This window comes from Sphingopyxis sp. 550B (assembly GCF_057401805.1).
Genome location: NZ_CM171610.1, coordinates 4,233,284 through 4,279,824 on the forward strand (window position 1 = coordinate 4,233,284; position 46,541 = coordinate 4,279,824).

Consider the following 46,541-nt stretch of genomic DNA (forward strand, 5'->3'; position numbering starts at 1 on the left):
TCCGATATTGGCCACCGCGGCCGCCGTTGCGACAGCCAGCGGCGGCGGGAAAGCCGACGCGGCCTCCCCGATCCCCATCACCCTCGTCCAGCCCAACATCGGACAGCAGGACAAGTGGGAGGGCGACAAGGCCGACGCCAATTTCGCCAAGCTGGCGCGGCTGACCGTCCCCAAGGACGACCGCGCCCGCCTGATCCTGTGGCCAGAGGCGGCGATTCCCGATTATCTCGAAACCGGCTATCCGCTCGTCTATTACGACCGTTCGCCGGCCGAGGCGCGGGCACGGCTGACGAATCTGATGAATCCCGGCGATCTGATGCTACTCGGCGCGCTCAAGCTCGAACTCGGCCGCGACGGCACCGTGGTCGGCGCGCGCAACGCGGTGATGACGGTGTATCCCGACGGCACGCTGGGGCCGCGCTACGACAAGGCGCATCTCGTCCCCTATGGCGAATATCTGCCGATGCGGCCGCTGCTGTCGGCGATCGGCCTGTCGCGGCTCGCGCCGGGCGACATCGACTTCTGGCCGGGGCCGGGCGCGCGCACCCTCTCCCTGCCCGCCGCGACCCGCACGGTCGACGTCCCGCCAGCGGGTCACCCGCCGGCGGTGATCGCAACCCGCCTGCCCGAAACGCTGCGCCCGGCGGTCGAGGTCGGCCTGCAAATCTGCTACGAGATCATCTTTTCGGGACAGGTCGTCGACCGCGCGCATCGGCCCGATTTCATCTTCAACCCCTCGAACGACGCCTGGTTCGGAAGCTGGGGCCCGCCGCAGCACCTCGCCCAGGCGCGGCTGCGGGCGATAGAGGAAGGGCTGCCGGTCGTCCGCGCGACTCCGACCGGGATCAGCGCGGTGATCGACGCCGACGGCCGCATCCGCGCAGCGATTCCGATGCACCGCGCCGGGCGCATCGACACGCTGGTTCCGCCGGCCCACGCCCCGACGCTTTTCGCCCGTTTCGGCAATCGTCTTCCGGTCGGCTTCGCGCTGCTGCTGCTCGCGCTGGCCATTGCCTTTCGACGGCGCGGACGCTAACAGCGCCGGGACATAAACTTTTCTTTATATCTAAATCCAAAGAAAGTCTCCCATGCGCAACAGCTTCCTCTTCACGTCCGAAAGCGTGTCCGAAGGGCATCCCGACAAGGTTGCCGACCAGATCAGCGATTCGATCGTCGATCTGTTCCTGTCGAAGGACCCCGAAGCGCGCGTGGCCTGCGAAACGCTGACCACGACCCAGCTTGTCGTGCTGGCGGGCGAAATCCGCTGCAAGGGCGTCTACGAGGATGGCGAATGGGCGCCGGGCGCGCTCGACGAGATCGAGGCGACGGTGCGCGAGACCGTTCGCGAGATCGGGTATGAGCAGGACGGTTTCCACTGGAAGAACCTGCGCTTCGAGAACAATCTCCACGGCCAGTCGGCGCATATCGCGCAGGGCGTCGACGAAAGCGCCGACAAGGACGAGGGCGCCGGCGACCAGGGGATCATGTTCGGCTATGCTTCCGACGAGACGCCCGACCTGATGCCCGCGACGCTCGATTACGCGCACAAGATCCTCGAGCGCATGGCCGCCGACCGCAAGGCCGGCATCGCGCCCTTCCTCGAACCCGACACCAAGAGCCAGGTCACGCTGCGCTACGCCAACGAGCGCCCGGTCGAGGCGACCGCGATCGTCGTGTCGACCCAGCACGCGCCGGGCTATTTCTGGCACGACGGCGAAGGCGACGAGACCAGATATCAGGAGCTGCGCAAATATGTGCTGGGCGTGATCGCCGACGTCCTGCCCGCCGAGCTTCTGACCGCGAACACCGTCTATCATATCAACCCGACCGGGCGCTTCGAAATCGGCGGACCCGACGGCGACGCCGGGCTGACCGGCCGCAAGATCATCGTCGACACCTATGGCGGGGCGAGCCCGCACGGCGGCGGCGCGTTCAGCGGCAAGGACCCGACCAAGGTCGACCGCTCGGCCGCCTACATCACGCGTTATCTGGCCAAGAATATCGTTGCCGCCGGCCTCGCCCGCCGCTGCACGATCCAGCTCAGCTACGCGATCGGCGTCGCAGAACCGCTGTCGGTCTATGTCGACCTGCACGGCACCGCGGCCGAGGGCGTGTCCGAAGCCGCGCTGGAACAGGCACTGCCGCAGCTCGTCCGGCTGACCCCGAAGGGCATCCGCACCCATCTGGGCCTCAACAAGCCGATCTATCGCCAGACCGCTGCCTACGGCCATTTCGGCCGCCAACCGGACGGCGACGCCTTCCCCTGGGAACGCACCGACCTGATCGACAGGCTGAAGGCCGCGCTGGGCCGCTAGGGCACCGCGCACTTCTCACCCGACCGCGGCGCGATCTTCGCGCGCCGCGCCATTCGGGGCGGCAAGCGTTACATCTGAATCGCCTCTCTTCCGTTCGTGTCGAGCGAAGTCGAGACACGAACGGGATGCAGATTTGGCGCTCCGCCGCTTGGACTCTGATGACTTTGGATTGTCGCGCGGCTTCGCCGCTCGCAATGACGCGTCCGTCCAATGTCATGCGCCTAAAGCCACAAAGGCCATAATTGCGGCGCGCGCGTGCAGGGCTTTTGCGGCTTTAACGCCTTCGCCGCGCCGCAGGACGCCAACGGCCCGCGCATCGCCCCCGCCTTGCCCGCACGGCCCGGCACCGCTAACGCGCGCGGCATGACGGCTTATAAATCTGGCGATCCGACCACGCTCAACCGCCTCTACGGCCGCGCCAAGGGCAAGCCCCTGCGCGCGGGCCAGCAGGATCTGGTCGACCATCTGCTGCCGCAGATCGCGGTGCCGGCGGAGGGGCCGGTGACCGCCGCGCGCCTGTTCGGTTTTGACCGCCCGCTGCATTTCGAGATCGGCTTCGGCGGTGGCGAGCATATGGCGGCGCGGGCCGACATGCTGCCCGATCACGGCTTCATCGGCGCCGAACCCTTCCTCAACGGCGTCGCGCAGGCGCTCGTCCACGTCAGCGGCGATCCGCATCTCGCGGGAAAGGGGGGCACGCATCCGCCACTCGCCAACGTCCGCATCCATCACGGCGACGCGCTGGAGGTGCTGCGCCGCGTCCCCGACGGCGCGCTGTCCTTCGTCTACCTGCTCCATCCCGACCCTTGGCCGAAGGCGCGGCACGCCAAGCGGCGGATGATGAACGACGGGCCGGTCGACCTGATCGCGGCCAAGCTGAAGCCCGGCGGCGAGTTCCGCTTCGGCACCGATCACCCGGTCTATCTCGCGCACGCGCTGATGGTGATGCGCCGCCACCGCCACCAGTTCGAGTGGCTGGCACGGACCGCCGACGATTTCCTCGTCCGCCCCGGCGGCTGGCCCGAAACGCGTTACGAGGCCAAGGCCCGCGCGCAGGGGCACGAGGTCTGGTATTTCCGCTGGCGGCGCAAATAGGGCGGTTGCAGCAACCGCATCCGGCCTCAGAAATTCAACCGCAGCCCGGGTCGCGGCCACGTGAGGCGATAGACGCGGCCGGTCGCGGACGCCGTGACATAGGCGTGCCGCATGTCGCTGCCGCCAAAGGCGATATTGGTGATCGCGGGATCGAGGTCGGACAGATCGACGAACCCGATCCTCTCGCCGTCGGGGCCGACAATCGCGATGCCGGCCTGCAGCAGCGTGCCGATGCACAGATTGCCGTTCGCCTCGACCGCCATGCTGTCGTAATAGGCATAGCCGGGCTCAGCGCACAGGAAGTTGCCGCCGCCCGCGCCCATGAAGGTGCGGCCGCCGCGCAGCACTCCAGGCTCCTCGACCTCCCACCACCAGGCGCGCGCGGTCGCCGTCTCGGTCGCATAGAGGCGGTCGCCGGCGGGGGAGAGTGCGATGCCGTTCGGCTGGTCGAGCGGTTCGGCCACCGTCCGCGCGCCGGCGCCGTCCATATAGCATATGCGCCCATGGTCGCTGTGATGCCGGTGATGCTTCCCGGTATCGGTGAAATAGAAGCCGCCATCCCGATCGAAGACGATGTCGTTCGGGGCCGACAGGGGGCGACCGTCGACCGCCGTCAGCAGCGTCTCGACCCGTCCGTCTGCGATGCGGAGCCGCTGGATGGACCCGCCCGCATAGTCCGCCGCCGCGCCGATGGGCACCGCCCATCCGTCGCTCTCGGCCCATTGGTAGCCGCCGTTGTTGCACAGGATTAACGCGCCGTCGGGGGCCAGCGCCGCGCCGTTGGGTCCGCCGCCGACCTTGGCGATGACCTGCTTCGTCCCGTCGGGCGCGATGCGCGTCACCTGCCCGTGGCGAATCTCGACCACCGCGAGCGAGCCGTCGGGCAGGATCACCGGCCCTTCGGGAAAGCCCAGACCCTCGGCGACAAGGACGGCCTCGACGGTCAATAGAGATCGAGCACCGTCGTCTGGCCGAGTTCGCCGATGATGACCGTGCGCAGCTGGTCCATATGGTCCTCCCACACCGACTCGGCGCGCTTCGGCTTGTGTGCCGCGATGGCGTCGACCAGCGCCCGATGGTTGGACAGTGCCTGCTGGTTGAGCGCCAACTGGTCCGGGCGCGACCTGCTGAGGAAGCGCTCGACATGGCGGAGGAAGATGTCGTCGAGCATGCTGACGATCACGCCCAGCGCGACGTTGCCGGCACGTTCGACCAGCACCCGGTGGAAGTCGGCCGTGGCGCGCCCGAAGCGCGCGAAATCCTCGATCACCTCCGCCTCGTGGGCCAGGTGATCGCGCAGCGTCTGGATATCGTCGGCGGTCGCCGAGGCCGCCAGCCCCGCCGCCAGACGCGGCTCGATGAACGAGCGGGCGTCGAGCACCTCGGCCAATGTCGCGCCGCGGAACTGAAGCAGGAAACCCAGGGTGCGGGCCGCCGAATCCTCCTGCGGCGGACAGATTCGCACGCCTCCCTTGGCGCCCCGAAGCACGCGCACCAGCCCTTCGGATTCGAGCAGGCGGATCGCTTCGCGCAAGGTCGGGCGCGAGACGTCGAACTGCGCCATCAGGTCCGCTTCGGCGGGGAGCAGGTCGCCCTCCTTCAGGTCGCCCAGGACGATCCGTCGCCGGATGGCCTGCGCGATGATCTCCGCCGCCTTGGGAATTCGCACGGGCGACATCCCATCCGTCATCTTCTGCCCCTTCAACGCCTTGCCCCGCGTCCCTTCGCGACCGCTTTCCATTCCGTTCTTAGCCATCCTCCCCGAGGAAGTCATCCAATGGACTTGATCTCCATAATCAGTTTGATAATTTATACGAAATGAAAAGCCAATGGGAAACTGGCCCTATTTCCTCGCACCGCATCAGGACCGGAAAGCGCCGTCGACATAGATCAGCGGGCCGACCTCTCCCGCGATCCGCACATCGATCACCCGGCCGATGAAGATGCCGTGCGTGCCATAGAAATGCGCCTGTTCGAAAGCGCAGGCGAAACTGGCCTGCGCGTCGCCCAGCACCCATCCGCCGTTGGCCGCCTGCCGCCAGTCGCCCTCCGCAAAGCGCGCATCGCCCGACGCACCGCCCGCGCACCGGTCGGCGATCGCCCGGTGCGAGGCGTCCAATATGTTGACGCAGAAATCGGCCCCGTCCTTCAGCAGGGGGAACATCGACGCCGAGCGGTTGGCGCAGACCAGCAGCGAGGGCGGGTCCAGCGACAGTTCCGAAACCGCGGTCGCGGTCATCGCCGCCCGGACATCGCCCCGATGCGCGGTGACGACCACCACCGCCTTGGCGAGCCGGCGCAGGCCCAGTTTCAGCGCACCGGCAATATCGCCCGCATCGGGCAGAACGGCGTTCGTCAAATCCTCTCTCCTCTTCCATCCCGTCCGCGACGTGCCATCCCTTCCGAAGGCACGCCGCGCATCGGCTTCCCGGCAAGCGCCTCAAAAAGGTTGCTTTCCACAATCAGTTGTATAATTTATATGTAAATAGAAAAAAGGGAAGGTCTTGCGAGAGGGCGATCATCATTGCGATTTTCTGGTGCTCGGCGGCGGCGCGGCCGGGTTGACCGGGGCGCTGGCCGCGCGCCTTGCGGGGCTCGACGTGCTGCTGGCAGAGAAGGAGGCGTGGCTCGGCGGCGCCACGGCGCTGTCGGGGGGAACGGTCTGGCTGCCCGCGAGCCATGTGCTCGAACGCGCCGGCGTCGCCGATTCGTGCGAGGACGGCCTGCGCTATCTGGAGGCGCTGGTCGGGCCCGGCCGCGACGAGGTCGACCGGGAGCGCATGAAGATATTCGTTCGTGAAAGCCCCGCCTTCGCCCGTTTTCTCGACGATCAGGGCCTCGCGCTGCGCCACGCGCGCGGCTGGTCGGACTATTATGCGGAACTGCCGGGCGGGCGCGAGGCGGGCCGCACGCTCTATTGCGACGCGCTCGACCTGCGCGCGCTGGGCGAGGCAGAGGAATGGCTGGCGCCAGGGGCGCTCTTCTCGGCCGCCCATTCGGTCGAGGTGTCGACGATGGCGCTCGGCATACGCTCGCTGGCCGCGGCGCGCGCGGCGCTGCGCGTCGCGGCGCGATCGGCGAAGGCGCGGCTGACCGGCGCCCGGACCGCGACCCGCGGCAAGGCGCTGATCGGCCGCCTGCTGCTGGCGGCAAGGCGAAGCGGCGTCGTCGTCTGGCGCGGCACGCCCCTCGTCGAACTGATCGTCGAGGAGGACCGCGTCGCCGGTGCGGTGCTCGACTGCGACGGCAAGCGGGTCCGGGTGATCGCACGCCGGGGCGTCCTGCTGGCGACTGGCGGCTTCGCCCGCCATGCGGGCCTGCGCCAGATCCATCAGGCGCCGGTCGGCGTCGATGCGACCATGGCGCCGGCCGGCGACATGGGCGACGGCATCCGTGCCGCGGCAAATGCGGGCGCCGAGATGGCGATGATGGACCAGGCGTGGTGGGTTCCGGGCACCAAGACGCCCGCCGGTCCGATGGTCCATGTCTGGGATCGCTGCTTTCCGCATTCGCTGGTCGTCGACGTCGCGGGCGAGCGCTATATGGACGAGGCCGGGCCCTATATGGAGGTCGGCCAGCGGATGATCGCACGCCACGCCGCGCTGGGCACCGATCACAGCTGGCTGATCCTCGAAAGCCGGCATCGCAGCCGGTACGCGTTCGGAATGGCGCCGCCGATGGTCACCCCGTCGGGCTGGATCGAAAGCGGCTATCTGATCCGCGCTGGTTCGGTCGACGAGCTGGCCGAAAGAACGGGCCTTCCCCTCCAGCGGCTGTGCGATACCCTCGACCGTTTCAACGCCGGCGCGCGCGCGGGCCGCGACGACGACCATGGACGCGGATCGAAGGCGATCAGCCGCTATTACGGCGACCGCCGGGTCCGGCCGAACCCCAATCTGGGGCCTGTCGAACAGCCGCCTTTCTATGCCGTCCGGCTCTATCCGGGCGATGTCGGCACCGCGGGCGGGGTGCGCACCGACCTGCACGGCCGCGCGCTCGACCCGGCGCTGCGCCCGATCGCGGGGCTCTATGCGGCGGGCAACAATGCCAGCGGCATCTTCGGCCCCTGCTATCCGGGCGCCGGCGCCTCGATCGCGCCCGGCATGCTCTTCGGCCGGCGGGCGGCCCTCCACGCGGCGCAGGGAGGCGCGGAATGAGCGGCGACAGGACGAAAAGCATCGAATCGACATCGGCTGGCCCGATAACCGTCTATCGCGCCGGAAGCGGCGATCCGGTCGTGCTGCTGCACGGCAACGGCCATTCGGTGCACGAGTTTGAACGCAGCTTGCCCTTCCTCACCCCCCGCTTCGCGCTGATCGGCTGGGACATGCCCGGCCACGGCGCATCGAACGAAGCCGATGCGGCCCTGTCGATCGACGAACGCGCCTCCGTGCTGGGCGAGATACTGGAGCGTCAGGCCATCGGACCCGCGGTGCTGGTCGGCAATTCGATCGGCGCCTTCGTCGCGGCGGCGCTGGCGGCACGGGCGCCGGAGCGCGTGAAGGCGCTGCTGCTCGTCGAGATGCAGGTGCGCCCGCGCGCATGGTGGGATGCGGCGTGGCAGCTGGTCGACCGGATGTTCGGCACGCCGCGGCAGGATTTCGACACGGTGCAGGCGCGCCTCTGCTCGCCGCTCGACGCCGACCTGCTGGCGCGCTGGAACGGCGACCGCACCCGAGCGGGCGCCGGGGCGATGATCGCCGCGATGGAATCGATCCGCGCGCATGACGTCATGGCGACGCTCGCGGCGCTGACCGTCCCCACCCATTTCCTGTTCGGCGAAAAGGGCCCCGCCGCCGAATGCGCCCCCGCCGCGCTCGACTGCGTCGCGCATGCGACGAGCGAGATCGTGCCGGGGGCCGGGCATTTCGTGTCGATCGACCAGCCCGCCGCATTTGCCGCGGCCGTGGAGCGCGCGGCGCAGGCGCAAGGAGACTGCTGATGGCTTTCGATTTCCTCGGTTTCCCGGCAGGCAGTTCGGTGATCGTCACCGGCACCGCCAGCGGTATCGGCGCCGCCACGGCGCAAATGCTGTGCGAAGCGGGACTGACGGTGATCGGGGTCGATATCGACGCCGACCGCCTGCACGGCCTCGACCTCGGCCCGGCCTTTCACCCCCATGTCTTCCACACCGGCGAACCCGAAACCGTGGCGACGCACATGGCGCGGATCGCGGTCGAACATGGTCCGATCCTGCATCTGGTGAACAATGCGGGACCGCCTTCGTCGCTGCCGCTGACCATCGAGGAAGGCCTGGCGCAGACGGCCGGCAGCGTGCAGCGCGTCACCGCCGCCTGGGCGGCCGCGCTGCCCGAACCGGCCGCACACGCCAGCCTGGTCAATGTCGCATCGGTCGCGGGAGCGATCGCGGGGGGACCGCCGCCCTCGCTGGTTGCCGGGCGCGGCGGCGCGGCGGAGAATGGCTGGTATCCCGCCGGCAAGGCCGCCATCGCCGGGATGACCCGCTGGCACGCCGTGTCCGCGGCCGGCCGCTATCGCGCCAACGCCGTTGCCCCCGGCATCACCCGCACCCCCCGCCTCGGCGACATCACCGCGGGCGCCTATGGCCGCGACGTTCTTGCGCGCACGCCTCTGGGCCGGCTCGGCGAGGCGGAGGACATGGCGCGCGCGATCCTGTTCCTGCTCAGCCCGGCGGCGTCCTTCGTCAACGGCCAGACGCTCGTCGTCGACGGCGGCGGCGGCCTCGCCTTCTGACGCCCCGCCTTTTCTCCCGCTTCAACATGAATGAAAGATATGATGACAGACACTAACATGGACATGGTGGCCGGCGTCGGCCGCGAGGACTGGGAACGGCGCACGACAAGCCGAACGGGAGCGGGACGCGTGGCCGACCCCTATCCGAAGCTCGCCGAATTGCGCCGGCAGGGGCCGATCCACCGCGGATCGACCTTCGACCTGTTCGGCGTGCCCGACCCGATGGCCGAAGTCTGGCCCGACGCGCCGCGCTTCATCTCGGTCGGCTATGACGTGACCGAACAGATATTGCAGGACAATATCGGCTTTTCGAACGCCGGCATCCGCAAGATGACCGAATATGTCTTCGGTGAAGTGTCGTTGATGGGCTCCGACGATCCCGAGCATCGCAAGTTCCGCGCCCTCGTCCAGCCCGCCTTCACGCGGCACGGTCTCGACCTGTGGCGCGGGTTCGTCCGGCCGCGCCTCGACCATCTGATCGAAGGGTTCAAGGCGAAGGGGCGCACCGACCTCTATTTCGAATATTGCGCCGAGTTCCCCGTCTATGTCATCGCGATGGTGCTCGGTATCCGGCCGCAGGACCTCGAGCGCTTTCACGAATGGGCCGCGATGCTCCAGATCGCGGCCGCAACGCCCGACGAGGCGCGCAATGCCCGGCTGGCGGTGGAGGAGTATATGCGCGGAATCATCGAGGATCGGCGCCGCAATCCGCGCGACGACATCGTCAGCATGCTGCTGCAACGCGAGATCGAGCTCGACGGCGTGCAGCAGAAGATCAGCGAGCGCCACCTGCTCGGCCTGATCAACAACCTGCTGCCGGCGGGGGCGGGCACCACCTATCGCTCGCTCGGCATCCTGCTCGTCACGCTGCTCGAACGGCCCGAACTGCTCGAACGCCTCTATCACGACCGCGAGCGGATTCCGCGCGTCATCGAGGAACTGTTGCGCTGGAACGGCCCGGTGCTGTTCGCGCCGCCCCGGCTCGCCACGCGCGATATGGTCGTCGCCGGGGTCGAGATTCCCGCGGGATCGATCGTCGAGCCGGCCATCGGCGCCGCCAACCGCGACCCCGCGCGTTTCGAGGATCCCGACAGCTTCATCGCCGACCGCAACCCGCGCGTCACCCTGTCCTTCTCGACCGGGGTTCATTATTGCGCCGGGTCGCAGGTAGCGCGGATGGAGCTGACGGCGGCGCTGAACGCCCTGCTCGACCATCTTCCGCACCTGCGGTTCGATGACAGCCAGCCGCCCCCGCAGATCACCGGCCTGATGTATCGCATGCCGACCGGCGTGCCGGCGATGTGGGGATGAAGGCCGCGATCTTCGTCGCGCCCGACGAGGCGCTGCGGCTGGAAGAGGTGGAGAGCCTACCGCTCGGGCCGACCGATGTGCATGTCCGCGTCGACGCCACCGCGCTCTGCCAGACCGATGTCGCCGTGCGCCGCGGCGATCACAGCTATGGGTCGCCGCTGCTGATGGGGCACGAAGCGAGCGGCACCGTGCTGGCCGTCGGCAGTCATGTCGCGGGGCTGAAGGCCGGCGACACGGTCATCAGCTCGTCAGCGCCGGCCTGCGGCCGCTGCATCCAGTGCGCCTCCGGCCGCCCGCATATCTGCGTCCAGTCGCTCCACCTGCGATCGGTGCCCCGCGCGCGCCGTGCCGACGGATCGGTCGCGACCGGCCTTTTCGGGCTCGGTACCTTCGCCGAGGAAATGGTGGTCGACCGGGCATCGCTGGTCGCGGTCGATACCGATCAGCCGCCCGAATCGCTGGCCCTGATCGGGTGCGGCGTCACCACCGGCCTGTCGACCGTTCTCAACCGGACCCAGCTGTCGCATGGCGGGTCGCTGGCGGTCATCGGCTGCGGCACCGTCGGGCTCGCCGCTATCCTGGGCGCGGGCCTGAAGGGTGCGGCGACGATCGTCGCCATCGACCCCAATCCCGCGCGCCGCGACGATGCCCGGCGCCGGGGCGCGACGCTGGTCCTCGACCCGGGGGCGGGCGATCCGGCCGAGGCCGTCCGCGCCGCGACCGGCGGACTGGGCGTCGACGCGACCATCGATGCGGTCGCAGCCCCCGCCACCGTGGCGCAGGCGCAGGCGATCACGCGCCGTTCGGGGGAAATCGTCATCGTCGGCATGCCTCCGGCGAACGCGACGTTCGAGCTGGCCGCCCTGCCCTTCTTCCTGTCCGAACAGCGCCTGTCGAGCGCGCTGTTCGGTTCGGCGAACATCCGCCGCGACTTTCCCGCTTTCGTCCGGCTGGCCGAAAGCGGCCGGCTCGATCTCGCCGGCTTCGTCAGCCGCACGCTGGCGCTGGGCGACGTGAACGCGGGGCTCGACGCCTTGTCGCGCGGAGAGATATTGCGCGCGGTGATCCGCCCCGGCCGCCGGTGAGAGGATCCGGCGACCGGGGCGTCCCCGTCAGGCGATCGCCCGATCCTCGGCCGGCTGCGCCGCGAACGCCCCCATCACCTCTTTCGCAAAGAAGCGCAGCCGCTCGATGCCGCCCCACGGATCGTTGAACAGCACGTAGTCGACGCCGACCGCCTCCAGTTCCTTCAGGCGGGCGACGCATGCCTCGGGGGTGCCGATCACGGTCGAGGCCTCGGTCGCGTCGCGCGAGGAATCGAGCATCTGCGACCCCACCACCGGCGCTTCGCTTTCCTCGCCCGGCACCCGCGCGGTCGCGGCGAGCATCGCGATGGCTTTCAGCCGGCGTTCGATTTCCCCGGTCCGCTTCGCCTCGTCGTCGACGAGCAACAGTCCGCGCGTCACCGCGATCTGGTGCGGCCGCGACGCCACGCCGCGCCGGGTCTGCTCGTCGCGATACCAGGCGATGCGCTCGCCGATGGTCCGGGTGTCGCTGAACTGGTCGAGCATCAGCGACTGCCCGCGTGCCGCCGCCTGACGCACCGAAGCCTCGCTCTGGGCCGCGACCCAGATCGGCGGGTGCGGCTGCTGCACCGGCTGCGGTTCGACGAGGATGTCGCGATAGTGCCAGTATTCGCCGTCGTGCGACCAGCGTTCGCGCGTCGTCCAGCTTTTCAGGATCAGTTCGATGGCCTCGTTGAAGCGCGCCGGGGCGGTCGCGGGATCGACCATGAATCCGTGGAACTCGTTGGGGCGATAGCCGCGGCCGATACCGAAATCGAGCCGCCCGTCCGACACCACGTCGACCGTCGCCGCCTGCTCCGCCATCAGCACCGGGTTGTGCCACGGCAGCACCGTGACCCCGGTGCCAAGGCGCATGCTGGTCGTCAGCCCCGCCAGATAGGACAGCAGGGTCATCGAGGCGCTGAGCTGGCCAGCGCCGGTGAAATGATGCTCGACCAGGAACAGCGAATCGAACCCCAGTTCCTCCGCGCCGACGACATAATCGACGAAACTGCGATAGGACTGGCTGTCGCCCGACTGGTCCGCGCCGCGGGCGGCGCCGCCGAAAAGTCCGAATTTCATGATCGTCTCCTTTGTCTGATTAGGGGGCGGTCGCCGGCTGCGCGGCCCGTTCGAGCCGCTGTCGCAGCGCCGGCTTGTCGATCTTGCCGATCGGATTGCGCGGCAGGCTGTCCAGAAGATGATAGGCGACCGGGCGCTTGAACCGCGCGAGCGCCGTCTCGATCTCCGCCTGCAGCGCGGGGACGAGAGCGTCGGCATCGCCGCCCTCGGGCGCGACGACGAAGGCGACGGGCACCTCGCCCATCACCGCGTCGGGCCGGCCGACCACGGCGGCTTCGGCAACGACGTGCGTCGCCATGATCGCCTCTTCGACTTCGGACGGATAGATATTCTCCCCGCCCCGGATGATGAGGTCCTTCTTGCGCCCGACCAGCGTCAGCCATCCCGCGCCGTCCAGACGGCCGAGGTCGCCCGTCCGCAGCCAGCCGTCGACCAGCACCGCGGCGCTATCCTCCGGCCGGCGCAGATAGCCTTTCATCACGTTGCCGCCGCGGACGGCGACCTCGCCGACCGTATCGGGCGGACAGAACGCCCCGTCCTCGCCGACGATCGCGACCTCGATGCCGGGCATCGCGCGGCCGACGCTGCCGGGGCGGCGCGGGCCGTCGAGGGGATTGAGGGTCGCGCCGACGGTCGATTCGGTCAGCCCGTACCCTTCGAGGACCGGCACGGCGTAGCGCGCCTCGAACGCCCCGATCGCCTGCGCGGGCATCGGCGCGGCGCCGCAGATGGCGAAGCGCAGCCGGGGCGCCGGCACGATGGCGCCGCGTTCGGCGGTCAGCAGCAGATACATCGCCGGCACGCCCGAGAAATAGTTCGCGCCGCTGTCGCGCACGCTCTGCCAGAAGCTGTGCCGGTCGAAATGTTCGAGGATGCATGCGCCGCCGCCCGCCGCGAGCGGGGCCAGGATGCTGACCAGCAGGGCGTTGACGTGGAACAGCGGCATCACGAGCAGCGACAGGTCGCCATCGAGCCGCAGCGCGGCGTGGATCGAGTGCAGCATCGCGTCGATGTTGCCGTGGCTCAGCATCACGCCCTTGGGCCGGCCCGTCGTGCCGCTGGTGTAGATGAGCAGCGCGGTCTCGTCGGCCGCCACCGCCGCGTCGGGCAGGACCGCCGCCGATCGCTCGGGCGGCGCATCGACCGGCAGCAGCGTCGCCGTCGTCCCCGTCAGGCGGTCGCGCGCGGCGGCGTCGACCAGGATCAGCCGGCTTCCCGAATCCGCGACCTGATACAGCGCTTCGGCGCTGGTCAGCGCCGGGTTGATCGGCATGAAGGCGGCGCCGATCCGCCACGCCGCGAACATCGCGACGACGATGTCGATCCGGTTCGGCAGCATCGTCGCGACCACGTCGCCGCGCCCGACCCCCTTCTGCACGAACAGCAGCGCGAGACCGGCGACCTCGGCAGCGAAATCGGCCGACGACAAAGCGCGCTGCTCGTCCCGTATCAGAGGCGCGCCACCATCCCGGCGCGGCTTCCAATGGATGTGCAGGGGATGAAAATCGTCCATCGCCGTCACCCCATCCCGTAGGCGCCATAGGCCGAGGCCGCCGCCGGATCGAGGCTGCCCCAGTCGACGCTGGGCGAGGCGTCCTCCGAGGTCAGGATATCGACGATCGCCGGTCCCTCCCCCTGCCACGCCTCGCGCAGCGCCGCCCGCGCCTCTTCGAGCGTTTCGGCACGATAGCCGCGCGCGCCCATCGCCCGCCCCATCGCCGCGAAATCGACCGGTCCGAAGGTCGAGCGCGGCTCGATGTCGAGCATCTTCTCGCCCTGCATGATCCAGCCGAAGCCGGCGTTGTTGAGGATGACGAAGACGATCGGCAGCCGGTGCCGGACCGCCGTTTCGACCTCGCCGATCCAATAGGAGGTGGCGCCGTCCCCCGACACCGCCACCACGCGCCCGCCCGGCCGGTCGCCCAGCGCCAGCGCCGCGCCGATCGCGGCGCCCCCGGCCCAGCCGATCCCGGCCAGCCCGCGCGGCGCCAGGAAATGCCGCCCGCTGCCGCGCACGCGATAGCGCGAAGCGGTCCACCCCGACGCCAGGCTGGCGTCCGACACCAGAACGCAGTCCTCGTCCGCAAGGTCGGACAGCGCGAGGATCACCTGCTCCGGCGCGACGCGCGGATCGCCCTCGGCCGTGCCCGGCTGCGCGGGGCATTCGGAAAGGTCCGTCTGCCATGCCGCGCGCGGCGCCGCGCCGCCCAGCGCCTCGCGCAGGCGGCGCGCGGTGCGCCCCGCGTCGGCGCAGATCGACAGCCGCGCCGGAATCGCGCGCCCCAGTTCGGCCCCGTCGCTATCGACATGGATCAGAGTCTGCCGCGCCGACGGCAGGCGCCAGAGGAAGGAATTGAACTGGGCGAATTTCGACCCCAGCACCAGCACCACATCCGCCTGGCGCAGCGCCACGCTGGCTTCGACCGATCCGAACACGCCGACGACGCCGCGCGACAGCGGATGATATTCGTCGATGACCCCCTTGCCGTTGATCGAGGTAACGACGGGGATCGAGCATTGCTCGGCCAGCGCGACCACCTCGGCCGCCTCGCGGCTGCTGAGCGCCCCGCCGCCGGCGAGGATCAGCGGACGCTGTGCCTGCGTCAGCAGCTCGGCCGCCTGCGCGACATCCTCGGTCCGAGGCGCGGCGCCGTAGCGCGGCCAGCGCCCCGCCTCGGGGTCCGCGGCCACGGCCTCGCCGGCGGCGGGCGCAAAGAAGATGTCCTCCGGAATCTCGAGCACCGCTGGGCCGGCGCGGCCGGTCACGGCGGTGCGCACTGCCTCGGCAAAGACGTCGGGCAAGCCCTCCGGCGCGTGGACGCGGCTGACCCGCTTGGTCACGCCCTGCAGCATCGCCTGCTGCTCCATCGCCTGCGAGGCGACGCCGCGCACGCGCAGATGCTCGCGCTCGGTCTTCACGTCGGCGACGATCGCGAGGACCGGGATCGCGGAGGCATAGGCCTCCGCCAGCCCCGACACCAGGTTGGTCGCCCCCGGACCGACCGTCGCGTCGCACACCCCGATCCGGCCCGACACACGGGCATAGGCATCGGCGGCGCAGGCGGCATTGCGCTCGTCGCGCATCATCACGTGGCGGAACCCATGGCGGCGCGCGGCGGCATAAAGGGGAATGGTCTGCCCGCCCGGCACGCCGAAGCACACGCTGGCGCCGACCGCCTCCAGGCATTCGATCAGGGCGTCGCCGAACTGGCGCTGGGTTTCATTCTGTTTCATATTGACCCCTTGAAGACGGACCGGGAACCGGCCGTTCGATGGTTTCGCAAAGGCGGGAAAAGGGGCGCAGCGCCGCGAGCAGCAGCAGGATGGACAGCGTCCCCGCGCCCACGACGAGCACGACCATTCCCGACGACAGATTGGCCCCGCCTCCCAGCCGGTCGGAGACCATGGCCACGACCATCGGCCCGCAACCCACCGCGACCAGCGAATTGACGAGCGTGTAGACGGCGGCGAACAGGCCGGTCGCGCGCGACGGCACCGTCCAGTTGATCGCGAAGATGGCGTAGGTGCCCGAGGGCACGAGAAAGAAATATCCGGCCGCGAGCAACAGCAGCAGCATCGGCGCCGACGGGGCCGCGAAACCGGCGAGCAATGGCACCGCCCCCACCGCGATCGCCCCGGCGCAGATCAGCGGCAGCGCGTCCATGCGGCCGCGCGACCGAAAATGGCCGGCGATGCGCGGCGCGGCCGCCAGTCCGGCGAGGGCCGCGGTCACGCCCGACAGCCCGAACCAGATTCCTGCCTGCCCCGCCTCGAAGCCGAAGTCGCGGACCAGCAGGCTGGGCAACCACGAACTGACCCCCAGCACGATCGCCTGCCCAAGCGCGGAGGCGACGAACAGAAGGACGAACAGCGGCATGTTCCGGCGCGCGAAAACCCGCTCGGGCGACGTCGGCGCCGCATCGACCGGCACGGCCGCGCGGATCGACGCGGTGCGCGGCGGCTCGCGCACCGCCGCGGCGAACAGCGCGGCGAGCAGCAGGCCCGGCAGCGCCACGACGACGAACGTCGCCCGCCATGGCGCCAGAAACAGACTGCCGATCGCGACCGGCTCGCTGCCCAGCAGCTGCACCGCGACGCCGCCCAGCATGAAGGCACCGAAGGCGCCGAACACGCCGAAGCCGACGAAAACGCTCGTCGCGGCCGCGCGCCGGTCGGGCGGGAACAGGTCGGCGATCATCGAGATCGCCGCCGGAAACAGCACGGCCTCCGCCACCGCGACCCCGACGCGCAGGATCGCGACCGTTTCGAAGCTGGGCGCAAAGGCCGTCGCGATCGTCGCGGTCGTCCAGCACAGGACGCCGGCGAGGATCAGCCGGGTGCGCCGGACCCGGTCGGCGAGCCACCCCATCGGCAAGGCGAACACGCCGCCGAACAGCGCGAAGACCGGACCGACGAGCAGGGCGATGGCGGTGTCGCTGATGCCGAATTCGGCCCGCACCGGCGCCACCAGCAGCGCCAGGATCAGGCGGTCGAGATAGGAAACGATATACAGCAGGCCGAGCAGCAGGACGACGACCGGTGCCCCGGCCGCCGCCCATGGCCTCTGCCCCCTTCCCCTGCCCATGACGGAGAGAGTCGTCACGAGGTCAGAAGCTGTAGCGGGCGCGGACGCCAAACTGGCGCGGATCGCCGACGTAGCCGACGTACAGGCCGGTCGACAGCGGCGATGGGTAGACGAAATTCACATATTTGTCGTTGAACAGGTTCCGCGCGAAGGCTTCGAGCGTCAGCCCTGACGCCGTTTCGATGCCCAGCCGCGCGTTGATGATCGTCCGCGGCCCCTGAAAGGCATAGGGGTCGAGGTTCTGCTGATAAAAGACGCTGCTCTTGTGGCTGCCGTCGATCCGGCCATAGCCGGTCAGCGCCGCCGTCAGCGGCGCACGATATTCGGCCGATCCGCCCAGCGTCCATTCGGGTGCGTTCGGCAGGCGCTTGCCCGACAGGTCGCACGGCGGCGCGATGCCGGGAACGCACGAACCGTCGGTGAAGTCCACGTAACGCGCATGGGTGTAGGATGTCTGGAATTGCAGCGTCAGCCCCTCGGTGGGGAGGGCGGTGACCTCCAGTTCGCCGCCCTTGATGCGGAAAAGCTCCGCATTGCGCGTGACCAGATTCAGGCCGTCGAAGGCCTGCGCCTGAAAATTCTGGTAATCGGTCCAGAACAGGGCGGCCGAAAAGCGCAGCTTGCGGTCGAGGATATTGCCCTTCAGCCCGATTTCGTAATTGGTGTTCTTTTCCGCGTCGAACTCGAAATTGTTGAAATTCGGAAGGCGCGTCAGGTCGAACCCGCCCGGCTTGAACCCCCGCGCCACGCTGGCATAGAGGTTGAGGTCGCGCTGCAGGCTGTAGCGCGCGTTGGCGACCCAGGTGAACTGCGACTCCCGCCGCGACTGCTGGCGATTGCCCAGCGAAGCATAAGCGACGTTGCCCGACGTCTGGGTGAAATCGACGTCCTGGTCCTCGCGGGTATAGCGGCCACCGGCGGACAGGGTCAGACGGTCTGTCAGGTTGAAATCGACGTGCGCGAAGGCGGCATAGCTCTTGTCGTTCAGGCGCGACGCGATGGTGGTGTCGCCGCGCTGACCCGGAAGGATGACGGCCGCGGCGTCGGCGCGCGGCTGCAATATTTCCAGATCGTCGGATCGCCGCGCGAAATAATAGAGGCCCGCGACATAGGTGACGCGCTGTCCCGAGGGCGAAGCGATCCGCAATTCCTGGCTGAACTGATCGTGCCGCTGATCGATGTAGAAATCGTCGAGCAGGCGGAGTGGCAGCGAATCGATATCGCTGATCGGCGTGACGTCCCAGCGGCGCCACGCCGTCACCGACGTCAGCACATGATCCCCGACATCGACGTTGATCTCCGCCGAAACCCCGCCGCCGCTGTTCGGGTTGAGGTTGCGGCTGTTCTGGATCGTCTGGCGCGAATAGGGCGATCCGGCGGGGATCAGCGAGACGATCGGGACACCGAAGACGTTGGCCGTGGGGGTCCAGGCAACGGGAATCGCCGAACAGCATTCGGACCGTTCGCGCAGATAATCGCCCGACAGAAGGACATCGAAGCCCTCGCCGCGATAATAGAGTTTCGCCCGGCCGCCGCTGCGGCGCAGATTGTCGACCGAACGGCCGGTGGTCGCATTGTGCGTCAGGCCGCCCCGGCGCACATGATAGGCCGAAACGCTGATGCCGAGTCGATCCTCGACCAGCGGCCCGGTCACGCTTCCGCGCAGTTCGAACGCGTCATGCTCGGCCGCAACGCCCTCGACGAAGCCTTCGACGCCCGACAGCGACGGACGCCGCGTGACGATATTGACGAGCCCGGCCGCCGTATTGGCGCCGAACAGCGTCCCCTGCGGACCGCGCAGGATCTCGACGCGCTCGATGTCGGCGAGTTCGCCCGTCGCCGCGCCGTAGCGGGCCAGAAAGACGCCATCCAGGAAGACGCCGACCGACGACTGCTTGCCGGGGTTATCCTGCTGCGACGTTACCCCGCGCAGCATGATGCGCCCGGCCCGCGCATCGCCATATTGTTCGGAGGTGAAACCCGGCGCCACCTGCGACAGGTCGTGGAATTGCGTGACGCCCGCCGCGGCCAGTTGATCGCTGGTGAGCGCGGTCAGCGAAATGGGAACGTCGACCAGCCGCTCCTCGCGCTTCTGAGCGGTGATGATGATCTCCGCATCGCCCGAATCGACATGACTCGCGTTGCTCGTTGCGGTGGTTTGCGCGCCGACGGGATTCGCCGCGGCGACCACGGAAAGAGCCGCCGAGCACAAGAAAATCCTTTTTCGGTAGATATTTGCCATCGTTTCTCTCCCCAAGACCGCTCGTTGTTCGAACGGTTATTTTCCTATGAATTATCTATCTGATTATGATAAATCAAGCCTCTCGACGAAATTTCGGCTCGAGAGGCTTCACGGCCCCGGCGATGCGGCCGTCCTGCCCAAGGGAAAGGCAGCGCCGGCGGGCCCGGCGACGGGCCAATCAAATTCAACTCGAAGAGGTGTAATCTGCGGAATCGGTCGCGCGACGGCCGCCCGCGATTTCAGCCGCGCACCGCGAAGCGCGGTCTCGCCATTTCGTCAGTACGCTCTTTGCGATCCGTCGGATCGGACGGGAACGCCCGCGCCCGTCAACTGCCCCAGACGGTTTCCACGTGGCGCAGGAAATTGAGTCCCATGATCTTCTCGATCCGGCCGCTCGAATAGCCATGGGCCGACAGAAGGTCGATCAGCCTGAAGAACTGGCCGGGTCCGCGCAGGTCGACGACGAAGGGATAGGTGTCCGGCCGCTCGCCGGCGGCGCTGATCCCGGCGGCGCGGCGCTCGGCGATCTCCTTGGCGAGGACGGCCTGATATGCGTGGAGATCGTCGATCGCGGTCACGGTGCCGTCGGTGCCGATGCCGACATGATCCTCTCCGCAGATGTTCACCGCATGGTCGATATGCGCGACGACGTCCGCGGCGCGGGCGCGGCCCGACCGGGCGAGGAACGGCATGAAATAGATGCCGACGAAGCCGCCCCTTTCGGCGACCAGCCGCAGTTCGGCATCGGTCTTGTTGCGCGGCAGGTCGGTCACGGCGCGGCAGCCGGTGTGGTTGATCGAGATGGGGGCCGTCGACAGCCGCGCCGCCTCCAGGCAGGTGCGCTCGCCGCTGTGCGACAGGTCGACGATCATGCGCTGCGCGTTGAGCCGCTCGACGACCTCCCGTCCGAAGGGCGTCAGGCCGCGATTCTCGGGCGCCATGGCGCCGTCGCCGAGCCGGTTGGCGGGATTGTAGGTGAGCTGGAAAATGCGGACGCCCATGTCGGCGAACAGGTCGACGCGGCTCGCGTCCTCGCCGAGCATCGCGCCGTTCTGGAAGCCGTAGAGGATGCCGATCTTCCTTTCGGCCCCGGCGCGGCGGATGTCGGCGGCGCCGAAAACCTTGAGCAGATCGGCCGGGTGGCGGCGGAGCAGCGCGTCGGCTTTGGCGACGTCGCGGACGCTCGCCTCGAACGGGTCGTCGGGACCGGCGACATAGCCGAAGGTGCAGTTGATCGCGGTGACGCCCGATTCGCGCGCTTCGGCCAGCACGCGCGGCGAATAGGGATCGTCGGCGCCCTCGACATTGGGATCGGAAAGGCCGCCGAGCGCATTGACGATCAGCCGGTTCGCGCGGCCGGGCGCCGCCGCGGCGCGCACCGCGGACGGCCCCAGCGAGGCCGCCGCCAGTCCCGCCGCGCCGGCCAGCAGCGCCCGCCGGTCAATCGTCATCGCCAAGCTCCGCGGCCGTCGGGACGACATAATCGGCGCGACGGAATTCCCGGCCGCGCTTCACCGTCATCTCGATGCTCCCGATATTGCCGATGTCGGCGAGAGGATCTGCACGAAGAACGACAAGGTTCGCCAACTTCCCCACCTCGATCGACCCCATGTCGCTGTCCTGTCCCGCCGCACGCGCACCGACGAGCGTCGCCGAATGGATGACCGCGAGCGGCGGCATGCCGACGTCGTGGGCGAGGTAAAGCAATTCGGCATGGACTGCGGGCCACGGATCGCCGGCGGGGTTGACGAAATCGGTGCCGGTCGAGATCGGAATGCCCGCCCGCCACGCCTGCTGGGTCAGCGCGATCGTCCGCGCCCCGCTGCAGCGAAGCGGCTTCTTGCCCGGATCCGCCTTGCGTTCGGCCTCGAACTTGACGAACAGGCTGCCCGTCGCGTCGAGGATCGTGCCTTGCTTGCGCATCGTCCGATAGAGGCGGGCGACCACCGGATCGTCGCCCGTCGGGGCCAGCAGCGCCTCGTCGACCGGCGTGCGATCCTCATAGGCGGTGAGCATCACCGGCTGCGCCTCATAGGCCAGGTAGCAGACATGGCTGACGACATCGGCGCCCGCCTCGATCACCTGCGCCGGGCGGGCGGGAAAGATGGCGCTGTGCGCCCAGATCATCAGCTTCTGGCGGTGCGCCTCGGCGGTGATGGCGGCGACGCGCTCGGCGGACAGGTCGGCGTAGATCTTGATCGCGGTCGCCGCCGTGCCGCGTGCCAGCGCCACGGCCAGACGCAGGTCGGTCTTTGTGTCGATCGCCTGCATCCACGGCGCGGTGCCCGGCGCGAACCCCCGCGTCACCGCGAGGACGCGCGGATCGGCGAAGAAGGGCGGCCCCGCCATCAGCGCGGCATAATAGATGTCGGGCGCCGCTATCTCGCCGACCAGCGATGCGCGCGCCAGTTCGCCCACCGCGCGCAGGTCGTCCGCCATGTCGCGCACCGCGGTGACGCCGCCGTAGAGCTGGCGGCGCAGGATCGCCTCCGCCCGCGCGCGGTTCGGCGGCGTCGCCAAATGGACGTGGCTGTCGATCAGCCCCGGGATGACGAAGCGGCCCGGCAGCGGAACTGTGCGCGCCGTCCGCGCGCGCTCCCCCAGGCTACCGTGCGCGCCGATCGCGACGATCCGCTCGCCCTCGATCAATAGGTCCTGACCGGGACGCGCCGGCGCCCCGGTTCCGTCGATGATCGTTATATCGGCATAGAGTATCGCCTCGGCCGCACTCGACGGAACGGCCGCCAACAGCGAAGCCGCAAAGACAAGCGAGCGGAGGAAAGCCGGGATGGCGAACGGGCGCGGGAGCGACGCAGACATGGCGATGGCGCTAGCCCCATTGCCCGCTGTCCGCAATTGCCGGGCGCGCATCACGCCGCGCCGAGCTGGCGCAGCACGTCCTGCACCCCTGGAAAATCCCGATCCTGCCGCAGCGATTCGAGCCCCGCCGCGACGTCGAGTTCATAGTCGGCGACCCCCGCCGATTCGAGCTTGCGGCGCGCGCCCATCGCGGTGATCAGCCGGGCCGCCGCGCGGTTGTGCGACAGGATATGGATGTCGAGCGTCGTCAGCCCGGCCGCGAGACAGTCGACGAGCAGCGCCGCGGTCATCATCCGCGCCAGCCCCAGCCCGTGAAAGGCGTCGAGCACCGCGATCGAATACTCGCCGACGCGCCCGTCGCTGTGATGCCGCACCGCGTGCACCGCGCCGATCGCCGGCTCGCCCTCGCATTCGGTGCAGATGGCGCCCCAGGCGATGTGATCGTGCCCGTCGACGTCGGCGAGCCGTTCGACCACCGCGTCGGGCATCGTCGGCGCCGGCGAGAAGAAGCGCAGATAGCGCGCCTCCGCCGACAGCTTCGCGATCCCCTGCCGCAGCAGGTCGGCATCGTCGGGCGTGATCGTGCGCAGACACACCGCCGTCCCGTCGGTGAGCCGGCTGCACACGACGATATTGTCGATCGGCCTTGCCCGGGCCTGCTCCATCGCCTGTCCTTCCGTCGCTGCGGAAGCGCGAAGCTAACCCGCCGCGGCGGCGATGGCCAGCCTCAGGCGTCGTCGCCCATCCGCAGCGCGGCGATGAACGCCTCCTGCGGGATGTTGACGTTGCCATATTCGCGCATCCGCTTCTTCCCCTCCTTCTGTTTTTCGAGGAGCTTCTTCTTGCGGGTCGCGTCGCCGCCATAGCATTTGGCGGTCACGTCCTTGCGCAGCGCGGCGATGGTTTCGCGGGCGATCACCTTGCCGCCGATCGCCGCCTGGATCGGAATCTTGAACATGTGGCGCGGGATCAGGTCCTTCAGCCGCTCGCACATGCCGCGTCCGCGCGCCTCGGCACTGCCGCGATGGACGATCATCGACAGCGCGTCGACCGGCTCGTTGTTGACGAGGATGCTCATCTTGACGAGGTCGCCGGGGCGGTGGCCGATCTGGTGATAGTCGAAGCTGGCATAGCCGCGCGAAATGCTCTTCAGCCGGTCGTAGAAGTCGAACACCACCTCGTTGAGCGGCAGTTCGTAGGTGATCTGCGCGCGGCCGCCCACGTAAGTGAGGTTCTTCTGGATGCCGCGGCGGTCCTGGCACAGCTTGAGGATCGCGCCGAGATATTCGTCGGGGACGTAGATCACCGCCTCGATCCACGGCTCCTCGATCTCCTCGATCCGGTTCGGGTCGGGCATGTCGGCGGGGTTGTGCAGCTCCATCTCGGTCGGGCCGCCTTCCTTCGACCGGGTGAGCTTGAGCTTGTAGACCACCGACGGCGCGGTGGTGATCAGGTCGAGGTCATATTCGCGGGTCAGCCGCTCCTGGATGATCTCGAGGTGCAGAAGGCCGAGGAAACCGCAGCGGAAGCCGAAGCCCAGCGCGGCGCTCGTCTCCATCTCGAAGCTGAACGACGCGTCGTTGAGGCGCAGCTTCTGGATGCTTTCGCGCAGCTTCTCGAAATCGTTGGCGTCGGTGGGGAAGAGGCCGCAGAAAACGACCGGCTGCACTTCCTTGAACCCCGCCAGCGGCGCCGCGGCGGGTTTCTTCGCGTCGGTGACGGTGTCGCCGACGCGCGCCTGCGCGACGTCCTTGATCTGCGCGGTGATGAAACCGATCTCGCCGGGACCGATCTCGGTCAGGTCCTGCCGCTTCGGGGTGAAGCAGCCGACGCGGTCGATCAGGTGGGTGGTGCCCGCCTGCATGAACTTGATCTGCTGGCCCTTCCTCAGCACGCCGTCGACGACGCGGACGAGGATGACGACGCCCAGATAGGGGTCGTACCAGCTGTCGACGAGCATTGCGACCAGCGGCGCGGCGGGGTCGCCCTTCGGCGGGGGAATCTTCGCGACGATCGCCTCGAGCGCGTCCTCGATGCCGATCCCCGATTTGGCGCTGGCGAGCACCGCGTCGTCGGCGGGCAGCCCGATGATGTCCTCGATCTCCGCCTTCACCTTGTCGACGTCGGCGGCGGGCAGGTCGATCTTGTTGATGACCGGGACGATCTCGTGATCATGCTCGATCGACTGGTAGACGTTGGCGAGCGTCTGCGCCTCCACCCCCTGCGCCGCATCGACGACGAGCAGCGCGCCCTCGCAGGCGGCGAGCGACCGCGACACCTCATAGGCGAAATCGACGTGGCCCGGCGTGTCCATCAGGTTGAGCTGATAGGTTTCGCCGTCGTGGGCCTTGTACGACAGGCGCACGGTCTGCGCCTTGATGGTGATGCCGCGTTCCTTCTCGATGTCCATATTGTCGAGCACCTGCGCCGACATCTCGCGCTCGGTGAGGCCGCCGGTGAACTGGATCAGCCGGTCGGCGAGCGTCGACTTGCCATGGTCGATGTGCGCGATGATCGAGAAGTTGCGGATATGCGAAAGGGGCGTTGTCATGGCGCCGCCCGTTAGCAGGGGTTGAGGGCGCTGTCAGCAGGCGTGACGGCGGGAGGCCGGCATAGCAGGGTAATATAGGAAAGGCGGCTTTTACGGGCCGTCGTCCGGCGGGGATCATCCGGCCAGCCAGCGCGCGCAATCGTCACGCACCCGCGCGTCCTTATCGCGCAGTCCGCGTTCGAGCACCGCCGCCCTGCCCCCGCCCTCCTTCACCGCCGCCAGTGCGGCGAGCGCGGTGGCGCGGACGCGGGGGACGGGGTGTGCGGCGGCGAAATGGTCGGCGATGTCCTTGCCCTCGTCGGTCAGGTGGACCGCGCAGCGCAGCAGCATCTCCGCCGCGGTAATCGTCGGGCGGCGGGCGATGGTGCCGCTTTCGAGATCGACGATATACTGGTCGCGCCACGGAACGGCTTCGCCCTCGTCCATGATGTTGAGGCTGACCGACAGCCGTTCGGGCGGGAGCTGGCTGTGGATGTCGCGGTGGGCGCGGTAGAGCATCATCGTGCCTTCGCTCAGGCTGCTGCGCTCGACGAAGCGCAGGTTCAGCGGCTCACCAAGGCGGCCGTCGACGGCCTCCGCGTCATAATCATAATAGTCGCTGATATAGCCCGGCCCCCAATAGCCGACAGTCAGGAACGAGAAATTATGGTCGTGCGGCAGGCCGTAGGCGAAGGCGGCGGCGCCGCTGGCGGCATAGGCGGCGTCGCGCTCGGCCGGCCACATGTTGGCGCGGATGAAATAGCCGCAGCGGCTGCGATGGAGCAGGAAGTCCTGCGCCGAATAGCGGTTCGCCTCGAGTTGGTCGCGGTAGCTCGCCTTGAGTTCGGCGACCACGCGATCGGCAAGGAAATCGCGGTTGTTCGCCAAACCCGCGAGAAGCACCGCGCAGCGGGCGAGGCTGTCCTCGTCACCGAGATCGACGCCGGCCTCGTCGAGGCGCGCCGCCACCTCCTCCAGATCATATTCGGGCGCGGCGGGCGGGACGATCGGGCGCGGCATGATATTCTCCTGCTCGCCTCCCGCTTCCGGGAGGAGTTGGGGCTGGGCTTTCCGCGGCGCACCGACCCACCCCGCTGCGGCTAGCGAACAAGTTCGCGAGCCTCGCTGCCCCTCCCGCTTGCGGGAGGGGATGGATAGAGTGCCAGCGTCGCGGCGGCAGCGGCACGGACCTCCGGGTGCGGGTCGGCGGCGGCCATGCGCGCGAGCGGCGCGCGCGGGGCGTCGGGGTCGAGCGCGATCAGTTCGCGCATCGCGTTCCAGCGCGCGGCGAAATCCTCGCTGGCGGCTTCGGCGGCGAAGAGCGGCGCGGCGTCGGTGCGGTGCATCGCGCGAAGCAGCGCGAGCGCCATCTGGCGAAAGCTGCTGTCGCGGCGCGAGGCGGAGACATGAGCGAGCCGGCCGCTCGCGACGTCATAGGCGCGGATCGGCAGGGGCGACGGCGGCTGGATCGCAAGCTGGAGCATCAGCACGTCACCGCTGCCGCCGCTGAGGCCGAAGGTCTCGCGCGCCGAATCGAGCCGGATCGTCTCCCCCGCGCGCAACGGCCGCGGGTCGGTGCTACGGCAAGGACTCGCTCCGGCGGCGGTGAAGGCGCCCGCTTCCTCTGCGGCGCTGACCGCGACGCGGTGGAAGCGGAGCATCGCGCCGCCGTCCGCGAGGATGCGCGTCACCGAACGGCCGGGGACGAACAGCGCGGTCGGCGCCCCTTCGTGCGCGGCGGCATCGAAGGGGCGGAGCAGCAGCGTCAGCCGGATCGCGCCCGCTTCGGCGAGCAGCAGCCCGCCGAGCGCGCCGCCGCCGACCGGGCGCAGCGGCGGGCGCGCGAAAGCGTCGGCAGCAAGCAGGCCCAGCGCCTCGCCGAGGCGCGCGCGCAGCCAGTCGATGTCGGCGAGCCACGGGGTCAGCGCCGCGATCGCGGCTTCGGGCGTCTCTGCCTCCTGCGCCCGCATCGCCGCGAGCAGGCCGTCCGGGGCGAGATCGCCCGCGCGCCACGCCGCGTCGAGTGCGCTCGCGGCGGCGTGGCGGCGCCGGCGGCGCACTTCGTCGCAGCGCGGGAAATGATCGTGCCGCGAGCGCAGCATCATGCCGTGGTCCATGCGGAAAGGGCGCGCGGCGGCGCGGGAAAGACGGCGCCGCCGCGCGCAGGCGCTCAGTCGTAGATGATCAGGACGACGGTGACGGTGACTTCGAACACCGACGATCCGGGCGTCGATTGCATCGGCGCCAGCGATCCGAACAGCCCGACGGCGGTGTCGAGCAGCGGGATGCTGTCGATGTCGATGGCCTCTACCCCCATATGTCCCTCCCTGTTGCAGGCGGCGCGTCTGCCGCACGACAAGGCTTAGGAAACCGGGCAGCGGGAGCCAGTTAACTTATTGTAAGGTAGCGCTTCACCGCGCGAAGGCGATCCACAGCGACAGGCCCGGCGGCGGCGCGGCAGGCGGCGCGTCGGCGGGGTGGCGCACGGCATCGGCGCGCGCGCGGTCGAGGATGGCGGACGGAACCGCCGGGTCGTGAAAGACATGGTCGGCCTCGCCCAGCAGGCGCGCCGCGCGCAGCGTCAGCTCGTCGGGATCGGCGCCGGTCAGGCGAATGGTTTCGAGCCGCGGCGCAGCGGCGGTCTGCGGCACCGCGAGCCACGCCTCGACCCGATCCGCCGCATCGGCATCGAGCGGGTCGAGCGCGCCGCCCGGCGCCAGCGCGGCGTCGATCGCGCGGCGGCGGTCGGCGGCGGCGGGCCAGCGCGCCTTCATCGCGCCGCGCGCGGCGTGGAGCGCAGCCGCGAGCGCGCCAAGACGCGCGGGGAGCAGCGCCTCGATACGCTGGCGCACCGCCTTGGCGAGACCCGCCGAAGCGCCGCCGGTGCCGACCGCGATGGTGACCGGCGCGCGGTCGACGATCGCGGGGGTGGTGAAGTCGCACAGATCGGGACGGTCGACGACATTGACGAGCAGGCCGCGGGCGCGAAGGTCGGCGGCAACAGTTTCGGCGCCTTCTTCGAGCGCGACGAAAGCGATCGTCGCGCCCGCTTCCCAAGCCGGGACGACCCGACCCCCGGCGCGCGCGATCAGCCGCGCCTTGGCATCGGCCGCCTCGCCTTCCCCGACCAGCACGACCGTGCGGCCGGAAAGGTTCAGGAAGATGGGGAGCTGGCGCATGGGGGACTATCTAGCAAATCCTCCCCCGCAGGGGGAGGGGGACCACCGAAGGTGGTGGAGGGGCAGGTGCGACCAAATATTTCCTCTCGACAGCAAGGCAGACCGCCTGTGCCCCTCCACCATGCTGCGCATGATCCCCCTCCCCGTTTCGGGGAGGATCAGTCGATCCAGTCCGGCACGCGCTCGGCGGCCATGATCGTCCCTGCGGCGATGCGGTCGGCGACGACGATGTAGCGGTCGCCGTCCACCAGCACCTCGGGCACGAGGCTGCGGCTGTTGTAGGTCGAGGCCATCGTCGCGCCATAGGCGCCGGCGGTGCGGAAGACGGCGAGGTCGCCCGCCTCCACCGCGTCGACCAACCGGTCGCGCGCGAAGGTGTCGCCGGTCTCGCACACCGGGCCGACGATCGACGCGGTCATCTTGTCCCCGGTCGGCTTCACCGCGACGAAATCATGATACGCATCGTAGAGCGCCGGGCGTGCAAGGTCGTTCATCGCGGCATCGACGATCACGAAGGGATTGGTCGCGCCGGGCTTGACCCACAGCACCTCGGTCAGCAGCACGCCGGTGTTGCCCGCAATCACGCGGCCGGGCTCGAACAGCAGGGTGACGTCCCAGTCCTTGGTTACGCGCGCGACCATCGCGCCATATTCGGCCGGGCTCGGCGGATTGTCGTCGGGGCGATAGGGCACGCCGAGACCGCCGCCGAGGTCGACGTGGGTGATGCTGTGCCCCGCCGCGCGCAGGTCGGCAACAAGGCGGCCGGCGCGCTCGAACGCCGCTTCGAGCGGGTCGAGGCTGGTGAGCTGGCTGCCGATGTGGAGCGCGATACCGCGCATCTGAAGCCCCGGAAGGCCCGCGAGTCGGCCGAATATCTCCGGCGCGACGTCGATGCCGACGCCGAACTTGTTCTCGGCCTTGCCGGTCGAAATCTTGGCGTGGGTGCCGGCGTCGACGTCGGGGTTGACGCGCAGCACCGCGCGCGCGGTCATTTCCTTCGCCAGCGCGATCTGGGCCAGCGCGACGCCTTCGGCTTCATGCTCGATGTTGAACTGGCCGATCCCGCGGTCGAGCCCGAGCGCCAGCTCGGCGCGCGTCTTGCCGACGCCCGAAAAGACGATGTCCTCCGCCGCCATGCCCGCGGCGATCGCGCGTTCGAGCTCGCCGCCCGACACGACGTCGGCGCCATAGCCCTGCCGCGCGAGGACGCGCAGCACGCCGAGGTTGGGGTTGCACTTGATCGCGAAGGCGATGTGCTTCTTCGGCACGTCCTTCAACGCGTCGCGGAACACCTGCGCATGGCGCTCGAGCGTCGCGCGCGAATAGACATAGACGGGGGTGCCGATCTCCTCGGCGATGCGCGGCAGGGGAATGTCCTCGGCGTGGAGGACGCCGTCACGATATTGAAAATGGTCCATCTGGAAGATCCTTGGGTAGCTTCCCTTCCCCGTTCGCATCGAGCGAAGTCGAGATGCCCCCGACGAACGGCCCGAGGCCGATGGGTGTCTCGACTTCGCTCGACACGAACGGACTGCAAGGGAAGATTCTGAACTCAGCCCGGGGGCGGAAGGTCGAAATCGTCGGGTTCGCGTTGTTCGGAGCGTTTGAGAAGTTCGTCGCTGCGCGCGGGTTTGGCCTGCGCGTCAGGCGTCGTCAGCTCCTGCGTGGTGGGCGCCCGCGTCGCCCCGACCGGCAGGGCGGCGGGCGGCTGGCCGGCGACCGGCTTCAAATCTTCCTTCTTGCCGCACGCGCCAAGCGCCGCGGCAAGCGCGACGCCGGCCAGTGCGGCCGCGATGATGGAACGCTGTGCCGTCATCCTAATCCTCCAGCGCGGCGCGGGCGGCCGCGACGGCTTCTCTTACCCGCTCGGGCGCGGTGCCGCCATAGCTGGCGCGGCTGGCGACCGACGCTTCGACGGTGAGCGCGGCGAGCGCCGCCGGCGTCACCGCGGCATGGATTGTCGCCGCTTCGTCGGCCGGCAACGCCGAAAGCTCAACGCCGAGCTCCTCGGATCGTTTCACGCAGGCGCCAACGATATGGTGCGCTTCGCGGAACGGCACCCCCGCCTCGCGCACCAGCCAGTCGGCGAGGTCGGTCGCGGTCGAGAAGCCCGAGGCGGCGAGCGCGCGCATCCGGTCGGTGCGGAAGGCGAGCGTTTCGACCATGCCGGTCATCGCCGCAAGCGACAGCGCGAGCGCGTCGAAGGCGCCGAACACCGTCTCCTTGTCGTCCTGAAGGTCCTTCGAATAGGTGAGCGGCAGCCCCTTGACGATCACCGCGAGCCGCTGGAAGGCGCCGAGCAGCATCCCGGCGCGGCCGCGCACCAGTTCGGCGGCGTCGGGGTTGCGCTTTTGCGGCATGATCGAACTGCCGGTCGACCAGGCGTCGGGCAAGGACACGAAGCCGAAGGGCTGGCTCGCCCAGATCACCACCTCCTCCGCAAGGCGCGACAGGTGGATCGCGGCGATCGAGGCGGCGGCGCAATATTCGAGCGCGAAGTCGCGGTCGGACACCGCGTCGATGCTGTTCGCCATCGGCCGATCGAAGCCGAGCGCGGCTGCGGTGGCATGGCGATCGACCGGGAAGCCGGTGCCCGCGAGCGCGGCGGCGCCGAGCGGCGATTCGTTGAGCCGCGCGCGCGCGTCGGCAAAACGGCCCCGGTCGCGGCCGAACATCGCGACATAGGCGAGCAGATGGTGGCCGAGCGTCACCGGCTGCGCGACCTGCAAATGGGTGAAGCCGGGCATGATGCTGTCGGCATGCTCGTCGGCGCGGGCGAGCAGCGCGGCCTGAAGCGCCTTCAGTCCCGCGTCGATACGGTCGCAGGCGGTGCGGACCCACAGGCGGAAATCGGTCGCGACCTGATCGTTGCGCGAGCGCGCGGTGTGGAGGCGCCCTGCGGGCTCGCCGACCAGCTCCTTCAGCCGCGATTCGACGGTCATGTGGATATCCTCGAGCGCGAGGTCGACCGGCACGCCGCCCGCCGCGAATTCCCCGGCGATCTGCGCGAGCCCGGCGTCGATCGTCGCGGCGTCGGCGGCGGCGATGATCCCCTGCGCGCCCAGCATCGCGGCGTGCGCGCGGCTCGCGGCGATGTCTTCTTCCCACAAGCGTTTGTCGACGGGGATCGAAGCGTTTATCTCTTGCATGACCGCGGCGGGTCCGCCACCGAAGCGGCCACCCCACATGCTGCTCTTATCGGGAGAATCCGCCATTCGCCGCGTCCCAGATCCGAAAACCGTGCTGATCGCCCTGCTGCTCGCGGGGGCGGTCGCGGGCTGCGATAGGGAAAAGCCCGGCGCGGAGCAAGCGGCGACGCCGCAAGCAAATGTTTCGGCAGGCGAAGCGGCGGCGGACGCCGCGCATTTCGTGCATCAGGTCGATCGCGGCCAGGCGGGCAAGGCGGCGCCGACCGCGACCTTCCGCGGCCCCGACGACGCGCCGGTGACGCTGGCGGCGTTCCGCGGGCGTCCGCTGCTCGTCAACCTGTGGGCGACGTGGTGCGCGCCGTGCGTCGCCGAAATGCCGACGCTCGACGCGCTGGCCGCGGAGCGCGGCGACCGGCTGGCCGTGATCGCGGTCGCGCAGGACCTGCAAGGCGCAGAGATCGTCGATCCCTGGTTCCAGAAGGCGAAGCTGAAGGCGCTGCAACCCTATGTCGATCCGCAGAACGGCCTGCTCGACGCGGCGGGCAGTGCGCTGCCGACCTCGATCCTCTATGACGCGCAGGGGCGCGAGCTGTGGCGGGTGATCGGCGCGATCGACTGGCAGGGCGAGGAGGCGAAGGCGCTACTGGCCGAGGGCGGGGTTTAGAGAATCGCACGATAAAGTGCACCGTTCGCCCTGAACCCGTCAGCCCGGATGCGCCTCGTCGCCGACGGTCGATTTCAGCAGGCCGCGAAACACCTCCATCGCGGTCCGCCGGCCCTGCGTGACGTCGGACACGTCGCGCGCGATCGGCATGGCGATGCCGTGGCGGTCCGCGAGCGCCATGACGGTCGGCGCGCTCTTCACGCCTTCGGCGACCATGTGCATGTCGGCGATGATCGCGTCGATCGGCCGCCCCTTGCCCAGTTCGACGCCGACATGGCGATTGCGCGACAGCGGGCTGGTGCAGGTGGCGATCAGGTCGCCCATGCCGGTGAGGCCGGCGAAGGTTTCCGCCCGCCCGCCGATCGCGACGCCCAGCCGCGTGATCTCCGCCAGCCCGCGCGTCATCAGCCCGGCGCGGGTGTTGTCGCCCGCCCCCAGCCCGTCGCCCATGCCGACCGCGATCGCGACGATATTCTTGAGCACCCCGCCCAGTTCGCAGCCCAGCAGGTCGGTGTTGGTGTAGACGCGGAACAGACCCGAATGGAAAACGGGCTGGAGCGCGCGGACGACGATCTCGTCCGCCATCGACAGGACGCTCGCCGCCGCCTGCCCGCTCATGATCTCGCGCGCCAGATTGGGACCGGTGAGGACGCCGACCGGGTGACCGGGCAGCACCTCCTCGATCAGCTCGGTCATCCGCTTGCCCGACGCGAGTTCGAGCCCCTTGGTCAGGCTGATCACCGGCACCCACGGCCGCAGGTGCCGGCGCGCCTCCTCCAGCACCGCGCGGAAGCTGTGCGAGGGAACGCCCATCACCAGCACGTCGGCGCCCGCCACCGCCTCGCCCAGATCGGCGGTGGCGCGGAGCGCCGGGGGCAGCTTGATGCCGGGAAGATATTTGCGATTCTCGCGATCGCGGTTGATGCCGTCGACCGTTTCGGCGTCGCGCGCCCACAGGGTGATCGGCGCGTTGCGCGACACCAGCGACGCGACCGTCGTCCCCCAGCTTCCTCCGCCGAGCAGCCCCACCTTCAGGCGCATGTGCCTCTCCCCTCCCCTGTTCGGGAAGAGAGTGGCGCGCGTTTCAGGGCTTGGCAAGAAACTCCCGCATCACCGCGGCGGTCGCCTTGGGATCCTCGACCATCGGGACGTGGCCGACATGCTCGAAGACATGGCTGCGGCTGCCCGCGATGCCGCGTTCGAGCTCGGCGACGCAGCTCACGTCGATCAGCCGGTCGTGGCGGCCCCAGATGATGAGCGTCGGCACCTTCACCTCGCCGAGGCGGTCGTTGAGCGGATGGTCGCGCATCTCGGTCGCGATCACCCAGAAGGCGGCGTCGAGCTGGTCGCGGTAGCGGAGCGCGTCGGCGTAGAGGACAGGCTTGAGCCGCCGGGGGATATGGGGCGGCTTGTGGACGACCATCGCCACCAGCCGGTCGGCGTCCTCCAGACTGGCGAGAACGAGCGGGTTGTAATCTTCGTTCGCGGCCTGTTTCTGAAGGTCGCTCTCGTTCGTGCCGTTGACCCCGGCATTGTCGAGCAGGATCAGGCTGGCGAGCGCGTCGGGATAGTCGAGCGCATAGCGCAGCGCGATCCACCCGCCCATGCTGTTGCCCGCGATATGCGGTCGCTCCAGGCCCAGCGCATCGGCGAAGGCCTTCAACCGCGCGGTCTGCGCCGCGATGTCGTAGGCGAGCGCCGGGTTGCGCTCATTCTCTCCGAAGCCCGGCAGGTCGGGCGCGACGACATGATAGTCGCGCGTCAGATAGGGCGCGAGGAACGACCAATTGTCCTTGTCCCCCGAAAAGCCGTGGACGAGCAGCAGCGTCGGCTTCGCCGGGTCGCCCCCCTCCAGATAGGGCCAGGCACGGCCCTCGACGGTGACGCTTTTCTGCACCGTGCCGCCGCGGCGTCGCAGCAGCCAGCGGCCGAGCGCGACGAGGCGGCCGGGAAAGAGGAAATAGAGCAGCGCCAGCGCGATCAGCGGTGCGAAGACGAGGATGAGAAGGATTTTCATGGCGTCTCCTTGGCCCCTGCCGGGCGGGGAAAGGGCTTATCGAGCCCCCACATGCGCGTCGAACCAGCCGATCAACTCGTCGAGCACCGCGTCGCGTTCGGGCTCGTTATAGATTTCGTGGAACAGGCCGGGATAGATTTTCAGCAGCTTGTCCGCCGACGACACATGATCGAACAGATAGCGCGAGCCTTCGGGTGCGGCGAGGCTGTCGGCGTCGCCGTGCTGGAACAGGATCGGCAGCGCGATCCGGGCGGCGCCCGCCTGCGCGGCCGCCATCGCGTCCATCAGTTCCTTGCCGAGCCGCGCGCCGATCTTGCCGGTGTAGACGAGCGGATCGGCGAGATAGGCGGCCACCACCACCGGATCGCGGCTGACGCCGTTCGCGTCGAGCGCCAGCACGCCGAGGCGCGGAAAGAAACGCGACAGGAAGCGGCTGAGCGCGACCGTGACGCGCGACGGCGGCGCGGCGGGCATGATCGCGGGGCCGGAGAGCGCGGCGGCGGCGAACGCGTCCTGCCGCTCGATCAGGAACAGCGTCGCGATCAGCCCGCCCATGCTGTGGCCGAGGAGCAGGCGCGGCACGCCCGGATGCTCTGCCTCGACGCGCGCCAGCAGTTCGGTCATGCCGTCGAGATAGGCGGAGAAGCGCGGCACGAAACCGCCCTCGCCGTCCGACCGGCCGTGGCCCCAGTGATCGACGGCCTCGACCGCATAGCCGGCGGCGTTCAGCCGCCGCGCGACATGCTCGTAACGTCCCGCATGCTCGGCATAGCCGTGGGCGAGCAGCACGACCGCCTTCGGCGGTGCGGCGGGCAGCCAGTCGGTGACGTGCAGCCGGGCGCCCGCCGCCGCGGACGCCGCCGGCAGCGTCACCGCCGCCATGTCAGCGCACCGGCTGCTTGAGCGCCGAGGCGCGATGGCCGGGACCGTCGTCGCCGCTCTTGTCGATCCGCGCGAGGATCGCATCGAGCGCGCGGCTGATCGCGGTCTGGGTGCGCACCATCTCGATCTTCGGCCAGGCGGCGCGCTGGCCGGTGTCGATCAGTTCGTCGATCTCTGCCTGGTCGAGGTCGCTCAATATCTTGGTCGGCGACCAGAATTTGGGCGGGCGGATGATGTTGATGTCGCCGGTATATTCCTGATTGATCACCGAACGCGCCATGTTGGCGAGGCTGTTGAGCGGCGGCAGCAGTTCGAGCGGCTTCTGGAAGATCACCATATTGGCGTTGAGCCACGCCTTGAAGGTCATCATCGACGCGTGCTGGATCGCCTCGATCGGCGCCATCTGCTTGCGCGTGTCGGTCGCAAAGGGCAGCGCGAGCGGGTTCGCCTGGCTGACGATATGGTGGTTGACGCCATAGAGGCGTTCGAGCCGCTTGGTCGGAATATCGTGCGTCACCGACCCGTCGACCCAGCGCCGGTCGGGCTGATAGGGCACGCGCTCGCCCCGGTCGTCGCGCGCCATCAGCGTCACCGGCGGAAACACCCCCGGCACCGCGCACGAGGCGAGCACCGCCTCGCGGATCAGCACGTTGGGCGCGGTGATCGCGTTGAGCAGGCGGCCGTTCTGATGTTTCTCGGCCGGCGCGACCGAGACGTTGAGGTGACGGCCGCTGATCTCGAACGCCTGCTGGAAGGTCAGGTCGGGGATCAGTGCGGCGAGCCGGTCGCGCACCTCGTCGGCGGCCAGCCGGCGCAGTTCGGGGTCGCGGTCGGGGTTGGCGAGGCTGTCGCCTTCCAGGAAGGGCCCGATCTCCGCATCCTTGCGCGTGCAGATGATCGCGGCGACGATCGAGCCGCCGCTCGACCCGGCGAGGATGTTCGGCAGCACGCCCTCCGACCACAGCGCGCGCACGACGCCGACGTGGAAATAGAGGAAGGCGCCCGACCCCGACAGCAGCAGCGCCGAGCGGCCGTAGCAATGCTGAGCGCGGCGGAAGAAATCGCGCTTTTCGTCGCGCGGGATCGCGCGCGAGGCGGCGATCCGGTCGAGCGCGGACACGACAGCGGCGATATAATCCTCGATCAGCCGCTTCGTGCCGAAGCGCGATTTCTGATAGAGGCGTTCGTGCCCCATGCCGTCGATGTTGCCGTGGATGCCCTCGTTGAGGACGAAGAGCAGCCCTTTTACGTCGTTCGCCGCCGACAGCGCCTGCAGCCTTTCGAGCCGGGCGCGGATCGCGCGATAGTCGAAATTGCCGCTTTCGTCGGCGTTGCGCCACGCCAGCGCCCCCGACTTGCGGTCATGCTCCTGCGCGGCCTGCGACCATTGGCGATAATCGGCGGCGGTCGCGAGGTCACGGTCGGCACTGAGCGTCGGGGTAAAGAGCATATCTGGTCCTGCGTCGGCTATTTCTTGCGAGTCTTGCCGGTCGCGTTGCCTTTGGCAACCGATTTCGCCCGGCCTTTCGCGGGGGCCTTGGCCTTTGCCCTGGGCCGCGCCGGCGCCTTCGGCCTTGCCGTAGCGGCCTTCGGCTTCTCCGCCGCGGGCTCCGCCGCCATCAGTTCGGCGAAGCTGTCGTCGATGCATTGGCGGAAGAAGGCGATGTCGGGCAGAATCGCGCGTTCGGAGATGATCGAGAAGGCGATGCGGCCGTTGTAGCTCGGCGTCGCGATGAACAGCCCCATGTTGTTGGCGAGCGGCGCGAGGCCGTGCTGCTGCACGAGCTGCGCCCCGGCGAGATAGAGCGGCACCTGCGCGCCGGGGACGTTCGAGATGAACAGGTTGGTGCCGCGCACCGCGAAGCGCTCGCTGGTCACGATGCGCGCGACCGCCGCCATCGTCGCGCCGGGGATATGCTGCGACAGGTCGGTCATCAGTCGCGCGCTGACCCCGGCCTTCGCCTCCTTCGCCTCAACCGTATAGTCGCGGATCGCGGCGAGCCGTTCGAGCGGATCGGCGATGTCGGTTCGCACCGGAACGCTCATCGCCGAAACCTGGTTGCCCGGGGTCGAGGCCTTTCCCGCCGCCTTCTCCTTGCCGCGCAGGTTGATCGGCGCGACCGCGACGAGGCTTTCCTTCGGCAGTTCGCCGTGCCGGTCCAGATATTTGCGAAGCGCGCCGCCGACGGTCGCGATGACGACGTCGTTGACCGTCGCGCCGGGCACCTTGCGGCGCACCGCCCCGACATCGGCGAGCGCGACGGTGGTGCCGTCGAACATCTTGTGCGGGCCGACCGCGACGTTGAAGCGCGTTTCGGGGACGCCCGCGGCCATCCCGCCCTCGCTGATCGACTTGCGCGCCGAGGCCATGATCGCCGGTGACATCTTCATCAGCGCGTTCATGAACTTGACCGGCGATTGCAGCGATGCCGCCCACGCGCGCGCCGCCGCCTCCGCCCCCGACGGCGCCTGGCCGAGGTCCTCGACCGGCGGCGGCTCGGCGATCGCGGGGGTGCCCTTCGCGTCGATGTCGCTCATCGCGATGAAGGCGTGGGCGCCCGATGCGCCGTCGACCGCGGCATGATGGACGCGGTGCAGCATCGCGAAGCTGCCCTTCGGGATGCCGGGGATGCGGTCGAGCCCCTCGATCACGTAGATGTCCCAGAGCGGCCGGTTCATGTCCATCGGCTTCGAATGATAGCGCGCGACCGCGATGCAGAACTGGCGCCAGTCGCCGGGCTCGGGCAGGCGTGCGTGGCTGATGTGCGCTTCTATGTCGAAGTGCTCATCCTCGACCCAATAGGGATGGTCGAGGTCGAAGGGCAGCCGGTGCAGCCGGCGCTTGAACAGCGGCGAGGTGTCGACGCGGGATTCGACGTGGCGGATGATGTCCTTGAATCGCACGAAGCCGCCCGGCGCGGTCGAGGGGTCGTAGATATAGACCCCCATGATATGCGTCAGATTGTTCGCGGTCTGCGTGTAGAGGAACTGGGCGTCCTGCGCGCTGAGTTGCTTAAGCATCACTTCCTCCTAAACCATCGTCATTGCGAGGAGCCGAAGGCGACGCGGCAATCCAGAGCCCGCGTAAACCGCTCTGGATGGCTTCGCTCCGCTCGCAATGACGAAGTTGAATAACCCACCGTCATTCTCCCGCAGCCGGCAGCCGGTCGGCGAGCGCCAGCGTCGCGAGGCGCATCGATTCCATGACGTTGGCGAGACCGCGCAGTTCCGCGAGCAGCGCGCGGCGCGCGCCGAGGCTGTCGGGGGTGGCGGGGCCAGCCAGTCCCATGTGGCGCATCAGCGAGAGGCCGTTGGCGAAAAGCAGCTTGCCGATCGCCGCCTGGCTGCTGATCCGGCGCAGCAGCCAGGCCTGCCGGCCTTCGGCGAGGGCGGTATCGATCAGCGCCTTTTCATCGACCGTGTCGCCCGGACGGGCGCGGGCGAGAATGTCGGAGACGACCGAATAGGCTTCGGCGAAAGGCAGCAGGATCGCGTGGCCGACCAGTGGCTGGCAGCGCCGGATGAGCTGCGCGACGCCGCGGTCGCCGTTCGCCAGCCGCTTCGCCCAGGCGGGGTCGATGCGCGCGAGTTCGGCCTCGATCGCGGCGCGATGCTCGTCGCGCGGCGGATAGAAGAATTCGAACTTGAACAGATCGCGCAGCCGGTCGACCCGGGCCCAGAAAGCCTCGGTCGAATCGCGGCTGTCGGCATCGCGGAGCTGGAACAGCGCCAGTTCGATCATCGCACGGTCGAGGAAGTGGTGCGCGATGATGTTGCGGTAATAGCTCGCCATCGGATGCCGGGCGGGGTCGATCGAATAGACATTCTCGCTCCCCGCCTCGTAGCGGGCAAGGAGGCCGCTGGCGACGAGCGTGTCGACGGTGGCCGAAAGCGCCGCCTCGTCGCCGGTTTCAAGCTCCTTGCTGAGGCGGATGCCGCGCGCCCGCGCCCAGGCGGTGACGGCGGCGATGCCCGCCAGCACCTCTCCGGCGGTCGCGCCGCGCGGTGCGGCGCCCAGCAGCATCAGGCACATCACCGATGTCACGGTCAGCGGCGTCACCCGGTTCGCCTCGACCGCGACAGCGAAGGCGATGGTCTCGAGCGCGCGCTTGTCGTCCGGCCCGGGCGCCGCGTCGATCACGATTGGATCGCCAAGGTCGATCCGGATACGGCCGGACGGCTGCTTCAGGCTTTTCAGATAGCCGAGGAACCAACTGAGCGATTCGGGCTTCTTGACGCGCCCGGCCTGTTCGGCGGCATATTCCTCGACGTCGCGGATCAGGTCGAAGCTGGTGACGAAGGGAACGAAATGGACGCCGCGCGTCCCCGTCGCATGCGCCGCGTCGAGGACATATTTCATCAGCCCATATTTGGGCGGCATCAGCTTGCCGAGCCGCGACCGCGTCCCCTCGAAAGCCCAGGACAGCGGGAAGCGCTTGGCGAGAAGCCACGCGATATAGTGGCGCAGGACCAGCTTGTAGACCGGCTGGTCCTGAAAACTGCGACGGATGAAGATGATCCCCGAGCGGCGGAAGAAGGTGCCCATCACCGCGAAGTCGAGGTTGGCGCCGCCGAAACTGTGGAGCATCGGCATGTCGTTTTCATAGGTCAGGCGGCTGGGCGTCGCGCCGTCGATATAGGTCTTGTGCGTGAACAGGATGCAGGTCGGATGTTCGCGCAGCACCGAGCGCAGCTTCGCCAGTTCGGCCGCGTCGACCTCCATTTCGGGCGCGTAGCCGCCGAACATCATGCGATCGAGCCGCGCGCGCAGATCGAGGAACAGCGCGCCGGGGGTGGCGATCACCTCCTTCATCAGCGGCCGTGCCTCGCGATAGAGGTCGGCGACGGGACGGCCGAGCTGCTGCGCGAGGTCGGCGAGCGCGGCGCGGAATTGCGGGCTGGTGCGCAGGCTGTCGGCGACGAAGCGCGGCACCTTGTAGCGGCTGCCGCGGATGCCGCGTTCGGCGACGTCGAGCGCGAGTCCCGCCTGCCGCGCGACGAAGCCCGCGAACTCGGCGCCGCCCGATTCGCACCCGTCGCCGCCGCCGGTCTGCGACAGAAAACGCGCCTGGAGCGCGCCCTGCGTCGCCGCCTCGCCGACCAGTATCTGCGCGCGGCGCCGGTCGCGCCACAGGATGAAGCGCGCGCGCAGCGGCCCCGGCTGGCGCGGGTCGCCGAAGATCAGATGGCGGAATTTGAGCGCGCGGTCGCGGTCGAAGCCGGGGATGCGCCACGCGACGCGCAGCGGCACCACCTCGCGCGCCGGACCGCCTGCCAGCCCGGCGCGAAGGGGATCGAGGTCGAGCGCCTCGTCGCCGTCGGCGATCGCCAGACTGACCCAGCGCGGCGCGCCTTCGCCCCCCAGATCCCCGGCGGTCGCGTGGACCCAGTCGAGCAGGATGCGCCGCTCCACCCGGTTGCGGGCATCGATGATATAGAGGCGGTCGGCCGCCGAGGCCTGCGAAGCGACGGGCGCGCGGGGCGTTCCGTCGGCCACGGCCTCACCCCTCTCCCATCATTGCGAGAAGCGCGGCGCCGAAACAATCTCCGGTTCGCAAAGACGATCCAGGTCCGACGGCTGGAGATGGCTTCGCTACGCTCGCAATGACGAGGTGATTCATGCCCTAGGCTGTCCTTCCCTTTCGAGGGGAGGATTTCTTCGTTGTCGGCTTTTTCCTTGGTGCCACCTTCTTCGCGGCTGCGACCTTGCGCGCGTTCTTCTTCGGCGGCGTCGCCTCTGCCGCCCCGCCTTCTTCCTCCTCATCCTGCCCCAGCGTGCGCAGGAACAGGTTGCGGACGTCGCGGACATGTGCGTTCAGCGTCTTGACGCTCCACTTCGACGTATCGACCGGCGGCAGCACGGTGACGCGCACCGTCGCGGGGCGCATCACGAACTCGTTCTTGGGCGCGACGTCGGTGGCGTTGTGGATGACGATCGGGACGATCGGCACCCCCGCCTGCATCGCGAGGTGAAAGGCGCCCTTCTTGAACGCGCCGAGCTTCGGGGTCAGCGTGCGCGTGCCCTCCGGCGCGATGCAGATCGACTTGCCCTCGATCCGGATCGCGTCGACCAGCGGCTCCATCGCCTTGATCGCGCTCTTGCCGTCGGCGCGGTCGACGAAGACGGTGCCGCCCCATTCCATCAGCTTCCCCAATATGGGGATATCCTTGATCTCCTTCTTTCCCACTCCGCCCATGTCGCGGCGGATGAGCTTGGCGAGGATCATCACGTCCGCCTTGCTCTGGTGATTGAAGATGAAGACGCAGGGTCGCGCCGACCAGAGGTGTTTTTCGTCCTCCACCTCCAGCTCGACGCCGGTGATCGCGGTCGCGAAATCGCCGAACAGGCCGATCGAGAAATTCGCCGCCTCGCGCTGCGAACGGGTCAGCGCCCAGATCGGCAATCCCGCGGCGAAGGCGCCGACGAGCGAGCCGGTCGCATAGAGGGTGCGGGTATAATCGACCCACGACGGCGTGCCGCGGCTGGCGAAGCGCTGGACCGGCCAGCCGCGCTCCTCGGCGATCGCCTTGAGCTTGAGGTTCGGGTTGAGCGGACGCGGCTTGCCGACGCGTTCGAGCAGTTCGATGTCGTCGTCGCTGTCCGAATAGAAATAGCTCCGGTCGAGATCGAGGCCATATTCGGCGGCCAGTTCCTCGGCCGCCAGCACCTTGCCCTCGCCGAAGCACAGCGGGCGGATGATCTCACCGGTGAAGACCCCGTCCTCTATCTCGTAGGACGAGCATTTGATGTCCGCGATGCCAAGGTCGCGCGCGGTCGGCGCGATCTGGTAGATGGTCGCCGACGAGACGATCGCGACGCGGTGCCCCTTCGCCTGATGCGCCTCGATGATCGCGCGGGTTTCGGGATAGATCTTGCGCGCGATATGCTTCTTGTAGAGCTCTTCGCCGAATTCGACGAAGCTGTCCTCGTCGACCCCCTTCATGAACCTGGCGGCGGCCGACATCACGCCCGAAAAGCCGATGTTGCCGAGGCTGTGCTGCGCGATGACGTTCGCGGTCTCGGCGATCTCCTCGACCGACATCTCGCGGCGCTGGAACTTCTCGCGCAGCATCGCGGTCGCCGAATAGCCGGCGATGATCGTTCCGTCGAAATCGAAGAGCGCGGCGATATGCGGTCCGGGTTCGGACGCGAGGACTTCTTCCAAATGCGGCTGCGGCCTCGGCACGCGCATCTCCCCCACCAGCGGCTGTCGCGCCGCCTTTCGTCGCACGATGACAGCAAAGACGGGGTTAATCAATGCGCCCGATTCGCCGCTCTGACGAAAGCCGGGACGAGGGTCAGGGACGGAGCGCCGCCGCTTCGCGCGCGAGCGCCTCGACCCGTGCGGGGTCGAGCGGGCCCGGCGGCACGACCCAGCTGCCGCCGACGCACGGCACCGGGTCGAGCGCCAGCCATTCGGGCGCGCTCGCGGCGGTGATGCCGCCGGTCGGGCAGAAGCGCGCCATACCGAAGGGCGCGGCGAGCGCCTTCAGCGCCGGGATGCCGCCGCTGGTCGCGGCGGGGAAGAATTTGAAATGCGACAGGCCGAGGTCGAGCCCGCGCATGATATCGCCCGCACTCGCCACGCCGGGGAGGAAGGGAATGCCGCTCGCGACCGCCGCCCGGCCGAGCGGTTCGGTGAGGCCGGGCGAGACGATAAATTCGGCGCCGACACCGATCGCGCCGGCCAGCATCGCAGGGTCGAGCACGGTGCCCGCGCCGACGACCGCGCCCTTCACCGCCTTCATCGCGGTGAGCGCGTCGAGCGCCGCGGGGGTGCGCAGCGTCACCTCGAGCGCCGGCAGGCCGCCGGCGACGAGCGCCTCGGCCAGCGGCACGGCGTCCGCGACCCGGTCGATGACGATCACCGGGATGACGGGGGCGAGCCGCATGATCTGCGCGATGCTGCGATCGGTCATTTCAATCTCCGTTCGCCCTGAGCTTGTCGAAGGGCCGTTCTTTCTGGACCCGTTAAAGAAAAGAGCGGTCCTTCGACAAGCTCAGGACAAACGGGGTTTTGGAATTTAGACGACGGTCTCCATCGCCGCCAGGATCGCCGAGCCACCCCTTTCGGCTTCGTCGGCGTGGAGGCGGAACAGCGCGAACAGTTCGCGCCCGACACCCAGCGCGGGCGGCGGCGGCACGGCGGGGGGGCGCGAGGCCCATTCGGCTTCGTCGACCAGCGCCGTCACTTCACCCTTCACCGCGCAGACACGCACGATGTCGCCATCCTTCAGACGGGCGAGCGGCCCGCTGACCCCGTCGAAGCCGGGCAGCGCCTCCGGCGACAAATGGATCGCGGCGGGCACCTTGCCGCTCGCCCCCGACATGCGGCCGTCGGTGAGCAGCGCGACGCGGTGGCCCCGATCCTGCAGGACGCCGAGCGCCGGGGTCAGCTTGTGCAGTTCGGGCATGCCGTTGGCGCGCGGCCCCTGGAACCGCACGACGACGACGACGTCGCGGTCGAGCTCGCCCGCCTTGAACGCGGCGAGCACCCGGTCCTGATCGTCGAAGATGCGGCACGGCGCCTCGATCGTCCAGCGATCCTCCGCCACCGCGCTGGTCTTGATGATCGCGCGGCCGAGGTTGCCCGCGAGCAGGCGCATGCCCCCGTCGGGCGAGAAGGGCGCCGCGACCGGGCGCAGCATCGCGTCGTCGCGACTCTCGGCCGGGGCGGCCTGCCAGTGCAGTTCCTCGTCCGCCAGCACGGGCTCCGACGCATAATCGGCGAGCGTGCCGCCGACGGTCAGCACGTCGCCGTGCAGCAGGCCCGCGCCCAGCAGTTCGCGGACGACGAAGCCGGTCCCGCCCGCGTCGTGGAAATGGTTCACGTCGCCCGCGCCGTTCGGATAGACGCGCGCGAGCAGCGGCACCGCATGGCTCAGCTCGTCGAAATCCTGCCAGTCGATGACGATGCCGGCGGCGCGCGCGATCGCGGGCAGGTGGATCGCATGGTTGGTCGAACCGCCGGTCGCGAGCAGGCCGACGATCGCGTTGACGATCGCCTTTTCGTCGACGCAGCGCGCCAGCGGACGATAATCGTCGCCGTTCCAGCCGATCCGCGTCAGCCGGTGGGTCGCGGCGCGCGTCAGCGCCTGTCGCAGCTTCGTGCCCGGATGGACGAAGGCGGCGGCGGGGACGTGCAGTCCCATCATCTCCATCATCATCTGGTTGCTGTTCGCGGTGCCGTAGAAGGTGCAGGTGCCCGGGGCGTGATAGGATGCGGCCTCCGCCTCCAGCAGCGCGTCGCGGCTCGCCTTGCCCTCGGCATAGAGCTGGCGCACGCGCTGCTTTTCCCGGTTTGCGAGCCCCGAGGGCATCGGTCCCGCGGGGACGAGGATCACCGGCAGATGGCCGAAGCGCAGCGCGCCGATCAGCAGGCCGGGGACGATCTTGTCGCAGATGCCGAGCAGCAGCGCGCCCTCGAACATCGCGTGGCTGAGCGCGACCGCGGTGCCCTGCGCGATGACGTCGCGGCTGAACAGCGACAGCTCCATCCCCGCCTGCCCCTGCGTCACCCCGTCGCACATCGCGGGAACGCCGCCCGCGACCTGCGCGGTCGCGCCGGCCTCGCGCGCGAACACCTTGATCTGTTCGGGATAGCGGCCATAGGGCTGATGCGCCGACAGCATGTCGTTATAGGCGCTGACGATGCCGATGTTCATCGCCGCGCCGCCACGGATCGCCGACTTGTCCTGCTCCGCCGCGGCGAAGCCGTGCGCAAGGTTGCTGCACGACAGCGCACCGCGCTTCGTCCCCGCGTCGCGCTGGCGCTGCATCAGCGCGAGATAGGCGGCGCGGCGTTCGGCGCTGCGGCGGACGATGCGGTCGGTGACGGCGGCGACGGCGGGGTGGAGGTCAGTCATGAACATTCCAATCCCCTCTCCCCTTGGGGGAGAGGGATGCGCAGGCTTGGCAGCTTGCTGCCTAGTCGAAGCTGGGTGAGGGTGTGAACGGCGGCGACAAAAGCAACGGCGGAGACCCTCATCCAACTCCGCCTAGTCGCTGCGCGACAAGGCTTCGTATCCTTCTCCCCCAAGGGGAGAAGGGAAGGATGCGGCTCAATCATGCCAGCTTGCCCCGTCGCGTTCGATCAACGCGATCGCGCTCGACGGTCCCCAGCTTCCGGCGGTGTAGGCCTGCGGCGCGAGGTCCACGGCGTCCCATGCGTCACGGATCGCGTCGATCCATTCCCACTGCGCCTCGACCTCGTCGCGGCGGACGAACAGCGTCTGGTCGCCCTCGATGAAGTCGAGCAGCAGCCGTTCATAGGCGATGCGCCGTCGTTCGCCGGCGAAGCTGTGCGAAAGCGACACGTCGAGCGTCACCTCCTTCAGCTTCACGCCGTCGCGGTCGAGGCCGGGCTGCTTCGCCATCACCGTCACGCGGATATTCTCCTCGGGCTGCAGGTTGATGATCATCATGTTCGCGTCGAGATCGCCGCCCCTTCCGGCCGCACCGACCCGCGCGAAGATATTGTGCGGCACCGGCTTGAACTGGATCAGCACCTCCGACTGGCGCTTCGGCATCCGCTTGCCGGTGCGCAGATAGAAGGGCACCCCCTTCCACCGCCAATTGTCGATGAACGCTTTCAGCGCCACGAAGGTTTCGGTGTTCGACGCATGGCCGAGTTCGTCGGCATAGCCCTTGACCGCGACGCCGTCGACTGCGCCGCTCGCATATTGTCCCTTGACGCTGTGCGCCTTGACGTCGGCGGCGCTCATCCGGCGCAGCGAGCGGAGCAGCTTGACCTTCTCGTCGCGCACCGCGGTCGCCGACACGCTCGCGGGCGGTTCCATCGCGATGATCGCGAGAAGCTGGAGCATATGGTTCTGCACCATGTCGCGTAGCGCGCCGACGCCGTCGTAATAGGAAACGCGGCCTTCGAGCCCGACCGTCTCCGCGACGGTGATCTGGACATGGTCGATCGCCTGCGCGTTCCACAGCGGCTCGAACAGCATGTTGGCGAAGCGCAGCGCGAGCAGGTTCTGCACCGTTTCCTTGCCCAGATAATGGTCGATGCGAAAGACGTGATCCTCGGCAAAGGCGCTGGCGACCTGTTCGTTGACCGCGCGCGACGAGGCGAGGTCATGGCCGATCGGCTTTTCCATCGCGATCCGGCATTCGGCGCAGGCGATGCCCGCGGCGGCGAGTCCCTGCGCGATGGCGCCGAACATCGACGGCGGAGTCGACAGATAGACGCCGATCGGCCGCGCCATCCGCTCGCCGAGCAGCGCGGCGAGATCGTCGTAGCCGCTGCCCGCGCCGGCATCGACCGCGCAATAGTCGATGCGCGCGAGAAAGCCGTCGAGGGCCGCGGCGTCGAGGCGATCCCCGGGCAGGTGATCGGCCAGCGCCTCGCGCACCTGGGTGTGGAAGGCGGCACGGTCCAGCCGCGTGCGCCCCGACCCGACGATCGTCAGCGTATCGGCGAGCAGCCCGTCCTCATGGAGGTTGTAGAGCGAGGGGAAAAGCATCCGGTGGGCAAGGTCGCCGGTCGCGCCGAACAGCACCAATGTCTCGACCTTGACGTTCACGCGCTATCCCCTTGATCCTGTGCCCCCACGCAAATGGCGGATGCGTCCGGGGAATGCAACGCAGCATAGGTCGGCCAGCCCTTGGAGTCCGTCCTGTTCGGGCAAGGGGTTTGATGCACGCTAACGGGATAGACTCTAAGGCATTGATCCTGTTTGGATAACCACGCCGTGTCCCCGCGCAGGCGGGGACCCGGAGCGATGTGGCGCCGACCTTGGCTCTCCCCGCTCTGGGCTCCCGCCTGCGCGGGAGCACGCGGCTTTGCAAGCGAGCCGATCATGTTCCAAGCCCACCTCTGAAGAGGAGGGTGGAAAAGGGTTCAACACGGCCGCCATCCCCTCTAAGACCCGATGC

At 68.9% G+C, this 46,541-nt stretch carries 38 protein-coding genes (1 of these 38 cut by a window edge); 9 read left to right on the forward strand and 29 right to left on the reverse strand.

Translation table 11 applies throughout. From position 1 onward, the window contains the following. From lnt to trmB, 3 genes are all read left to right on the forward strand, one after another. Nucleotides 1-1,036: the 3' portion of an apolipoprotein N-acyltransferase gene (gene lnt / locus AC2S9W_RS19660; RefSeq protein WP_486571448.1), read on the forward strand. Its footprint begins 659 nt before the window's first position; only the last 1,036 of its 1,695 coding nucleotides appear in the window; its start codon lies off the left edge, out of view; the stop codon is at nt 1,034-1,036. A gap of 52 nt (nt 1,037-1,088) precedes the next feature. Then, nucleotides 1,089-2,315 (forward strand): methionine adenosyltransferase, encoded by a 1,227-nt coding sequence (metK, locus tag AC2S9W_RS19665; RefSeq protein ID WP_475282824.1) that lies wholly within the window; start codon nt 1,089-1,091, stop codon nt 2,313-2,315. Between the two features lie 363 nt (nt 2,316-2,678). Beyond that, complete coding sequence (gene trmB / locus AC2S9W_RS19670; RefSeq protein WP_076076719.1) at nt 2,679-3,410, forward strand: tRNA (guanine(46)-N(7))-methyltransferase TrmB; 732 nt, start codon at nt 2,679-2,681, stop codon at nt 3,408-3,410. 26 nt (nt 3,411-3,436) lie between these two features. Here trmB and AC2S9W_RS19675 read toward each other — a convergent pair whose 3' ends face one another. The 3 genes from AC2S9W_RS19675 to AC2S9W_RS19685 all read right to left on the reverse strand — a co-directional run bounded on the left by AC2S9W_RS19675 (nt 3,437) and on the right by AC2S9W_RS19685 (nt 5,769). Next, nucleotides 3,437-4,357 (reverse strand): SMP-30/gluconolactonase/LRE family protein, encoded by a 921-nt coding sequence (locus tag AC2S9W_RS19675; protein WP_475282825.1) that lies wholly within the window; start codon nt 4,355-4,357, stop codon nt 3,437-3,439. Beyond that, nucleotides 4,354-5,100: a FadR/GntR family transcriptional regulator gene (locus tag AC2S9W_RS19680; RefSeq protein WP_076078102.1), complete on the reverse strand. Its 747-nt coding sequence runs from the start codon at nt 5,098-5,100 to the stop codon at nt 4,354-4,356. The genes AC2S9W_RS19675 and AC2S9W_RS19680 overlap by 4 nt, the downstream gene beginning before the upstream one ends. A 171-nt stretch (nt 5,101-5,271) precedes the next feature. After that, a complete protein-coding gene (locus AC2S9W_RS19685; RefSeq protein WP_486571449.1) occupies nt 5,272-5,769 on the reverse strand; it encodes a flavin reductase family protein in 498 nt (165 codons plus the stop codon). Nucleotides 5,770-5,914: 145 nt separating this feature from the next. Between AC2S9W_RS19685 and AC2S9W_RS19690 the strand changes: the two genes are divergently transcribed. From AC2S9W_RS19690 to AC2S9W_RS19710, 5 genes are read left to right on the forward strand one after another with little or no spacing between them, the layout of a single operon-like run. Beyond that, the gene (locus AC2S9W_RS19690) at nt 5,915-7,567 is read left to right on the forward strand and encodes an FAD-dependent oxidoreductase (protein ID WP_486571450.1); all 1,653 of its coding nucleotides are present in this window, start codon (nt 5,915-5,917) and stop codon (nt 7,565-7,567) included. Further along, nucleotides 7,564-8,352 carry an alpha/beta fold hydrolase gene (locus AC2S9W_RS19695; RefSeq protein ID WP_083675148.1) on the forward strand — a complete coding sequence of 263 codons (789 nt, stop codon included), beginning with the start codon at nt 7,564-7,566 and terminating at the stop codon, nt 8,350-8,352. The genes AC2S9W_RS19690 and AC2S9W_RS19695 overlap by 4 nt, the downstream gene beginning before the upstream one ends. Then, nucleotides 8,352-9,125: an SDR family NAD(P)-dependent oxidoreductase gene (locus AC2S9W_RS19700; protein WP_076076723.1), complete on the forward strand. Its 774-nt coding sequence runs from the start codon at nt 8,352-8,354 to the stop codon at nt 9,123-9,125. The genes AC2S9W_RS19695 and AC2S9W_RS19700 overlap by 1 nt, the downstream gene beginning before the upstream one ends. A gap of 42 nt (nt 9,126-9,167) precedes the next feature. Then, nucleotides 9,168-10,436 (forward strand): cytochrome P450, encoded by a 1,269-nt coding sequence (locus AC2S9W_RS19705; protein ID WP_169799686.1) that lies wholly within the window; start codon nt 9,168-9,170, stop codon nt 10,434-10,436. Beyond that, nucleotides 10,433-11,521 (forward strand): zinc-binding dehydrogenase, encoded by a 1,089-nt coding sequence (locus tag AC2S9W_RS19710; RefSeq protein WP_486571451.1) that lies wholly within the window; start codon nt 10,433-10,435, stop codon nt 11,519-11,521. The genes AC2S9W_RS19705 and AC2S9W_RS19710 overlap by 4 nt, the downstream gene beginning before the upstream one ends. Nucleotides 11,522-11,548: 27 nt before the next feature. Here AC2S9W_RS19710 and AC2S9W_RS19715 read toward each other — a convergent pair whose 3' ends face one another. The 16 genes from AC2S9W_RS19715 to argH form a co-directional block, all read right to left on the reverse strand. Next, a complete protein-coding gene (locus AC2S9W_RS19715) occupies nt 11,549-12,583 on the reverse strand; it encodes an LLM class flavin-dependent oxidoreductase (RefSeq protein ID WP_076076726.1) in 1,035 nt (344 codons plus the stop codon). Between the two features lie 19 nt (nt 12,584-12,602). After that, nucleotides 12,603-14,096 carry a class I adenylate-forming enzyme family protein gene (locus tag AC2S9W_RS19720; protein WP_486571452.1) on the reverse strand — a complete coding sequence of 498 codons (1,494 nt, stop codon included), beginning with the start codon at nt 14,094-14,096 and terminating at the stop codon, nt 12,603-12,605. Nucleotides 14,097-14,101: 5 nt separating this feature from the next. Next, a complete protein-coding gene (locus AC2S9W_RS19725) occupies nt 14,102-15,817 on the reverse strand; it encodes a thiamine pyrophosphate-binding protein (protein ID WP_076076729.1) in 1,716 nt (571 codons plus the stop codon). Next, a complete protein-coding gene (locus tag AC2S9W_RS19730; protein WP_158682276.1) occupies nt 15,804-17,186 on the reverse strand; it encodes an MFS transporter in 1,383 nt (460 codons plus the stop codon). Before AC2S9W_RS19730 ends, AC2S9W_RS19725 begins: the two co-directional genes overlap by 14 nt. A gap of 4 nt (nt 17,187-17,190) precedes the next feature. Next, complete coding sequence (locus tag AC2S9W_RS19735; protein ID WP_076076735.1) at nt 17,191-19,359, reverse strand: TonB-dependent receptor; 2,169 nt, start codon at nt 19,357-19,359, stop codon at nt 17,191-17,193. Nucleotides 19,360-19,736: 377 nt separating this feature from the next. Next, complete coding sequence (locus AC2S9W_RS19740; protein WP_076076738.1) at nt 19,737-20,861, reverse strand: dipeptidase; 1,125 nt, start codon at nt 20,859-20,861, stop codon at nt 19,737-19,739. Next, nucleotides 20,851-22,230 (reverse strand): amidohydrolase family protein, encoded by a 1,380-nt coding sequence (locus AC2S9W_RS19745; protein WP_076076741.1) that lies wholly within the window; start codon nt 22,228-22,230, stop codon nt 20,851-20,853. Before AC2S9W_RS19745 ends, AC2S9W_RS19740 begins: the two co-directional genes overlap by 11 nt. Nucleotides 22,231-22,280: 50 nt before the next feature. Next, nucleotides 22,281-22,895: a GNAT family N-acetyltransferase gene (locus AC2S9W_RS19750; RefSeq protein WP_067110287.1), complete on the reverse strand. Its 615-nt coding sequence runs from the start codon at nt 22,893-22,895 to the stop codon at nt 22,281-22,283. Nucleotides 22,896-22,957: 62 nt separating this feature from the next. Next, nucleotides 22,958-24,781, reverse strand: a complete 1,824-nt coding sequence (lepA, locus tag AC2S9W_RS19755) for a translation elongation factor 4 (protein WP_076076743.1) — start codon at nt 24,779-24,781, stop codon at nt 22,958-22,960. 114 nt (nt 24,782-24,895) lie between these two features. Next, nucleotides 24,896-25,780, reverse strand: a complete 885-nt coding sequence (locus AC2S9W_RS19760) for a transposase (RefSeq protein ID WP_486571453.1) — start codon at nt 25,778-25,780, stop codon at nt 24,896-24,898. 80 nt (nt 25,781-25,860) lie between these two features. Next, the gene (locus AC2S9W_RS19765) at nt 25,861-26,865 is read right to left on the reverse strand and encodes a hypothetical protein (RefSeq protein WP_486571454.1); all 1,005 of its coding nucleotides are present in this window, start codon (nt 26,863-26,865) and stop codon (nt 25,861-25,863) included. 65 nt (nt 26,866-26,930) lie between these two features. Further along, nucleotides 26,931-27,077: a hypothetical protein gene (locus AC2S9W_RS19770; RefSeq protein WP_156483142.1), complete on the reverse strand. Its 147-nt coding sequence runs from the start codon at nt 27,075-27,077 to the stop codon at nt 26,931-26,933. A gap of 94 nt (nt 27,078-27,171) precedes the next feature. Further along, nucleotides 27,172-27,939 carry a precorrin-2 dehydrogenase/sirohydrochlorin ferrochelatase family protein gene (locus AC2S9W_RS19775; RefSeq protein ID WP_486571455.1) on the reverse strand — a complete coding sequence of 256 codons (768 nt, stop codon included), beginning with the start codon at nt 27,937-27,939 and terminating at the stop codon, nt 27,172-27,174. Between the two features lie 158 nt (nt 27,940-28,097). After that, the gene (gene lysA, locus AC2S9W_RS19780) at nt 28,098-29,357 is read right to left on the reverse strand and encodes a diaminopimelate decarboxylase (protein ID WP_067111813.1); all 1,260 of its coding nucleotides are present in this window, start codon (nt 29,355-29,357) and stop codon (nt 28,098-28,100) included. Nucleotides 29,358-29,491: 134 nt separating this feature from the next. After that, nucleotides 29,492-29,755: a hypothetical protein gene (locus tag AC2S9W_RS19785; RefSeq protein ID WP_067111811.1), complete on the reverse strand. Its 264-nt coding sequence runs from the start codon at nt 29,753-29,755 to the stop codon at nt 29,492-29,494. 1 nt (nt 29,756) lies between these two features. After that, nucleotides 29,757-31,127, reverse strand: coding sequence for an argininosuccinate lyase (gene argH, locus AC2S9W_RS19790; RefSeq protein ID WP_067111807.1), 1,371 nt, complete (start codon nt 31,125-31,127; stop codon nt 29,757-29,759). Between argH and AC2S9W_RS19795 the strand changes: the two genes are divergently transcribed. After that, on the forward strand, nt 31,126-31,752 hold the full coding sequence (locus AC2S9W_RS19795) for a TlpA family protein disulfide reductase (RefSeq protein ID WP_067111804.1): 627 nt from the start codon (nt 31,126-31,128) through the stop codon (nt 31,750-31,752). The two genes, argH and AC2S9W_RS19795, sit on opposite strands and share 2 nt — an antisense overlap. A gap of 39 nt (nt 31,753-31,791) precedes the next feature. On the opposite strand, the gene AC2S9W_RS19800 is transcribed toward AC2S9W_RS19795, so the two are convergent. From AC2S9W_RS19800 to zwf, 10 genes are all read right to left on the reverse strand, one after another. After that, the gene (locus tag AC2S9W_RS19800; protein WP_067185864.1) at nt 31,792-32,793 is read right to left on the reverse strand and encodes an NAD(P)H-dependent glycerol-3-phosphate dehydrogenase; all 1,002 of its coding nucleotides are present in this window, start codon (nt 32,791-32,793) and stop codon (nt 31,792-31,794) included. A gap of 43 nt (nt 32,794-32,836) precedes the next feature. After that, nucleotides 32,837-33,769 (reverse strand): alpha/beta fold hydrolase, encoded by a 933-nt coding sequence (locus tag AC2S9W_RS19805; protein WP_104959844.1) that lies wholly within the window; start codon nt 33,767-33,769, stop codon nt 32,837-32,839. A 36-nt stretch (nt 33,770-33,805) separates the two neighbouring features. Beyond that, on the reverse strand, nt 33,806-34,651 hold the full coding sequence (locus tag AC2S9W_RS19810) for an alpha/beta hydrolase (RefSeq protein ID WP_104959845.1): 846 nt from the start codon (nt 34,649-34,651) through the stop codon (nt 33,806-33,808). Nucleotide 34,652: 1 nt separating this feature from the next. Further along, a complete protein-coding gene (locus AC2S9W_RS19815) occupies nt 34,653-36,101 on the reverse strand; it encodes a DUF3336 domain-containing protein (protein ID WP_076076759.1) in 1,449 nt (482 codons plus the stop codon). 17 nt (nt 36,102-36,118) lie between these two features. Beyond that, nucleotides 36,119-37,672: a wax ester/triacylglycerol synthase family O-acyltransferase gene (locus tag AC2S9W_RS19820; RefSeq protein WP_104959846.1), complete on the reverse strand. Its 1,554-nt coding sequence runs from the start codon at nt 37,670-37,672 to the stop codon at nt 36,119-36,121. Between the two features lie 121 nt (nt 37,673-37,793). Beyond that, a complete protein-coding gene (locus AC2S9W_RS19825; protein WP_076076761.1) occupies nt 37,794-40,148 on the reverse strand; it encodes a glycerol-3-phosphate 1-O-acyltransferase in 2,355 nt (784 codons plus the stop codon). A gap of 127 nt (nt 40,149-40,275) precedes the next feature. After that, a complete protein-coding gene (locus tag AC2S9W_RS19830) occupies nt 40,276-41,844 on the reverse strand; it encodes an HAD-IB family hydrolase (protein ID WP_104959847.1) in 1,569 nt (522 codons plus the stop codon). A 106-nt stretch (nt 41,845-41,950) separates the two neighbouring features. Then, on the reverse strand, nt 41,951-42,571 hold the full coding sequence (eda, locus tag AC2S9W_RS19835) for a bifunctional 4-hydroxy-2-oxoglutarate aldolase/2-dehydro-3-deoxy-phosphogluconate aldolase (protein WP_104959848.1): 621 nt from the start codon (nt 42,569-42,571) through the stop codon (nt 41,951-41,953). Between the two features lie 105 nt (nt 42,572-42,676). Beyond that, nucleotides 42,677-44,518, reverse strand: coding sequence for a phosphogluconate dehydratase (edd, locus tag AC2S9W_RS19840; RefSeq protein ID WP_486571456.1), 1,842 nt, complete (start codon nt 44,516-44,518; stop codon nt 42,677-42,679). Nucleotides 44,519-44,713: 195 nt separating this feature from the next. Next, nucleotides 44,714-46,129: a glucose-6-phosphate dehydrogenase gene (gene zwf, locus AC2S9W_RS19845; RefSeq protein ID WP_234002677.1), complete on the reverse strand. Its 1,416-nt coding sequence runs from the start codon at nt 46,127-46,129 to the stop codon at nt 44,714-44,716. Between the last annotated feature and the right edge of the window lie 412 nt (nt 46,130-46,541).

Excerpts from the sequence above, each read along its gene's own strand:
- trmB (WP_076076719.1), top strand. The coding sequence starts at position 2,679 with ATGACGGCTTATAAATCTGGCGATCCGACCACGCTCAACCGCCTCTAC.
- AC2S9W_RS19695 (WP_083675148.1), top strand. The coding sequence starts at position 7,564 with ATGAGCGGCGACAGGACGAAAAGCATCGAATCGACATCGGCTGGCCCG.
- argH (WP_067111807.1), bottom strand. The coding sequence starts at position 31,127 with ATGTGGGGTGGCCGCTTCGGTGGCGGACCCGCCGCGGTCATGCAAGAG.
- AC2S9W_RS19815 (WP_076076759.1), bottom strand. The coding sequence starts at position 36,101 with ATGCTCTTTACCCCGACGCTCAGTGCCGACCGTGACCTCGCGACCGCC.
- lepA (WP_076076743.1), bottom strand. The coding sequence starts at position 24,781 with ATGACAACGCCCCTTTCGCATATCCGCAACTTCTCGATCATCGCGCAC.
- AC2S9W_RS19700 (WP_076076723.1), top strand. The coding sequence starts at position 8,352 with ATGGCTTTCGATTTCCTCGGTTTCCCGGCAGGCAGTTCGGTGATCGTC.
- AC2S9W_RS19775 (WP_486571455.1), bottom strand. The coding sequence starts at position 27,939 with ATGCGCCAGCTCCCCATCTTCCTGAACCTTTCCGGCCGCACGGTCGTG.
- AC2S9W_RS19720 (WP_486571452.1), bottom strand. The coding sequence starts at position 14,096 with ATGGACGATTTTCATCCCCTGCACATCCATTGGAAGCCGCGCCGGGAT.
- AC2S9W_RS19760 (WP_486571453.1), bottom strand. The coding sequence starts at position 25,780 with ATGCCGCGCCCGATCGTCCCGCCCGCCGCGCCCGAATATGATCTGGAG.
- AC2S9W_RS19830 (WP_104959847.1), bottom strand. The coding sequence starts at position 41,844 with ATGCGCGTGCCGAGGCCGCAGCCGCATTTGGAAGAAGTCCTCGCGTCC.
- lysA (WP_067111813.1), bottom strand. The coding sequence starts at position 29,357 with ATGGACCATTTTCAATATCGTGACGGCGTCCTCCACGCCGAGGACATT.
- AC2S9W_RS19725 (WP_076076729.1), bottom strand. The coding sequence starts at position 15,817 with ATGAAACAGAATGAAACCCAGCGCCAGTTCGGCGACGCCCTGATCGAA.
- AC2S9W_RS19820 (WP_104959846.1), bottom strand. The coding sequence starts at position 37,672 with ATGCTTAAGCAACTCAGCGCGCAGGACGCCCAGTTCCTCTACACGCAG.
- eda (WP_104959848.1), bottom strand. The coding sequence starts at position 42,571 with ATGACCGATCGCAGCATCGCGCAGATCATGCGGCTCGCCCCCGTCATC.
- zwf (WP_234002677.1), bottom strand. The coding sequence starts at position 46,129 with ATGCTTTTCCCCTCGCTCTACAACCTCCATGAGGACGGGCTGCTCGCC.
- AC2S9W_RS19705 (WP_169799686.1), top strand. The coding sequence starts at position 9,168 with ATGACAGACACTAACATGGACATGGTGGCCGGCGTCGGCCGCGAGGAC.
- AC2S9W_RS19810 (WP_104959845.1), bottom strand. The coding sequence starts at position 34,651 with ATGGCGGCGGTGACGCTGCCGGCGGCGTCCGCGGCGGCGGGCGCCCGG.
- AC2S9W_RS19750 (WP_067110287.1), bottom strand. The coding sequence starts at position 22,895 with ATGGAGCAGGCCCGGGCAAGGCCGATCGACAATATCGTCGTGTGCAGC.
- AC2S9W_RS19745 (WP_076076741.1), bottom strand. The coding sequence starts at position 22,230 with ATGTCTGCGTCGCTCCCGCGCCCGTTCGCCATCCCGGCTTTCCTCCGC.
- edd (WP_486571456.1), bottom strand. The coding sequence starts at position 44,518 with ATGACTGACCTCCACCCCGCCGTCGCCGCCGTCACCGACCGCATCGTC.
- AC2S9W_RS19770 (WP_156483142.1), bottom strand. The coding sequence starts at position 27,077 with ATGGGGGTAGAGGCCATCGACATCGACAGCATCCCGCTGCTCGACACC.
- metK (WP_475282824.1), top strand. The coding sequence starts at position 1,089 with ATGCGCAACAGCTTCCTCTTCACGTCCGAAAGCGTGTCCGAAGGGCAT.
- AC2S9W_RS19795 (WP_067111804.1), top strand. The coding sequence starts at position 31,126 with ATGCTGCTCTTATCGGGAGAATCCGCCATTCGCCGCGTCCCAGATCCG.
- AC2S9W_RS19715 (WP_076076726.1), bottom strand. The coding sequence starts at position 12,583 with ATGAAATTCGGACTTTTCGGCGGCGCCGCCCGCGGCGCGGACCAGTCG.
- AC2S9W_RS19710 (WP_486571451.1), top strand. The coding sequence starts at position 10,433 with ATGAAGGCCGCGATCTTCGTCGCGCCCGACGAGGCGCTGCGGCTGGAA.
- AC2S9W_RS19765 (WP_486571454.1), bottom strand. The coding sequence starts at position 26,865 with ATGATGCTGCGCTCGCGGCACGATCATTTCCCGCGCTGCGACGAAGTG.
- AC2S9W_RS19805 (WP_104959844.1), bottom strand. The coding sequence starts at position 33,769 with ATGAAAATCCTTCTCATCCTCGTCTTCGCACCGCTGATCGCGCTGGCG.
- AC2S9W_RS19800 (WP_067185864.1), bottom strand. The coding sequence starts at position 32,793 with ATGCGCCTGAAGGTGGGGCTGCTCGGCGGAGGAAGCTGGGGGACGACG.
- AC2S9W_RS19740 (WP_076076738.1), bottom strand. The coding sequence starts at position 20,861 with ATGACGATTGACCGGCGGGCGCTGCTGGCCGGCGCGGCGGGACTGGCG.
- AC2S9W_RS19680 (WP_076078102.1), bottom strand. The coding sequence starts at position 5,100 with ATGACGGATGGGATGTCGCCCGTGCGAATTCCCAAGGCGGCGGAGATC.
- AC2S9W_RS19785 (WP_067111811.1), bottom strand. The coding sequence starts at position 29,755 with ATGACGGCACAGCGTTCCATCATCGCGGCCGCACTGGCCGGCGTCGCG.